The sequence below is a fragment of the Pseudarthrobacter naphthalenicus genome, from assembly GCF_029076445.1.
Classification (GTDB): domain Bacteria; phylum Actinomycetota; class Actinomycetes; order Actinomycetales; family Micrococcaceae; genus Arthrobacter; species Arthrobacter naphthalenicus.
In genome coordinates, this window is the sequence record NZ_JARESG010000026.1 from 1 (window position 1) to 41,126 (window position 41,126).

General features: G+C 61.9%; 43 protein-coding genes and 1 pseudogene. 32 read left to right on the forward strand and 12 right to left on the reverse strand.

Annotation, left to right across the window (positions count from 1 at the left end):
- Positions 1-330 precede the first annotated feature (330 nt).
- Both PY310_RS18695 and PY310_RS18700 read right to left on the reverse strand, forming a co-directional pair.
- Positions 331-912: a recombinase family protein gene (locus PY310_RS18695; RefSeq protein WP_275216003.1), complete on the reverse strand. Its 582-nt coding sequence runs from the start codon at positions 910-912 to the stop codon at positions 331-333.
- Positions 913-1,282: 370 nt separating this feature from the next.
- On the reverse strand, positions 1,283-1,990 hold the full coding sequence (locus tag PY310_RS18700; RefSeq protein ID WP_342755760.1) for a TetR/AcrR family transcriptional regulator: 708 nt from the start codon (positions 1,988-1,990) through the stop codon (positions 1,283-1,285).
- 17 nt (positions 1,991-2,007) lie between these two features.
- Between PY310_RS18700 and PY310_RS18705 the strand changes: the two genes are divergently transcribed.
- From PY310_RS18705 to PY310_RS18720, 5 genes and pseudogenes are all read left to right on the forward strand, one after another.
- Complete coding sequence (locus tag PY310_RS18705) at positions 2,008-3,219, forward strand: beta-ketoacyl-[acyl-carrier-protein] synthase family protein (protein ID WP_169998766.1); 1,212 nt, start codon at positions 2,008-2,010, stop codon at positions 3,217-3,219.
- A gap of 204 nt (positions 3,220-3,423) precedes the next feature.
- A complete protein-coding gene (locus PY310_RS18710; protein WP_275216009.1) occupies positions 3,424-4,005 on the forward strand; it encodes a recombinase family protein in 582 nt (193 codons plus the stop codon).
- Positions 4,006-4,087: 82 nt separating this feature from the next.
- Positions 4,088-4,855: a helix-turn-helix domain-containing protein gene (locus PY310_RS18715; protein WP_275216063.1), complete on the forward strand. Its 768-nt coding sequence runs from the start codon at positions 4,088-4,090 to the stop codon at positions 4,853-4,855.
- Positions 4,856-5,453: 598 nt separating this feature from the next.
- Positions 5,454-5,558: pseudogene (locus PY310_RS21700) on the forward strand (transposase); the annotation flags it as partial.
- Positions 5,556-6,263 carry an IS1595 family transposase gene (locus tag PY310_RS18720; protein WP_275216010.1) on the forward strand — a complete coding sequence of 236 codons (708 nt, stop codon included), beginning with the start codon at positions 5,556-5,558 and terminating at the stop codon, positions 6,261-6,263. The pseudogene PY310_RS21700 and the gene PY310_RS18720, both read left to right, overlap by 3 nt.
- On the opposite strand, the gene PY310_RS18725 is transcribed toward PY310_RS18720, so the two are convergent.
- Positions 6,246-7,178 carry a LysR family transcriptional regulator gene (locus tag PY310_RS18725; protein WP_275216012.1) on the reverse strand — a complete coding sequence of 311 codons (933 nt, stop codon included), beginning with the start codon at positions 7,176-7,178 and terminating at the stop codon, positions 6,246-6,248. The genes PY310_RS18720 and PY310_RS18725 overlap by 18 nt on opposite strands.
- Before the next feature lie 202 nt (positions 7,179-7,380).
- Here PY310_RS18725 and PY310_RS18730 point away from each other — a divergent pair, with 202 nt between their 5' ends.
- The 11 genes from PY310_RS18730 to PY310_RS18780 all read left to right on the forward strand — a co-directional run bounded on the left by PY310_RS18730 (position 7,381) and on the right by PY310_RS18780 (position 17,953).
- On the forward strand, positions 7,381-7,983 hold the full coding sequence (locus PY310_RS18730) for a flavin reductase family protein (RefSeq protein ID WP_275216014.1): 603 nt from the start codon (positions 7,381-7,383) through the stop codon (positions 7,981-7,983).
- Entirely contained in the window at positions 7,974-8,396 is a 423-nt protein-coding gene (locus PY310_RS18735) for an ester cyclase (protein ID WP_275216016.1), read from the forward strand. The genes PY310_RS18730 and PY310_RS18735 overlap by 10 nt, the downstream gene beginning before the upstream one ends.
- On the forward strand, positions 8,393-10,003 hold the full coding sequence (locus PY310_RS18740) for a 4-hydroxyphenylacetate 3-hydroxylase family protein (RefSeq protein ID WP_275216018.1): 1,611 nt from the start codon (positions 8,393-8,395) through the stop codon (positions 10,001-10,003). The genes PY310_RS18735 and PY310_RS18740 overlap by 4 nt, the downstream gene beginning before the upstream one ends.
- Positions 10,004-10,108: 105 nt before the next feature.
- Positions 10,109-10,966 carry a fumarylacetoacetate hydrolase family protein gene (locus PY310_RS18745; RefSeq protein WP_275216021.1) on the forward strand — a complete coding sequence of 286 codons (858 nt, stop codon included), beginning with the start codon at positions 10,109-10,111 and terminating at the stop codon, positions 10,964-10,966.
- A 100-nt stretch (positions 10,967-11,066) separates the two neighbouring features.
- Positions 11,067-11,993, forward strand: coding sequence for a VOC family protein (locus tag PY310_RS18750; RefSeq protein ID WP_275216022.1), 927 nt, complete (start codon positions 11,067-11,069; stop codon positions 11,991-11,993).
- Between the two features lie 272 nt (positions 11,994-12,265).
- Positions 12,266-13,342: a maleylacetate reductase gene (locus PY310_RS18755; RefSeq protein WP_275216024.1), complete on the forward strand. Its 1,077-nt coding sequence runs from the start codon at positions 12,266-12,268 to the stop codon at positions 13,340-13,342.
- Between the two features lie 65 nt (positions 13,343-13,407).
- Positions 13,408-14,325, forward strand: a complete 918-nt coding sequence (locus tag PY310_RS18760) for a dioxygenase family protein (RefSeq protein ID WP_275216026.1) — start codon at positions 13,408-13,410, stop codon at positions 14,323-14,325.
- Between the two features lie 23 nt (positions 14,326-14,348).
- Positions 14,349-14,855, forward strand: a complete 507-nt coding sequence (locus tag PY310_RS18765) for a GNAT family N-acetyltransferase (protein ID WP_275216028.1) — start codon at positions 14,349-14,351, stop codon at positions 14,853-14,855.
- A 253-nt stretch (positions 14,856-15,108) separates the two neighbouring features.
- Entirely contained in the window at positions 15,109-15,699 is a 591-nt protein-coding gene (locus PY310_RS18770; RefSeq protein WP_275216030.1) for a recombinase family protein, read from the forward strand.
- 82 nt (positions 15,700-15,781) lie between these two features.
- The gene (locus PY310_RS18775) at positions 15,782-16,288 is read left to right on the forward strand and encodes a GNAT family N-acetyltransferase (RefSeq protein WP_275216032.1); all 507 of its coding nucleotides are present in this window, start codon (positions 15,782-15,784) and stop codon (positions 16,286-16,288) included.
- Positions 16,289-16,630: 342 nt separating this feature from the next.
- Positions 16,631-17,953, forward strand: a complete 1,323-nt coding sequence (locus tag PY310_RS18780) for an ISL3 family transposase (RefSeq protein ID WP_472925636.1) — start codon at positions 16,631-16,633, stop codon at positions 17,951-17,953.
- On the opposite strand, the gene PY310_RS18785 is transcribed toward PY310_RS18780, so the two are convergent.
- On the reverse strand, positions 17,940-18,509 hold the full coding sequence (locus tag PY310_RS18785) for a hypothetical protein (protein WP_275216035.1): 570 nt from the start codon (positions 18,507-18,509) through the stop codon (positions 17,940-17,942). The two genes, PY310_RS18780 and PY310_RS18785, sit on opposite strands and share 14 nt — an antisense overlap.
- Positions 18,510-19,151: 642 nt before the next feature.
- On the opposite strand from PY310_RS18785, the gene PY310_RS18790 reads away from it, so the two are divergent.
- From PY310_RS18790 to PY310_RS18835, 10 genes are all read left to right on the forward strand, one after another.
- Positions 19,152-20,126, forward strand: coding sequence for a DUF559 domain-containing protein (locus tag PY310_RS18790; protein WP_275216036.1), 975 nt, complete (start codon positions 19,152-19,154; stop codon positions 20,124-20,126).
- 64 nt (positions 20,127-20,190) lie between these two features.
- On the forward strand, positions 20,191-20,907 hold the full coding sequence (locus PY310_RS18795; RefSeq protein WP_275216037.1) for an SOS response-associated peptidase: 717 nt from the start codon (positions 20,191-20,193) through the stop codon (positions 20,905-20,907).
- 153 nt (positions 20,908-21,060) lie between these two features.
- Entirely contained in the window at positions 21,061-21,948 is an 888-nt protein-coding gene (locus PY310_RS18800; protein WP_275216038.1) for a hypothetical protein, read from the forward strand.
- 145 nt (positions 21,949-22,093) lie between these two features.
- Positions 22,094-23,080 carry a hypothetical protein gene (locus PY310_RS18805; RefSeq protein ID WP_275216039.1) on the forward strand — a complete coding sequence of 329 codons (987 nt, stop codon included), beginning with the start codon at positions 22,094-22,096 and terminating at the stop codon, positions 23,078-23,080.
- A gap of 91 nt (positions 23,081-23,171) precedes the next feature.
- The gene (locus PY310_RS18810; protein ID WP_275216040.1) at positions 23,172-23,492 is read left to right on the forward strand and encodes a hypothetical protein; all 321 of its coding nucleotides are present in this window, start codon (positions 23,172-23,174) and stop codon (positions 23,490-23,492) included.
- 158 nt (positions 23,493-23,650) lie between these two features.
- Entirely contained in the window at positions 23,651-25,762 is a 2,112-nt protein-coding gene (locus PY310_RS18815; RefSeq protein WP_275216042.1) for a site-specific DNA-methyltransferase, read from the forward strand.
- The gene (locus PY310_RS18820) at positions 25,762-28,323 is read left to right on the forward strand and encodes a DEAD/DEAH box helicase (protein WP_275216043.1); all 2,562 of its coding nucleotides are present in this window, start codon (positions 25,762-25,764) and stop codon (positions 28,321-28,323) included. Before PY310_RS18815 ends, PY310_RS18820 begins: the two co-directional genes overlap by 1 nt.
- 218 nt (positions 28,324-28,541) lie before the next feature.
- On the forward strand, positions 28,542-29,087 hold the full coding sequence (locus PY310_RS18825; protein ID WP_275216045.1) for a hypothetical protein: 546 nt from the start codon (positions 28,542-28,544) through the stop codon (positions 29,085-29,087).
- Positions 29,074-29,706 carry a hypothetical protein gene (locus tag PY310_RS18830; protein ID WP_275216046.1) on the forward strand — a complete coding sequence of 211 codons (633 nt, stop codon included), beginning with the start codon at positions 29,074-29,076 and terminating at the stop codon, positions 29,704-29,706. Before PY310_RS18825 ends, PY310_RS18830 begins: the two co-directional genes overlap by 14 nt.
- Positions 29,703-29,984 (forward strand): hypothetical protein, encoded by a 282-nt coding sequence (locus PY310_RS18835; RefSeq protein WP_275216047.1) that lies wholly within the window; start codon positions 29,703-29,705, stop codon positions 29,982-29,984. Before PY310_RS18830 ends, PY310_RS18835 begins: the two co-directional genes overlap by 4 nt.
- Before the next feature lie 179 nt (positions 29,985-30,163).
- Here the strand turns inward: PY310_RS18835 and PY310_RS18840 are convergent, their stop codons facing one another.
- The 7 genes from PY310_RS18840 to PY310_RS18870 form a co-directional block, all read right to left on the reverse strand.
- Complete coding sequence (locus tag PY310_RS18840) at positions 30,164-31,294, reverse strand: helix-turn-helix domain-containing protein (protein WP_275216049.1); 1,131 nt, start codon at positions 31,292-31,294, stop codon at positions 30,164-30,166.
- On the reverse strand, positions 31,287-32,069 hold the full coding sequence (locus tag PY310_RS18845; protein ID WP_275216050.1) for a hypothetical protein: 783 nt from the start codon (positions 32,067-32,069) through the stop codon (positions 31,287-31,289). Before PY310_RS18845 ends, PY310_RS18840 begins: the two co-directional genes overlap by 8 nt.
- A gap of 104 nt (positions 32,070-32,173) precedes the next feature.
- Complete coding sequence (locus PY310_RS18850) at positions 32,174-32,491, reverse strand: hypothetical protein (RefSeq protein WP_275216052.1); 318 nt, start codon at positions 32,489-32,491, stop codon at positions 32,174-32,176.
- Positions 32,472-32,807, reverse strand: coding sequence for a hypothetical protein (locus PY310_RS18855; protein WP_275216053.1), 336 nt, complete (start codon positions 32,805-32,807; stop codon positions 32,472-32,474). Before PY310_RS18855 ends, PY310_RS18850 begins: the two co-directional genes overlap by 20 nt.
- 222 nt (positions 32,808-33,029) lie before the next feature.
- The gene (locus PY310_RS18860) at positions 33,030-33,311 is read right to left on the reverse strand and encodes a hypothetical protein (protein ID WP_275216054.1); all 282 of its coding nucleotides are present in this window, start codon (positions 33,309-33,311) and stop codon (positions 33,030-33,032) included.
- Positions 33,289-34,035, reverse strand: coding sequence for an ATP-dependent DNA ligase (locus tag PY310_RS18865; protein ID WP_275216055.1), 747 nt, complete (start codon positions 34,033-34,035; stop codon positions 33,289-33,291). The genes PY310_RS18860 and PY310_RS18865 overlap by 23 nt, the downstream gene beginning before the upstream one ends.
- 79 nt (positions 34,036-34,114) lie before the next feature.
- The gene (locus tag PY310_RS18870) at positions 34,115-34,387 is read right to left on the reverse strand and encodes a hypothetical protein (RefSeq protein WP_275216056.1); all 273 of its coding nucleotides are present in this window, start codon (positions 34,385-34,387) and stop codon (positions 34,115-34,117) included.
- Positions 34,388-34,918: 531 nt separating this feature from the next.
- On the opposite strand from PY310_RS18870, the gene PY310_RS18875 reads away from it, so the two are divergent.
- The 5 genes from PY310_RS18875 to PY310_RS18895 all read left to right on the forward strand — a co-directional run bounded on the left by PY310_RS18875 (position 34,919) and on the right by PY310_RS18895 (position 38,442).
- Entirely contained in the window at positions 34,919-35,350 is a 432-nt protein-coding gene (locus tag PY310_RS18875; RefSeq protein ID WP_275216057.1) for a hypothetical protein, read from the forward strand.
- Between the two features lie 79 nt (positions 35,351-35,429).
- Positions 35,430-35,780, forward strand: a complete 351-nt coding sequence (locus PY310_RS18880; protein WP_207606013.1) for a hypothetical protein — start codon at positions 35,430-35,432, stop codon at positions 35,778-35,780.
- 598 nt (positions 35,781-36,378) lie between these two features.
- Positions 36,379-37,392: a DUF4192 domain-containing protein gene (locus tag PY310_RS18885; RefSeq protein WP_275216058.1), complete on the forward strand. Its 1,014-nt coding sequence runs from the start codon at positions 36,379-36,381 to the stop codon at positions 37,390-37,392.
- A 199-nt stretch (positions 37,393-37,591) separates the two neighbouring features.
- Positions 37,592-37,744 (forward strand): hypothetical protein, encoded by a 153-nt coding sequence (locus PY310_RS18890; protein WP_275216059.1) that lies wholly within the window; start codon positions 37,592-37,594, stop codon positions 37,742-37,744.
- Positions 37,745-38,106: 362 nt separating this feature from the next.
- Positions 38,107-38,442, forward strand: coding sequence for a hypothetical protein (locus tag PY310_RS18895; RefSeq protein WP_275216060.1), 336 nt, complete (start codon positions 38,107-38,109; stop codon positions 38,440-38,442).
- Positions 38,443-38,457: 15 nt separating this feature from the next.
- Here PY310_RS18895 and PY310_RS18900 read toward each other — a convergent pair whose 3' ends face one another.
- Positions 38,458-39,675 (reverse strand): IS110 family RNA-guided transposase, encoded by a 1,218-nt coding sequence (locus PY310_RS18900; protein WP_275216061.1) that lies wholly within the window; start codon positions 39,673-39,675, stop codon positions 38,458-38,460.
- 514 nt (positions 39,676-40,189) lie between these two features.
- Here PY310_RS18900 and PY310_RS18905 point away from each other — a divergent pair.
- Positions 40,190-41,077: a DNA-processing protein DprA gene (locus tag PY310_RS18905; protein WP_275216062.1), complete on the forward strand. Its 888-nt coding sequence runs from the start codon at positions 40,190-40,192 to the stop codon at positions 41,075-41,077.
- The last annotated feature ends 49 nt before the right edge of the window (positions 41,078-41,126 follow it).

Below are 41,126 nucleotides of genomic sequence, written 5' to 3' on the forward strand. Positions count from 1 at the left end.
TCTCGAGTCGGTCACGATTTTCCGTGTTTTCCTCTGAGGAGGAGTCCCGTCCGAGATCCGTCGTGGACACTTTCCACAACGGATGCACCGCGCCACTTGGGCACCGACAGAGACGGACTAGAGATATTGGTCGTTTCTGACCTGCCTCCGGCATGCCTCCGATGTCGTTTTCAGAAGTCGTCTGCACAGGCGCCCGCGGAATTCCGGGGTTGTGCAGACGAGTATGGACATTGAAATTGCAGAAGTGCCCTGCACGGAACTGCATTCCGCTCAAGAGTCCTCTGCACCAACCGTCATTTGTTCAGAAGTCGCCTGCACCAACCAGCAGGACTACTGCTTTGAAGACTCAGTAGCACCTGCTGCCGGGACCCACCGGTAGAGGGTGGGCACGGAGACCCCGAGGGTGTCGGCAACCTCCCGGGGCGGTGTTCCCTGGTTCAGGAGCTTGCGGGCTGAACGGATCTTGGTCTCCGTCATGATGCGCTTGCGGCCGCCGACCCGCCCCTGTTCGCGTGCGGCCTGCAGGCCGGCCTGGGTGCGTTCGACCATGAGCTCCCGTTCCATCTGGGCCAGGGAAGCCATCACGTTGAAGAAGAAGCGCCCGGAGACCGAGGTGGTGTCGATCGCGTCGGTGAGGCTGACGAATCCTACGCCTCGTTCGTTCAGGCCGCCGGCGAAGTCCAGGAGGTCTTTCACGCTCCGGCCCAGGCGGTCCAGCTTCCACACCACCAGGGTGTCGCCGTCGCGCAGGGTGTCCAGCGCCTGGTCGAGGCCGGGGCGCCGGGACTTGGTGCCGCTGATCGTGTCCTTGTAGATCTTGTCGCATCCGGCCTTCTGCAGGGCGTCGAGCTGCAGGTCCAGGTTCTGGTCGCGGGTGGAGACCCGGGCGTAGCCGATGCGGTGCGTGGTCATGGGTGTTCTCTTCTCAAAACTCGATTCGGGGCGGTGGTCCGACTGTACCGTTTCGAGAACTATTTGTGAGAATCAGGGAGCGCTGACCATTCATTCTTTGCTGAGCCGATTTCCTGCCGCAGGACTCCGCATCGCCTTGTGTGACTTTCAGCGTTATTTGGCGGCGTTCTGTGATCGATAAATGACGCGTAGAACCATCACGGAGCCGGGCCCAGGCAAGCACCTCTATCTCGTATCCCTAGGGATACGAGACTCCTGGGTTATGAGACACATCGCTTTGGCAGGAGACGAGTCAGCTGCCCCGTATGGGGATGGCATCCAGATCCACTAGTTGATCGGGTCGTCCATCGGCATGGCGGCGTCGGTCGCCTCATTCGCTGACGGGCTGATTGACCCGGTGAGCGGGCCCGTCGGTGCCGATTTCGTGGAGGCCGGTCTCAAGCCGTCCCGCATCCTCGGTGAGGCTCAGGATGCTGGCCAGGTCGACCTCGGAGGCTCCGCCTGGGAATCCTGCACGAGACAGGAGCACGGCGCCGAAGGTCGCGCTCCAGAACGTACGCACCTCCCGCGCGAGCTCGGGTGAGGTCGACCAGCCGTGCCGGGTCGTCCGATCGCGGATGAATCGCTCCGATCGCGCGAACAGCAGATCCAGATTGCGCTGCACGGGATCGATCACTTCGCGGGAGTCACCTGCGATCCCGAGCGCGGAGACGGCCAGAGGCAGGGAGGGCATGAGTAGCGCAGTGCGGGCGAGCACCGACCGGAACGCCGTGACAGACTTCGCCCGCGAGGCTGCGATTTGCAGGCGCGCAGTGTCGCGCAGGAGAAGAGCGAAGGCCGCGTCGATAAAAAGGGCGTCTTTCGACCCGAAATGATGGGTGATCTGGTTTGGATAGACCCCGGCGGCGGCCGCGATCGCGGCAACGCTTACCTCATTGCGAGGAGCTCTCATGAACAGATCCGATGCCGCGTCTCGGATCCGCGCGCGAGTTGCAACTCCTCGCGGGGTCCCCGTGGGCGGCATAACTGGTGTGGCCATGGATCTATTGTATGTGATACAAGTTAACTTGTTTCGCATACAAGAAGGGTCAGGAAATGGTCGCAATAACAGGCATGGGAGTGGTGACGCCGATGGGGATCGGAGTGCACGCGCTCTGGAACGGGCTGCTGGCAGGACGATCGAACGTCATCGATCTCGGCACCCGAGGAGAGAGCTGGGCGAACCTCACCGTTCCGGTGGCCTTCGTGGCTCCCGAGCTCGGGCCCGACGTGATCGACCCGATCCGGGCGCGCCGACTCGACCGGTGTCAATCGCTGGCCGTCATAGCGGCGGCCGAGGCCTGGACTCAAGCCGGCGCGCCGGAGGTCGAACGCGACCGCCTGGCCGTAGTCATCGGCTCCGGCACCGGAGGTATCCAGACCCTGCTCGATCAAGATGACGTGCTCGAAAAGTCCGGCGCCCGGCGGGTCTCGCCGCGCACAGTACCCATGCTCATGGCCAATGCCGCGGCGGCGCAGATCAGCATCGAGTACGGCGCGGGCGCCGGTGTGTTCACACCCGTCTCTGCGTGCGCTGCGGGGGCCGAGGCCGTCGCGATGGGCATGCGCTTGATCGATGGCGACGAGGCAGACGTCGTGATTGTGGGCGGTGCCGAGGCGGCGATCATGCCGTTCACCCTGGCGGCATTCGCCCAAACGCAGGCACTCGCGAAGCCGACCCGCGCGCTCGACGAGCTCTCGCGCCCGTTCGACCTGAACAGGTCTGGATTCGTCCTCGGTGAGGGCTCGGGCGTCCTGGTCCTAGAATCGGAGCGTCACGCAGCGGCCCGACACGCTCCGATCATCGCTCACATCGCGGGCTTCGGCATCTCCTCGGATGCCCACCACCTCACTGCACCGGACCCCACCGGCGCCGGACAAATCCGCGCCATGGCGATGGCCGTCCGCCGGAGTGGACTCCAGCCTGGAGACGTCGACCACATCAACTGCCACGCAACAGGAACAGCGGTCGGCGATCGAAGCGAAGCTGCGGCCATCCGAGCCGTCTTCGGCGAGCAGGTCCCGGTCACCGCTCCGAAGGCCTCGATCGGACACCTCTTCGGTGGGGCCGGAGCGGTGGAGACCATCATCACCGCATTGACCATCCAGACCGGAATCATCCCGCCGACGAAAAACCTCGACGACGCCGATCCCGAACTGATGCTCGACGTCGTGACCACCGAACGTTCCATGCCCGTCGCAGCGGCAGTGAGCAACTCATTCGGATTCGGCGGGCAGAACGTCGCCCTCCTGCTCTCGGCATCCTGATCGAGCGGACGGGTGGAACTGCCTACAACAGGTCTCGCAACCCTTGGGATATGACACGTCTCACCTGGCTCTTTCCCGCAAGATCCTGATTCCTGTAAATCTCGCGACTTTCTCCGCGCCCGGCGATTCTCATAACTATGTCTCGAAACCTTCTGGTTGGATTGAGGTACTAATCATTAGTTATGAGACACATTGGAGGCAGACGTGTCGAAACTTATTGGCTATGCACGGGTTTCGACGCGGCAGCAGTCCACGGACCGGCAGCGGGCGGATCTACTGGCCGCCGGCGTTCGACGGGATGACCTCTACGTCGATCAGGGTGTCTCCGGAGCGCGTGCGTCGCGACCCCAGTTCGACCGAGCGCTGGACGCGCTCTTGGAGGGTGACACCCTCGTGATCACGACTTTGGACCGGCTCGGGCGATCCACTCAGAACATGCTTTTCTTCGCCGACGAACTCCGCAGCAGGGGCGCCGGCCTGCGCGTCCTGAACCTGGGCGGAGGCGACGTCGACACAGCAACACCGATGGGCTCTATGTTGTTCACAATCATGGCCGCCCTCGCGCAGATGGAACACGAGATCAAGCGCGAACGCGTCACTGATTCCATAATCAAGCGAAGAGAAGCTGGCAAGGATCTTGGCGGCCGGCCCCGCCGGGTTACTGATAGTCAGATCAGAAGCGCTGTTCGCCTGGTCAAAGGTGGCGAGCCCGCGGCGCAGGTTGCCCGGGATCTCGGTATGTCCCGAGCGACGTTCTACAGGCGGTCACGAGCGCTTGCCGACTAGCAGGGGCGACATTTAGCGCCGCAAAAAGACCGCCATTTACCGCCAACAGTCACAGCACACAGCACACCGCGGGGCCGAAAGCATCAGCAGCACCGACCGGCCCGACTACCTGCTGTGCCTGCAGATAGCGGGGGTGGGTGAGTTCTCCCAAGACAACCGCACCGCAATCCTGCAACCCGGTGACCTCACCCTTTTCGACACGACCCGGCCCACAACGGTGATCAGCAGCACCGACTACCGGAACCTGTGCATGAAGTTTCCCCAGCACCTGATCAGCCTTCCCCCGGACCAGGTAAGCCAGCTCACGGCAACCCGCACCGGGGCGCGGGAGGGCTTCGCCCCCGCAGCGGGGGCGTTGCTCATGACGTTGAACCAACTCATGGACACTATTTCCGGCAGAAGCAGAATTCTCGCCGCCCAAGGTGCCCTGGATCTCATCACCACCATGTTCCAAAGCCAACTGGACATCTCCAGTCCTCCACACCCAGCCCAGCCCCTGCTGGAACAGGTGCAAAGCCACATCGACAATCAGCTTTCGGATCCCGAGCTAGGGCCCGGAACGATCGCTGCCGCGCACTACATTTCCCTCCGACAGCTGCACAGCGTTTTCCACGCCGAAGGTCTGACCGTCGCGTCCTGGATACGCAACCGCCGCCTCCAACGCTGCCGACGCGACCTCAGCGACCCCGCCCTCCAAGCCGTGTCAGCCGCCTCCATCGGCATGCGCTGGGGCTTCAAAACCGCATCACACTTCGGAAGCACGTTCAGGGAAACTTTCGGCCAGACCCCCGCCGAATTCCGCCACGAGGCTACCAGCGTGTCCCCGGAAACGGATGGATGCACCGACTGAACGCAGGCGCAGAAGTCCCCGATATGAGCTGTGTAGCCACGGCGCGTACGACAGATCTCCAGTTCCCCGACACGCGTCAGGAGCACGCTTATGCGCGCCACCAAAGAGCTCGAGCCCGTGAAGGATCTTCCGAACGCCTCCGTCGCCCGACCTTGACTAATCGCACCTATCCGCCGCCCGGTCCCACATCGTCGGCCGGCGTCGGCGGGGCTGGCTGGCGACCTGAAGAACCTCATCTTTGCCGCCAACGGGCCGTAGCCCAAGATTGTGTTGCTGGACGCCGTGAACAACGACATCCAGATCACAGAGAACGCCGAACATTGTCTGGTCTAGAGCGAGCTGCGCGCCGCGGTCGCGGTGATCGACGAGCTGGTCCCGGCCGATGATGCCGAGCTGAACGGGCAGCGTTTGGAGGAGCTGGCCGGACGGCTGGCCACGGTGCGACCGTTTCTGCCGCTGATGATGCTCCTATAGCTGTCACTGGGGTATTCATCTGACCGGACCAAAATGAGGGCGTGGACGAGCCCAAGCCCCGGGCTGGCGTTGATTACCGGCGGTCTGCTGGCGAGTTCCGGCGTGGTTTGCGACCGACGCTGATTGCCTGGACTATCTGGATTGGTTGCGGTGGCCGGAGGGCTTCGTTTGCCCGCGCTGCTCGCATGCCGGCGGGTGGTCCTTGGGCGACGGGCGGTACAAATGCGTGGCCTGCAGTACCCGGACCTCCGTCACTGCAGGGACTCTCTTCGATCGCCGCAGGACACCGCTGACTGTGTGGTTCGCGGCGTGCTGGCTGTCTGCTATGCAGAATAACGGCGTCTCAGCCCAGGGGCTGCAACGGTCGCTGGGCATCGGCTCGTACCCGACCGCCTGGGCCATGCTGCACCGGATTCGCTCGGTGCTGGTGCGCCCGGGCCGGGACCGGCTCGGCGGCGTGGTCGAGGCGGACGAGACTTTCATCGGCGGCCGCGAGCCCGGGTTGCAGGGTGGGCGTGCGCGGGGCAAGAAGGTCCTCGTCGGCGTGGCGGTGGAGGTCACCGGGCCGCGGGGTTTCGGCCGCGCCCGCATGGCGGTCCTGGCTGATGCCTCGGGACCGTCCCTGCACCACTTCGTGGCGGACAACGTCGAACCGGGTGCCCTGGTGGTCACCGACGGCTGGACAAGCTACCAGGGCATCGAAACGCTTGGCTATGCCCACGAGGCTCGCAGCCAGCGCGCTGCCCGTGCCCGCGGCGAAGATCCCGGGGCTTTGCTGCCGGCGGTCCACCGCGTTGCATCATTGGCGGAGCGCTGGCTGCTGGGCACCCATCAGGGCGCGGTTGGTGACGAGCACCTGCAGGCCTACCTCAACGAGTTCGAGTTCCGCTTTGAGAACGCGAATCGCCGCCAGCGATCAAGGCGTAGGAGTTAGACCGGAATCGATAGTTCTCGCGGTGGCTTGGAGGCGTTCGCGGAGCCAGCGGTGTCCGGGGTCGGTGGTGTGGCGGGGGTGCCAGTACATGGCTTCATGGATCTCGGGTAGTACCAACGGTGGTTCGAGGATGCGAATGCCGGTTGCGGGCATCTGGTGAGCGGCACGTTCGAGTATGAAGGAGACCAATTCAGTGCCCTGGAGGAGGAAGGGAACGAGAAGAAAGCTTTCCACGGTGACTTCGATGCGCCGACGGACGCCCATTTGCGCGAGATGCCGGTCGGCGAGGTTGAGCTGCTGGTCTTGTCCAATGCTGTAGACCAAGTGCGGTAGTTGCAGGTATTGCTCAAAGGTGAGCCCAGCCGTGGGGACCTGCCGGTTGTGGGCATCCACGGCGCACAACCACCGGTCGCGGAGAAGGGGAAGGTGCGGAAACTCGGTGGCGCCGAGGAGCTCGAGCGGTTCGATGACGAGGTCTGCCTGATCGTTGTGGAGCATTTGCCGGGCATCGCTGGACCGAGGCAGGATGCGGACTGTGACCCGGGGCGCCTCCACCACTAGTGCCCGCAGGAACGGTACCAACAGGAGCAGCGTCGCATAGTCGGACCCACTGATGGAGAAGGTTCGCGAGTCCGTCGCCGGGTCGAACCACGGGCGTTGCTGGAGAGTCTGTTCGATCTGGCTGAGGATCTCGCGAACGGGGGTAATCAGGTTTTCAGCTGTCGGGGTCAGCACGAGATCGCGGCCGACCCGCACCAGCAGGGGGTCGCGAAGCACTTTGCGTAGCCGGGCGAGGGCACCACTCATCGCCGGCTGGCTCAAACCCATCCGCTGCCCGGCACGACTGACGCTGCGTTCGGCCAGCAAGGCGTCGAGTGCGACGAGGAGGTTCAAGTCGACGTTCCGCAGGTTCATCAGCACCCGTATCGGTAGCAAAGATAGGTCGCATCCATATTATCGATTGGACGGATATGTGAGACGGGCCATAGCCTCAGTGGAACGGTGATGTTCCTCACATTCGCCGGACCGCCAGGGATGTCCCCGCGCAGGAGAGAGGTTTAGGCCCTTCGCGCGTTGGGAAAGGGCGGAAGACATCGGACGTGAGTTAGGACAGATCATGATCAAAACAACACCCCCGTCCACGATGGGGCTGAGCAGCGCCGGTTCGGTAGCAGGGAACGTGTACACCGGCTCGGACACTGACGCATTCCGGTCCGCGATGCGAAGGGTGGTCAGCGGGGTTACCGTGGTGACCACCCTCCACGATGGTCGGCCCTGGGGCATGACGGTAAACGCATTCAGCTCGGTATGTGCGGAGCCGCCCACGATATTGGTATGTGTCAACAACCGGACGGTCACGGCGTCGGACATCGCGAAGGATGGGCGTTTCGCCGCAAATTTGTTGACTCAGGACCAACTTCACCTGTCCGGGCTCTGCGCTCGGCCCGGCGCGGTCAAATACCTTGATGGATACACCGTTGCCACGCCGGAATTTTCAGAGCAGGTGACGATGCCGGTACTGCGTGACTCCCTCGTAACGTTCGACTGCAAGGTTAGTGAAGTGCGTCCGGTGGGCAGTCATTTCGTGGTCATCGCCGCCGTCGAGGCCATCGTGGTTCCGTCTGCCCGCACGCCACTGCTCTACGGAGAGGGCCGCTACATGCATGGGGTCACACTCGAGGAATCGCCTGCGATGCTCACGGCGCTGGCGTGGGCGTGACGGACCTGCCGGTCCTCCTCTATGCGGCCTACAATGGGCACCAGCCCGCGTCAGTCGCCAGACTCTATGACACAGACGCCACCCACGAAGAGATCGCCCAGGGCCGCATCGTGCAAGGGCCTGAACGTATCGCAGACGGGTTACGGCGGTTCTTTATCTGGTTCCCGGACGCCCACTGGACGCCACGGTCCCAGATCACTGATCCAGACGGCAAGATCGCGATCACCTATCTTCTGACGGCCACCCTACAAGCCCCGATGGGACCCATCCCCGCTCGCGGCCAACGACTCTCGCTGCACGGTGCGCATGTGCTGCATCTGAACGGAAGCGCCATCAGCCGCAGCGAGGACTACTGGGACGCCGCCACGTTCCAGCGCCAGCTCAACACCATCAACAAAGGAGAACCAGTATGAGAACCGGTAAAGAATATCTGGAATCGTTGCGGGACGGCCGTACTGTCTACGTCGGCGGCGAGATCATCGAGGACATCACCACCCATCCGAAGACCCGAGGTTATGCCCAGGCAATTGCCGATTACTACGACCTGCACCTCGATCCCGAGCACCAGGACATCACAACGTTCATCGACGACAACGGTGAACGCCAGTCGATGCACTGGTTCCTGCCGCGGTCCAAGGAAGACGCCGTCCGTCGTCGGAAGTACTGCGAGTTCCTGTTCAAGCATTTCAAGGGCGGCATATTCACCCGCCCGCCGGAAGGCATGAACGTTGTGATGTTCACTCAGGTCGATGACCAGGCGCCTTGGGCGGAGAATTCCCGTTTCAAGAACGGGCACCGGGATCTGTCCGGCAACATTCAGCGCCAGTGGGAGGAGGTCACTTCAAAGGACCTCTCGATCTCGCCGATGTTCATCGACGTGCAGTACGACCGCGGCCGAGACGACGCGTTGGCAGAGACGCCGATGCTCAAGATCCTGGAGGAGAACGACGAGGGTATCGTTGTGCGCGGCTGGAAGGCCATTGGTACCTCGGTGCCGTTCGTCAACAACCTGCTGATCGGAAACCTGTGGCGCCCGGGCCAGACCCCGGAGCAGACGATCTACGCGATGGTCCCGTTGTCCACCCCTGGCGTCAGCGTCGTCGCCCGTGAATCACGGGCTCAGCCTGACGCCGACCCCTACGACCGCCCGTTGGCCACCATCGGTGACGAGCTCGATGCAATGGTGTACTTCGACGACGTGCTGATCCCGTGGCCGCAGGTGCAGCACATTGGGAACCCTGATCATGCCAAGTGGTATCCGCAGCGCCAGTTCGACTGGGTGCACCTCGAGACCCAGACCCGGCACTGCATCCACGCCGAACTCATGGTCGGCCTCGCCCTGCTGATCACCCAGGCGCTGGGTACGAGCGGCCAACCCATCGTGCAGGCCCAGTTAGCCGACCTCATCCGGTTCCGCGAGACGCTACGGGCCTTCATGATTGCGGCGGAGGAGACCGGGTTTACCACTCCTGGAGGGCTTTTCAAGCCGAACAACGTCTATGTCGATTTCGGCCGTGCGCACTACTTGGAGAACCAGCATGACATGGTCAACAAGCTGATCGACTTCTGCGGCCGCGGCGTGGTCCTGCAGCCCACCAAGCGTGAGCTTGACGACCCCTATATCGGCCCGAAGCTGGAGGAGGCGCTACGAGGCGCGGAAATCAGCGCCCGGGACCGGATCAAGATCTTCCGGCAGATCAGCGAGCGGTTCCTTACCGAATGGGGCGCCCGGCACGAGATGTTCGAGAAGTTCAACGGTACCCCGCTGTACTTGATCAATATTTTGACCTTGCAGCGCACCGAATACCAGGTCGATGGCCCGCTGACCCAGCTCGCCCGGGACGTGTTGGGCTTCGGCGACACCGCCGAACTCGGCAAGCGTGCGCAGGAAGCGGAGAAAGCCTCACACTACGCCAGTGTCCGCTTCCAGCCCGCGTACGCGCAGGCCCAGGACGTGCACGACGGCTATATCGGTGATGGCACCGCAAGGTCCATGGCAGAAGAGGGCGCACCCGCCTGACCGAACGGTGGCCCCAGGGACGGCCGCCCTGGGGCCACATCGGCCTCCACCACCGTGTCTCCTTTCCCGGAACCTGCCGGCGCACGCTACATACAAGGAGTTATTTTGCGTATCGCAAACCACAACAGCCGGGCAGTTTTACTGACCTCCGATGAGGCTGGCGTCGACATCCACACCGCCAGCGACGGCCGGTTCGGCCCGGACCTGCCCTCGCTCTACACCGAATGGGAAGCGTTTACCGCCTGGGCGCAGCGCTTGTCCGGCCTCGCGGCCGACGTGGCCATCGACCGTTCCCTGCTCGGGTCCCCGTCCCCCGCCCCCCGCCAGATCTTCGCGATCGGGCTGAACTACAGCGCACACGCCAAGGAATCAGGGTTCGACGCACCGGACCAGCTGCCCCCTGTTTTCACCAAGTTCGTCAGCTCCCTCGCCGGCCCGGACACCGAGGTTGTCCTGCCGGCGGGCGGGAACACGGACTGGGAAGTGGAGCTCGTAGCCATCATCGGCAAAGAAGCCTCAAACGTATCCGCCTCCAATGCCTGGGACTACGTGGCCGGTCTCTCGATCGGGCAGGACATCTCCGAGCGGGTTTCCCAGCTGCGTGGTCCGGCACCGCAGTTCGGCCTGGGGAAGTCCTTTCCCGGCTTCGGACCGGTCGGGCCCTGGCTGGTAACCGTGGATGAGTTCGAGAACCCGGACGATCTGGAAATCAGCTGCAGCCTGGATGGCGAAGAGGTGCAGAAAGGCCGCACCAGCGAACTGATCTTCTCGGTCCCGGCCCTGGTCGAAGGCCTCTCCGCAACGGTGACCCTGCTCCCGGGCGACATCATCTTCACCGGCACCCCCGCCGGCGTTGGCCTGGGCCGGTCCCCGCAGCGCTTCATCCAGCCCGGCGAAACCCTCGTTTCCCACATCGAAGGCATCGGCGAGATCACGCAGACCTTCATCGCCGCCGGCAACTGACCCCGCCCCCGGCTGCCCGGCCGGACCCCCGGGCAGCCGACCGGCCCGCCCCCTGACCCGGGCTTGACCACCAAACCTATGGATACAAAGGAGTAACCCCATGTCATTGCATCGTCTGACCCGCGTGGTGATGGGTGTTCCGAACGTGGCCGAAACGGCCGCGTACTACGAGGAATTCGGCCTGGACCCGCTCGGTAACAACTCGTTCGGGACCCGCGACGGCGGCGAACAGCTCAAAATCGTCCACGCCCCCACCCGCCGCCTGGTCGAACTCGGCGTCGGCGCCGACAACGACGACGACGTCGCCAAAGTCACCTCCCAGATGACCCGCCTGGGCGTGCCGATGAACCACAACGGCACCGAACTGCTCGCCACCGAACCCGTCTCCGGCTTCACCGCCCGCATCCACGTCGCCCCCCGGATCGCCCAGGACCCCACCCCGGCAACCCCCTACAACGGCCCCGGCCGGACCGACCGCTTCGGACGCGCCCCCGGCGTCGTGAGGGACTACGCGATCAAACCCCGCAAACTCGGCCACACCGTGATCGGCACCGTGAACCTGGAAGCAACCATGCGGTTCTTCACCGAAGGGATCGGCTTCAAGGTCAGCGACTACATCTCGGACAAGGGCGCGTTCATGCGCTGCTCCGTGGACCACCACAACGTCCTGGCCCTCACCGCGCCCGTGAACTTCCTCCACCACACCTCCTGGCAGGTCGATGACATCGACGACGTCGGACGCGGCGCGAAAGCCATGCTCGAAAACAACCCCGAACGCCACATCTGGGGCCTCGGACGCCACCACGCCGGCTCGAACTTCTTCTGGTACCTCAAAGACCCCGCCGGGAACTTCTCCGAGTACTACTCCGACATGGACTGCATCCCCGAAGACGAAATCTGGACCCCCGAAACCTTCGAAGGCGCCCAGGGCCTCTTCAGCTGGGGCCCACCCCCGCCCCCCTCCTTCCTCGAACCCGACGACCTCGCCGCCCTCATGACCGGCACCCACGCGCCCGCCTCGGCATAACCCGTCCGGAACCAACCAGGAGACGCCATGACCACAAACGCAGGCCGTCAAAATTGGGAGCACGACGCCGGATCGGAGCAAACCGAACAGGAGCCCGGCTCTGGGGAGCTGACTTGTTTCCCTTGGGCCGGGCTTATGTACCGGACAGAAGAGGACTAGTGTGGCGTGTTGTTGATTCCTTTGGGAAATATCCTCCGACCAAGCGTGCGCCGGCACTTGGGCTGCCGCCTACACGGCGCTGGAGCCGCAATCGTAAACCCGGAGAACAAACGATGAGCCTTGCTTTCGAACATGTGACCCTTGGCCAGAGAGTCCTGTTCGGCACCGGCAATGCCGCTGCGAACCTCGCCGCGGAAGTGGCCCGGTTGGGCGCGCAGCGCGTGATGGTGATCGCCTCGGACCGTGAGACACCGATGGCCCGCATAGTCGCCGCCGGGGTCGAGGTGGCGCTGTGGCACCACGACGTGGTCATGCACGTCCCCATCGAAACGGCAGACAAGGCACGTGCCGCCGCGGCCGGCCACAGCATCGACCTGCTGGTCTGCGTCGGCGGAGGCTCAACGACGGGCCTCGCCAAGGCGATCGCGATGACCTCCCACCTGCCCATCATCGCTGTACCCACTACCTACGCCGGCTCCGAAGCCACGAATGTGTGGGGCCTGACCGAAGCGTCCCGGAAGACCACGGGGGTGGATGACGCCGTCCTGCCGGTCACGGTCATCTACGACGCCGCGCTGATCCTGTCCCTGCCGGTGGACATGTCCGTGGCCTCCGGACTGAACGGCATGGCCCACTGCATCGACTCCATGTGGGCACCCCGGGCCGACCCGATCAACGCCGCTCTCGGCGCCGAAGGCATCCGCGCCCTTAACCGGGGACTGCCGCTTATCGCGGAGGACCCCGCAGGTGCCGAAGGACGCGAGCAGGCTCTCTACGGCGCGTACCTGTCAGCGGTCGCGTTCGCCTCCGCCGGGTCAGGGCTGCACCACAAGGTCTGCCACGTCCTGGGCGGCACCTTCAACCTGCCGCACGCGCAGACCCATGCCACCATCCTCCCGTACGTCCTGGCCTTCAACGCACCCTTCGCTCCCGAGGCCGAGGCGCGCATCGCCGCCGCGTTCGGCACCACCGGCGCACTCACCGGACTGCAGGACCTGCGCAAACGCCTCGACGCCCCCAAGGCCCTGTGGGACTACGGCTTCACCGCCGACGGAATCGCCGAGGCCGTCGCCATCATCCTGCCGGCCGTCCCGGCATCCAACCCGCGCCCCGTCACCACCGAAAACCTCACCCGCCTCCTCCAAGCGGCCTTGACCGGCGAAGACCCCGCAGTTCTGCTGGACCTCTAACCGGACCGCACCAAGCACCTTTCCCACACCCGACCAGCTCCCCATACGAACAGCAGGAGTACAGCATGTCCGAAACCACCCATGCCGGGACCACCATCAGCCCCGAACAGGCCGCCGTCGAACAGGAACTCGTGAACACCGTCGTCGCGTCCTTCGACAAAACCCAGGACCCGCGCCTGAAACAGCTCATGCAAGCCCTGACCCGGCACCTGCATAACTTCCTCCGCGAAGTCCGCCTCACCGAGGAAGAATGGAACACTGCGATTGAGTTCCTCACCGCCTCCGGCCACATCACCGACGACAAACGCCAGGAATTCATCCTCCTCTCCGACGTCCTGGGCGCCTCCATGCAGACCATCGCCATCAACAACCAGGCCTACAAAGGCGCCACCGAAGCCACCGTCTTCGGACCGTTCTTCACCGCCGATGCCCCCGAAATCGCCCTCGGCGGGGACATCGCCGGCGGCGCGGCAGGCCAGCCCTGCTGGGTCGAAGGCACCATCACCGACACCGAAGGACGCCCCGTCCCCGGCGCCCGGCTCGAGGTCTGGGAAGCCGACGAAGACGGCTTCTACGACGTCCAGTACACCGACAACCGCGTCGCCGGACGCGCACACCTGTTCGCCGACGAGCACGGCAAATACTCTTTTTGGGGACTTATCCCCACCCCGTACCCCATTCCCCACGACGGACCCGTCGGCAAAATGCTCGAAGCCGCTGGCCGCTCCCCCGTCCGCGCCTCTCACCTGCACTTTATGGTCACCGCCCCCGGCCTGCGGACCCTCGTGACCCACATCTTCGTCGAGGGCGACCCACAGATCGAAATCGGCGACTCCGTCTTCGGCGTTAAAGACTCCCTCATCAAACGCTTCGAACCCCAGCCGGCCGGCACCCCTGCCCCCGACGGCCGCGACCTCGGCAATCAGACCTGGGCCCGCACCCGTTTCGACGTCGTCCTCGCCCCCGCCCCCGCCCAAATTTGAGCACATAGCTTCAGACTCTGCCGGTGACCCTTCATATCCGCTTCGCAGCCCCATCCGACAATGTGACGATCGAGCAGATAGAGAACGCCGCTGACCAGGTGATCATTGACCGACTGGCACCCCAGAGATGGGAGCCAGCTCCTTCCGCTGGGTCGAGAGCGGCGGAGCCTGGTTACATCCTGGTCGCGGAAGAGACTGAGGGAAGCGCGGTCATCGCGTTCGTACACGTCCTCGAACTCGGCCAGATTGCCCACTTGGAGCGGTTGTCGGTGCTGCCCGAGCATGGCCGACGCGGACACGGCCGGGCACTTGTCGAGGTTGCGAAGAACGAAGCACGCCGCCGCGGATACCAGTCCTTAAATTTGCGGACCTATGCCGACGTCCCCTGGAACGGGCCCTTCTATGCGCGCGCCGGATTCGTCGAAACGAGTCCGGCTACCGACTTCCACAAACACCTCGCGGAAGTCGAAGAGCGACTCGGACTCGACCTGTATGGTCGTCGCATCCAGATGACCGCCGCGCTCCTATAGCTTCTTTCGGAAGTTGATCCTCCTCTAAGTGAGCTGCAGCCAAATAAATCTGCGATTCACATGGGAAGGGCTGCAAGTTCGGTGTGATTACGCTATGGAGTTGCATAGATACGAGTGCAGACGACTTCTGACATTCCGTGCAGACGACTTCTGAAACTGACATCCGAAAAAGTCGAAAAAGCTCTCATATCGTTGGTCAAAACTGGTTTTCGAAATGAAAGCTGGTCAAAACCTGAGATGGAGGCTTTTTGACGTGTCTGGCAACGTAATCGGGTACGCGAGGGTAAGTACCCGCGGGCAGTCGCTGGATTCCCAGGTGGATGCGCTTGTCGCTGCCGGGGCCGTGCGTGTCTTTCAGGAGTACGCCTCCGGGGCCACCCAAGCAAGGACGCGATGGAAGGAATGCTTGGGCTACCTGCAGCCCGGAAATGTTCTGACCGTTGCTGACCTGACCAGGTTGGGCCGTAGTACCGCTGACCTTGCCGATATTGTGACCGTATTGGGCCAGCGGGGGATAGGGTTCCGTTCTCTCGCCGAACCGTGGCTCGACACCACCAGCGCCCATGGAAAGCTCATCTTCGATATGTTCGCCTCCCTGGCCGAGTACGAACGGTCCCGGTTGTCTGAACGGACAAAGGCCGGCCTTGCGGCGGCGAAAGCCCGAGGCCGGCTCGGCGGCCGCCCTCGAACCATGACCCCAGCGAAGACGTCGGCCGCCAGGCAGCTGCGCAGCCAGGGAAAGACGCTAAAGGAGACTGCTCAGATACTCAGCGTCAGTGTTTCCTCACTGACCCGTGCTCTCAGCCGCAATGACCTGCCGGAAGTCGCAGATGCAGCTGCATAGCGCTAAGGATCACGAGTACGAGGGGTTAGAACCACCCCTTGGCCTCAGTCGTGACCCCGAGTTCCTCAGCTGGGTTACCCGAGTGCAGGCTATTTCATCGTCCGCGGTTTCGATCCGGGAAGCTACCGCAGTTCCGCTCGATGGCCGCCGAATGAAGGATTTGCAATTCGTATGTTCTCCCATATCCGTCCAATCCGTTCGAGAGAATGTCTCGACGATTCGTGAGCGACGGGTGCTTATAGCCGAGATCGGTGACGTTCACGTCGGTTTCTGCGTTTCATCGCCGGGAGTTGAGGAATCGGATCCGCTGTTTTTACAGGTAGTCGCCGTTGCTCCGCCTGCGCAGGGACGCGGAGTGGGGCTGGCACTGCTCACCGCAGCGGCTCAGCGGGAGCCTCGGCGTGATATCGCGCTTGCCACGCAGTACGACAACGTCGCGGCACGGTCGCTGAACGAAAAGCTCGCTAAATCAATAGGTGCAAGAATTCGAAAAGTCAGCCTCAGCAATTATCGGGATAGTGATTTCGGTATCCAACGAGGTCTGGGCTATCGGGCTTGGGTCATTCAGCGTCCACCGTTCGAATCGTGAAAGCGGGCGCATTGTTCATCAGGAGCTGCCAGGCTCTTCCTGGCCGGCGGTAGTCTTCGCCGGCAGTTGCCTCGTGGATGTTTGGTTTGGAGCTTGCTGATGTCAGGAGGGATCTGAAGGTTTCCACTTCCATAGTGCTGCGTCGAGGTCACCTGGCCGCCATCCCCGTGAGAGTGCCGCTGCCCGGATTACTGGCCCTTCGCAGATGAGCATGGTGGGGCGGTCTGAGGCTGACGCCGTGGTTGCGGCCGCTTGTGCTGCGGCGTGGTGCAGGAGGAATGAGGCCAGGGCCTCTTTGAATTGGTAGCGACCAAGCAAACCAATAACCAAAGAGACCCCGACATGAATAACTCTATGTCTTGTTCCGATGGCCGGTGGTGCATGCGCGCGGACGCGCTGCTCGGTGTCGAAGGCATTCACGTCAGCTCTGTCACGGCGACCGGAAGGGGCCTGGTCCTGGGCGTGGAGACCGGCGAGGACCTCACCGGTTGTCCGGACTGCGGCGTCGTTGCCGTGGGCCATGGACGCCGGCGGGTTCGGCTTCATGACATCCCGTGTTTCGGCAAGCCAGTGCGGCTGTTGTGGGCCAAGCGTGTCTGGCGCTGCCCCGACCGCGACTGCCCGAGAACGACATTCACCGAGGATCACGCACTGGCCGGTCCGAGGGCGAAACTCACTGCCCGCGCTGCGGCATGGGCAACGGACGCGCTGCAACAATTCGACACCTCGGTCTCAGCCCTGGCCCACCAGCTTGGCGTCGCCTGGCACACGGTCTGGGACGCGGTAAAGAGTGAGACCACCGGGCGGATCTCAGCAACCGGCAGGCTGGCAGGGGTGGACGCGCTCGGCGTGGATGAGCATGTCTGGTCCCACACAGGCCCGCCCGGCACCGGGATGGTCACCGGAATCGTGGACCACACCCGCGACGAGAACGGTGTGGTGCATGCACGGCTGCTGGACCTCGTCCCGGGACGGTCCGGTAAGGCCTACGCGGACTGGCTCAAAACCCGCGGTCCTGAGTTCACCGCGGGGATCAAGACCGCCACGCTGGATCCGTTCCGCGGCTACGCCAACGCTATCCGTGATGAGCTCCCCGAAGCCATCACCGTCCTGGATGCTTTCCACGTCGTGAAACTGGGTTCGGCCATGGTTGACGAGGTCCGGCGCCGGGTCCAGCAGGACACCCTCGGACACCGCGGACGCAAGGGCGACCCGCTCTACGGGATCCGCCGGACCCTGCAGATCGGCGCCGAACACCTCACCGATAAACAAGCCGCCAGGCTCGACGCGAAACTCACACTTGGGGACCCCGACCAGGAAGTCACCCTCGCCTGGCAGTGCTATCAAAAGCTCCGCAACATCTACCACGCCCCTCCGGCCCGCGGACGGGACCTCGTGAACGAAGTGATCTCTTCGTTTCCGACCTGCCCCATCCCGGAAGTCGCCCGCCTCGGCCGGACACTCAAACAATGGAAGGCCGCGATCCTGGCCTACTTCGATACCCGCGGCGCCTCCAACGGCCCCACCGAAGCAATCAACGGCGTCATCGAAACCACCCGTCGGATCGCCCGCGGCTTTCGGAGCTTCACTAACTACAGACTCAGATGCCTACTCGCCGCCGGCGGCCACCGGCCCTACCGGAAGGGCACCCTCAACCATGCGTAAATGCGAAGGGCCGGATTACTGCAGAGATATGGCGGTAGGAGACGTCCTCGATGCCCGCTGCCCTGATTACCCGGCGTATGCGCACGTCGATGGCTACTCCCGTTGGGATTCCACTGAGAATGTCAAAGTAGTCCAGTGTTTTGGGACCCACATGGCGGACATCGTCCAGGACCCGTCGAAGTTTATCTCGCTGAGCATTGTCGGTGAGTTTGTCACGGAGTTCGTGGACAGTGTCGATTTGCTGGCTCTCGAACACCCTGGTCATTTCTTCGATCTGAGAGAGGCGGCTGGGAGAGCTCCATCTGATGACTTCCGGCAGTTTTCCGGTGTTGAGTCGTCTTCGGAATCCTGTGGTCGTTTCCGAATCGGGCCAAGCAGCAACAAGAGCCTCAACCCGAGGCTTAACCGTATTTTCGTAGTTTTGTCTTCGTTGTAATGCAGCATCCACGATAGTGGCGCCGATATGGCCCCAGCCGCGACTTACCTGGATGGAGCCGTCAATGTGGTGTGAGTCCATGAATGCCAAGAGTTTCCTAGCATCGCCGTCAACTGTCATGAGTGCATCCTTGCACGACGAGCGGGAAATTTTGGATAAATCCGACGATATAAGGCATGACCCAGCAATGCACTCGACCCGTATGTCTGACCCCCTATCTAATGTCTTTCAAATAAGTACGATGCAAAGAACTTCAGATGGGGTGTTGTGAAAGCAGTTGGGGACTGGCCGGGGCTTACGCCGGAAGAGCGCACGCAATTGGGCCTATCGCGGCGGGTTCCAAAACCCGCGACCACGGTTGCAGCGAAGCATGAAGAGGTCCTGGACATGTGGGACGACGAAAATCTGTTCGGCCCAAACGACATTCCAGCCACATCACCTGTGAAGGTCCGCTGGATCTGCGCTCAGGGACACAAATTCGTGGAATCAGCAGTGGTTCAATGTGGGGCGGCATCAGGTTGGCGCCAACAGGCCGGAGGCTCCCGGGCATGTCTCACATGTGCAAGTGAGCAAGTACACGGTTGGTTGCGCCTCGAGTGCGGACACGAAGTCATCGCGAAACCAGGCGCCGAAAATATGGCCATGTGCCGGCCATGCCGAACCGCTTCCTTCGCTGCCCGGAAGGCAGTGACCGGTCCTAAATATCCAATCGGTACAGTCATCCAGTCGCGGAACCTTACGACTTCTCAGACGGAGCAGCGGGTGAGAGACAAGCTCATCGCTGCAGGGTTCACTGTCCACAAAGGAAGGAGCGCCATCCAGTGCGGCCATGAGCCACAGCGCAACAATTTTCCCATCCTTACCCCAGACATCCTGATCTCCAAGAGCAAGGTATGTGTGGAAGTCGACCCGGCGCACACCCATGTTGGTAAAGAAAAGGATGACCGAACACGCAACCAGCTGCTCGCCGCCGCCGGATGGCAGGTGGTGCGTCTAAGGATCGGCGGGCTTGGACCCATCGGAGAGCACGATGTTGTGGCCGAATCTGAAAGCGTTACGAATGAGGCAATGGATGCCCTGGCGTCAGCCGTGTCCGATGCAGTGGCAGGCCGTCCTGGAATTATCCGAAGGATCGGGAAAAAAGCTCCCACAGCGGTTCGACAGAAGTCTCGATTGGGTGCCATTGCTGAACACAAGTACTACGAAAACGGCTTCTATGTCTCGTGGCAGCTGAATTCTGGAAGAGTGGAGCGCATGGTAGCCATGGACCACGGGCGATACCTGGCCATCGCAGAAGGCTGGGACGCACCAAGGTTCATCTGCCCCCTCGGGCTGGATGAGCTCGCAAGAAAACAATGGCGCGCTGCCTTGCAGGACATCTTGGAACAAATGTCCGATACGGACTTCGTGCCGAAGTCTAGGTTTCCCTGGGGAGAGGAGCTGTTCATTGGAGAACAAGCATCAACTGTCCGAGTTCACCCCAAGTTTCATCTGGGCGCTTCAGCATGGGATTTGACTGCCAACATAGTCGGTGCGGACACTTTTACCGAGACTGCAATATGCGCAGGCGGAGAGGTTCAGTCTGAGTTGCACCAAGGAGCCGTTCAACGTGGCTGGCAGATTGCTGCCGTGAGGCACCGGATGGGACCAAACGGCGCGTGGCAGGAAATCCAACTACTGCGTCATTCGCAGTCAGAGGCACCGACCGGACTCGACCCGACAGCGAACCCTGCCTAGCCATCCCGGCTTACGGGCACTGACCAACAGCTTTTTCTCGGACCACATCAGGCAGAATGGCCTTATGTGCGGCAGATATGTGATGTCCAAGGCCACTGGGGATCTTCTGAGCCACTTTGAGGCGAAGGAGGTCGAGGGGAGTCCGCCGCCGCCGAGCTGGAACGTGGCACCAACCCAAAGTGTGCCCATCGTTGCTGAACGTTTGGATGAGGGCATGATTGACCGGCATCTACTCATTGCTCGTTGGGGTCTGGTCCCGTCCTGGGCAAAGGACGTCAAGATCGGCTCCAAGCTGATTAACGCGCGCAGTGAGTCAATCCTGGAAAAACCGTCCTTCCGCAAGGCCGCGGTGAAGCGCCGGGCAATCGTCCCGGCCGAGGGCTATTACGAGTGGCAGAAAACCGAGGACGGGAAGAAGATCCCCAACTATCTGTACTCCGAGAAAGAGCCTTTGCTGGGCTTCGCAGGCCTGTACGAGTGGTGGGCTGACCCATCTCTGCCCGAGGATGACCCTGGCCATTGGCTGCTGAGCTGTACAGTGCTCACCACGACCACGCAGGACGCGCTGGGGCACGTCCATGACCGTTCCCCGGTCATCATTCCGCGAGACCGCTTCGCTGAATGGCTGGACCCGGACCTGACCGACAAGAACGACATCCAGCACCTGCTCGACTCTCTACCGGAACCCACCCTGACACCTCGGATTGTCAGTCCCAGGGTCAACAGCGTGCGCAACAACGGGTCGGAACTTATTGAGCCGGCCGAGCTGGCATCCACATAGGCCCATGCCGCGATACTTATCTAGCGATTCCCAGCCGCCGGGGGGGGCGCCCCAATGGGAGGTCCAGCTTCCAAGGATGCGGGACACTCAGAATGTCGAGGTGTGGAAGGTTTATGGCCGGGGGCTGTCGGTCCTCGCAGTTACATTCGACACATGTACAACACCACAGGGATGTTCAGTAAGGACGTCAAAGATTCGAAGACCTCTCTCGGCCGATACCTCCGTACCAACTTTCCCAATACGAAGCCGCTGCAGGTCGAATATAAGGGGTCAGCAGGCGAGCTCGTCGTCGACTCCCTAGGGGCCAATCCAGGAAACGTCGGAACTGCTGTCGATTTGATCGTCCGTCTAATTCTTGAGCCCGACGAGACCCCCGAGTCAGCACTCATCCTATTTCCCTTTAATGCGACCTACCACGAGGTTGTCAACGCACTGGCCGGCCTCGCTGGTCGCTCGGGTGACAGCGAGCTAGCCGCTCGCGCGGCCTGGGGTCTCGCTCTATGTGTGAGTGCGTACAGGGCAGGTGCAGCCTGGGCTCCTTTCGTACCCGACCTCGTGCACAGCAATGACTTCACGGTGGACAAGATGCTTGAGCAAGCCGATGATGCCGCCGTCGCTGAGCTAATTGCGTTGAAGGAGCTCGCCGAAGAACGCCTTATTCCGAAGCTCACAGGTCCACTAAGCCTTGGCCCCACCTTCGATCTCTCGAAGCTCGGCCCTACCCAACGCATCGCTGCGGAAGCTGACCTCATCGCGGGTGGACTGCTAATCGACATTAAGACCACCCTTGCTCCCAGGAACAAGGCGGGGCTTCGCCCAGACGTACTGAAAGCGGACAATGTGTATCAGCTTCTTGGCTACGCGCTGCTGGACTACTCAAACCAGTACAACATCGACCGGGTGGGAATCTTCTCAGCTCGCTACGGCACGCTGACCGAATGGCCTCTGGAGCGAATCACGTCGCTCATGTCTGGCAGAAAGTTTGATTTCCCCGCGGCGCGCCAGGAAGTCTGGGAAATGATGCAGCAGGACATCGCCTAGCTCACTGCAATGTCTCCTGCGCTACCTGCCCCATAGCCATCCCACGCAAGAGATACCTGGCGTGGATTGCGCTGGGGAGCGGGCGCGGGCGGCGCAACAATTTCAAGGGAAATAGGACACCCGCGACTCCACATATGCTCAGGGCATGACGATGAACGCGACGGAACTTGTGTGGCACTACACCGACGGCGCTGCCTTGATGAACATCCTTGCGAAGAATGAGCTATGGGCCGGGTCGGCGGCCTTCATGAACGACGCTAATGAATTACTCAGCGGCAGCATCCAGCTCCGAAAGCACTTTGAGGATCAGCGGTCGGTACTTTCGGAGGCTGTTGTCGAGGACCTGGAGGAGTATATTCCGGAAGTTCGGGCAAGATCACGGGACTCCTTCATTCTGTCCGCCTCATCGGATGGCGACAGCCTGACTATGTGGCGCTACTACGGCCGTGATCAAGTTAGCTTCGCCGTCGGACTAGACCGAAGCCGGCCCCTAGTTCCTCTCGCACGACTTGAAACAGATAGCCACCCAAACCCGTCTCCGGACTACTACGCCGACATGTATGACGTGGATAAGGATGGCCAAATCGTGGAACACCCAGATGGCAGCCCTGCTGTCATCTTTGATCCCGATTCCCTGATTATCGAGGGTGGTCAGTGGAAGCCGGTGGTCTACGAGCAGGCGGAACAATCGAAGCTCATCACCGAGGTATTCGAAACGCTCCGTCAAGGTGTTGAGAAGCGCAATTCGTCTCCTGAGGATGGTCGGCTCCGGTTCTGGCTTTACCCCTACTTCATGAATGAGACCTTAGACCTCATCAAAAATGAGGGCTTTCGTGATGAACGGGAAGAACGAATTATCGTTTGGCTAAATCCCGACTGGAAGTTTGTCTTCCACCGCACCGGGCCGTTCGGGCTAGTGCCCTTCGTCAAACTCACCTCTCTCGGTGGGAAAAATGTTGATCCATCTGAGGATCGCTTCGCCACCAGATCGGGGAAGTTGCCGATACGAGAAATTCGCATCGGCCCAACTCCGTACGGCGCTGAGGCCACCGCTAGCCTGAAGCAGCTACTCAGCTTCCACGGCTTACATGACGTTAAGGTCACTTACAGCGAGATTCCCTTCCGTCAATGACTCGGCCTAATACCGCACCCCGCTTTCCAACCTGCGGCTGCCACGACAGCTCCGGTCAGCTTCCTTTCATAGGGCAGTAGGATCTATGCCTGTGTACGACGAGCCTTCCTCCCTCTTTGAAATAGCTGGGTCTGCCCCATCTCCAAACGTCCTTGCTCCTCTTCCGATCAAACCGGAGCAAATACAGGAGATCCGAAATGCTTTTCAGAAGGCCGGAGTCGCTAGCCAGGACGATCGCAAGGCCTTGATCGAATCAGTCGTCGTCCGTGAAGTGTCCAGCATTCGCGAACTTAGGGCGGTGGAGGCCCCACGGATTCTTCAGCGCATCGAGGGCCTGCGTAGCACCAAGCCAGCAAGCGCCGGATCGGCGTGGGATAACCGCGAAGAAGACACCTGGATCGACAAGTTGTAGCTGGATCCCCTTCGCCTGTGAGATCCCATCCGCCCTGTAAGGTAACGGCCGCCAGCGATGAACGGCCCAGCGGGTCCGCGCGGGTAGGGTTGGGGTTGAGTTCGTGCCGCGCGTCTGCGTAGGACACGAACTCAACTCATGTGAAAGTAAGGATGGGAATGTCGAGGCTTACGGACCTTCTGCGTGCTGCCAAGCAGCTTGACCCGCAGCTTGGTAAGGATTTGGAAGACGAGATCCAGCCATTGCAGAAGCGTCTACCCTTCGGTCTCAATTTCGAGCGGCACGCACCTGAGGCAGTAGAGCTCGCGGGCCACGGGATTCGCAAGGGAAGCAAGGTCCGGGTCCTGTCACCAAGAGGATCTACCGCTCGTGGTGACCAGCGAGTTTGGCGCGTCGACAAGGTCATTGGTGATGCCGCCGAAATCTCGCTTCTGGACAGTTCCGAGGGCGAGGCCTGCACGGTGCAGGTCGATGACCTTATCTTGGTCGCCGAGTTTCGAGATTGGATTTATCCTGGGTTGCGCCCGGACGGGGCTGTGGAGCGCGGAGGGGACAAGCCATTCCACACGGTGATCAACGGCGAGAACTTTCACGTGCTGGAACAGTTGACCTTTACCCATGCCCGCTCCGTTGACGCGATTTACATCGACCCGCCCTACAACACCGGCGCGCGTGACTGGAAGTACAACAACGACTACGTCGAGGGCGACGACCTGTACCGGCACTCTAAGTGGCTGGCATTCATGGAGCGGCGACTTAAGCTAGCGGGACGTCTCCTGAAGCCTGAAAACTCGGTCCTGATCGTGACCATCGATGAGAAGGAATACCTGCGGCTCGGATTGTTGCTGGAGCAGGTATTTCCTGAGGCTCGTATCCAGATGATCAGCATCGTGATCAATCAGAACGGATCTGCCCGGGCAGGTGAATTGACTCGAGTCAATGAATTTGCCTACATGTGCTTCTTCGGAGAGGCAGCTCCTGTCGCAAGTATCCGTCAATTTCGAGCTACAGGTACAGCTGGTGAAGAGCTTGGGCCGGTTCGTTGGGAACGCCTTCAGCGGGGGGCAAATGGTGCACTTAGATCTGATCGCCCAAACCTGTTCTACCCCGTGTTCATCGACCCGACGCGTGGATGCATCGTCGAAGTCGGTGATCCATTGGGCCCTGACGAAGACCGAAGTGTTGTAGCAGATCGAGAAGGACTGGCTACAGTATGGCCTTTGTCGAGCACTGGGGTTGAGAAGCGCTGGCAAGTATCACACGAGACTTTGCGTCGTCTCGTAACTGATGGCCTCGCAAAGGTAGGCTCCTACAGCAAGAAAAACGATCGCTGGAGTCTCTCCTATTTGAACCGAGGGCAGATTGAAAGATGGCAGCGGGGCGAGTTCGTGGAGATCGGACGGGACTCCAACGGCGTAGTTGAGTTGGAGGCGCGAACAGCCCATCTGCGTGCGGCGCCAACGTCCTGGGACAAGCAAGCGCACAGCGCTGGTGAGTATGGTTCGCGGCTTCTCGGCCGAATGTTGCCTGGGCGCAAATTCCCCTTCCCCAAATCTTTGTATGCAGTTGAGGATTGCCTAGCGATCGCCATCGGCAACAAGCGAAACGCAGTTGTTCTTGATTTTTTTGCAGGGTCAGGGACAACGGCGCATGCGGTAATGCGGCTAAATCGGCAGGATGATGGTCGGCGTCAGTGCATCTCGGTGACAAACAATGAGGTTTCGGCTGAAGAGCAGACGCGCTTACGCAAGCAACAGCTGCGTCCCGGCGACGCACAATGGGAACAACACGGCATCTGCGATTACATCACCAAGCCACGAATCAGGTCCGCAATCACAGGCCGGACGCCTGAAGGTGATCCAGTTAAGGGCGACTACAAGTTCGTCGATGAGTTTCCGATGGCTGATGGCTTCGAGGAGAACGCCGCATTCTTCACCCTGACCTATGAATCCCCGTGGCGGGTCAGCACTGACCGCGCGTACGCGGCTATCGCGCCGATGCTGTGGCTGCGAGCGGGTGCGCGGGGACGGATTATCGACGATCTCTCGAAGGGATGGGCTGTGGCCGAGGCCTACGGGGTTATCAAGGACCTCGACCTTTCGACTGACTTCATCGCCGCGCTCCAGCTGGAAGAAGATGTCCGTGTCGCATTTATCGTGACCGACGATGAGGGGCGCTATCAGCAGATCGCGAACGAGGTCCCGGGTATCGAGACCGTTCGTCTCTACGAGGACTACCTGAGGAACTGCGAAAGCAACGGTGACTTCTAATGCGCTTCACGCTCAAGGATTATCAAGCAGACGCTGTCGGAGACACTCTGGCAGAGCTCGCCGACGCACGTGAGTTTTACCATGGCGCACGTAAGCGGGTGACGTCGGTGGCACTCACGGCCACGACTGGAGCAGGTAAGACGGTAATGGCCGCGGGAGTTATCGAGGCACTCTTCTGGGGTAACGAAGACTTTAAGACGGTCCCTGATCCTGGGGCAATCGTCCTGTGGTTCAGTGACGACCCTTCGCTGAACCAGCAGACGCGGCACCGCCTAGAGCAGGCGTCCGACCGGCTCCGCAACCGCCTCGTCACGGTCGAGCACCCGTTCCGGTACCGGAAGCTCAGGCCTGGCCACGTGTACTTTCTCAATACATCCAAACTGTCTCGGAACAGCCTGCTAGTACGAGGTCACGACGGAGATGGCGTTTTGCCGGGTATGGAGTCGAACCCGGATACCGTTCCATTTACGTTCTGGGACACCCTGCGCAACACCGTCGAGGACGAAGGCACCACGCTGTACATGGTGCTCGACGAGGCCCACCGAGGCATGGGGCGGCGTGCTTCCTCCGACACGCCCACCATCGTGAAGCGTCTGATTAACGGTCACGGCACTGTCCCTCCAATTCCAATCGTTTGGGGCATCTCCGCAACCGTAAAACGGTTCGAGGACGCGATGAGCGCTGCGGAAGTGCAAGACAACCGAGTTCACCTCCGAACCATTACCGTGGATCCGGTGCGCATCCAGGAGTCGGGGCTCCTCAAAGACGACATCGTCCTAGACTTCCCCGCGGAGACTGGAGACTTCAACACTGTCCTCCTGCGCCGGGGCGTCCGCAAGGTAAAGAAGTTGTCCTCGGCTTGGGCAGAGTACGCGGCGGACCAGAACGAGCCAGAGCCCATTGAGCCGCTGTTGGTGCTCCAGGTGCCGAACAAGCCGTCGCCTGCGGAGGTGGCTTCAGCCATCGATGTCATCCGGAATGAATGGCCTGAGATCGGCCCCGACGCTTTCGCACATGTTTTCGGCGACCACACCGCGCAGACGTTCGGTACGCATAATGTTCCCTACATCTCGCCAGAGCGGGTGCAGGATGCCACCTACATTCGCGTGTTGCTCGCAAAGGACGCCATCAGTACGGGGTGGGACTGCCCTCGCGCAGAGGTGATGGTGTCGTTCCGTCCGGCCGAGGACGAGACGCACATCACCCAGTTATTGGGTCGCATGATCCGCACACCGCTCGCGCGCCGAGTTGAGGGTGATGATGTTTTGAACAGCGTCGAGTGCATCCTGCCGCGGTTCAACAAGGCCACCGCCAGCCGGGTGCTCGAACAGATCATGGGCAATGACCTCTCCGAAACAGGTGGTGGCACCGGGCAGCGCGTGTTGATCGACCCGCAGCTCATGACACCAAACGACAGGGTTCCGGACGCGGTTTGGGCGCTGTTTACCGAGCTTCCGGCTGAGACCCTGCCTCGTAAGCACGCGAACCCAATGAAACGCCTGACTTCTCTTGCACACGCGCTTGCGGCGGATGGCTTGGTGCCAGAGGCGGGCCGAATCGCACATGAGCGCTTACATGGCGTCCTCAACGGCCTGGCCGCGCAGTACAGGAAAGAGCTTGAGGAAGCTGAGTCGGACGTGCTGACGGTCGTCGGCGGCTCTGTCCGCGGGCACGCGCGCTACGGTCTCCGGGCCGATGAGGCTTGGACGGAGGTCGCTGACGACCGAGCAATCCAGGAAGCGTTCCGCCATGCCACGCGTACGGTGACGCCTGACATCGCCCGCACCTACATAGATCACGTCGCGTCAGATGCTGATGACGAGGATGTACTGCGAGATGCACACGTGCGCGTGGCAGGTCTCGCGACGCTGCCACAGACACGGCCGGCGCTCGATGCGGCGGCCGATTCGCTCTCGTCAGAATGGCTGGGCAAGCACCGCGTGGCGGTCAAGACGCTGTCGGAGTCCCGTCAAAGCTTGTACGCCGAGATCACCGCCATGAGCACCGACCCGCAACTGATCTCAATGGCACTGCCCAAGAACCGACAAGAGGAAACTCGCCGCGCGTTTGGCGACGCCACCGAGATGCTCGATCAGCGCCCCCTGCACCTGCTCTCAGATGAAGATGGCATGTTCCCGGTCGGAAAGCTCAACCCTGATGAGGTCCAAGTACTCGATACCGAGATCCAGCGCGGCGACCTGGTCGCGTGGTATCGCAACCCTACAGGAGGTCGCGACTCCATGAGCATCGCCTACCAGGACTCACACGGCGCCTGGCGAACCCTCCGCCCCGACTTCCTGTTCTTCGTCAACGGACTCAGCGGCGTGCGGGCCAACATCGTCGATCCGCATGGTTCGTGGCTCCCTGATGCGTTGCCGAAACTGCGGGGCTTGGCACGATTCGCGGAGGTATACGGCGAGAGCTTCCATCGCATCGAGTCGATTTCTCGGATTGATGGTCAACTGCGAGTCCTCGACCTTACATTGCCCGAGGTGCGGAAGGTCGTGCTGGATGCAATCGACGCGGACTCCGCCTACCGCGAGTTTTCCGTGGCGTACTAACGCTTGGGTCTTACTGTCAGATTTCAAGGGGCGGCGGACCCATGCATACTCGTTAGGTGGCTAAACATTGCTCTCGCGGAAAAGCGAATCCAGGACAGCCGACGAAATATAGGCTCTGGGCGGACTCTGCCGGCTACTGCCAAAATCCGTCGTGCCAGCAAGCATTGTTCGTAAATAGGCAGAGCGGTGGGATAGCCCACTTCGGTGAAATTGCCCACGTGATCGCCGCTAGTGACGACGGTCCGCGTGGTGACGAGACTGTGGAACCCTCGGCCTTGGGCGCATGGGACAACCTGATTCTTCTCTGTGCGAACTGCCACACTCTCGCCGACAAGACGCCGGACGAGCATCCTGTTGATCTACTTCTTGGTTGGAAGGAGGGCAGACAGTTGGCGGTTGAGAAGGCGCTTGGGATTGCCGCCTATGACACGCGGGAAGATGCACGTGCGGCGATCGAGCCCTATGCAACCCAAAACCGGTACCTCCATCAGAGCATCGGGCCCGACAACGACTATCGGTTCGATCCCGAGGCGGAGGAGGCTGCAATGTGGCAACACGAAGTCGTTACAACCATCATCCCCAACCATCACAGGATTCTGCGGATCATCGATGCGAACATTACTTTGCTCACGGACGACGAGAAGGAGGTCGTCGCCGAGTACCGATGCCACGTCGACGGCTTAACTTATCGTCACCATGGAGAGGGCGGACTAAGAACCGTAAGGTATCCGGAAAGAATGGGGCGAATTTTTGACGATCGTTGACAGCTTTATCCTGTCGAAGTACACCTCTATGGATGTCGTCTTGGACGCCGAAGCTGAGCGCAGCCATGTACGCATCGCGCGGAAAAGGCACCGCTCTGTGAGGTTTGGGGTAGTCAAGACACAGGACGTTACAGTAGCGAAGATCGGCCATCTCTTTGATGGTGAGGTCGACTTTATCGTGAATATTCCAGCCACAGGCATTTTTCAGGGGGAAGCGATCGAGCTCTGCCAGGACGAAGGAGTCGGCTGGGGCGGTCTAGCGGACAGCATGCGGGCTGTGCGATACGAGGAGCCTTATACGTACACTCACCCAGCCCATAGTTTTGTGCTGCCAGCACTGAGGCGGCACTCTCATGTGCGCTCAGTCTCTTTCGTCGATAGCCGCAGGCTCCTGGTTACCAGGCCTGGCGGGCTTCCACCGTTGGTCCTCTACATAGAGGACACATACCAAACGGAAGTGACCTCTGTTCGTTTCGCTATCGACCGATGCTGGCCGTTCGACATCTTCGTCGCGATTGATCCTAACGCTGGACCGACGCGGCAAGCAGTCAGTGCGGCTCACAACGCCGGGGTTGAAATCCTGCGCTGGGGGGAAACGCTCGGCCGCCTGAGGCGATGAACGAACACGAGCTCGCCGACCTGCAGTCCGTGGCCAGCCGACATCCTGCTGTCGCACTGTACGTATTCGGCTCTACGATCCACGGGCAGGAAACGCCGATTGACCTGGACATGCTTGCCGTATACGCAACGCTCCAGGACTTCGTAGCACTCCGCGCCGATCTCGACCGTCAGCCGTTCGCACCGCTTATTGACTTGGTCGCGATGACACCGGACGAACTCCGCGGCTCAGGCTTTCTCGTCAGGTCAGGCGCCGTCCCTCTCGCTGCGCTACGCTGACCTGGGCGAAATGCGCCTTGGCGGCACATGATTGCTCAAGCGCCCTAGAGGTCGAGTCGTTCTTAGTTCTACCAGCAAAAGATTTTGGAACCCTCCATCCGTGCCAAGGTAATTGCTGGTGAACGGCCAAGCAGCCAGGTGGCGCTTGCCCTGCCTCGCCGGCGTCGAATGTTCGTGCGCTACACGAGCCTAAGTTTGGGTCGCGAGTTGGTTTCCCCGAGTATGGCGCGCACCATTGACGGGTTCCATGACAGTCGGGCAGCGAGCTTTTCCAGCGTGAGTCCGTTGTCTAGGGCGAGCTTGAAAGCGCTTGAGAGGAGGACGGGGATTTCTCCGGGGAAGCGTTTGATGGGCTCGTTTTTGAGCATCCCACTAGCTCGGAGCTGTTCCAGCTTCTGGTAGACGCGTCGAGCCGAGCTATCGGATACGAGGCCTAATTCTCGACTTCGGTAGACGAGTGCTTTTTGGGATACTCCCCACCGTTGGCTCACTTCGTCTAAAGCGTTGAGCCGGATTCGTGCTGAAAGCTCTTCCCTAATTTGGTTGGACGGAGCCAGTAGTTCTGCGGCGAAGCGGTCAGCTTCTTTCTCTTTTTCTATGTCCCCAGCCGCCACGTCGTGGTGAAGAATTAGATGCCCAAGTTCGTGCGCGGCGGTGAAACGCAGTCGATAAACATCATCGGCACGGTCTGGTGTGAGCATCACCATCGGACGCGGAAGGTGCGATGTCGAGAAAGCGTCGACTCGGGCCACTTCGTGCCCGGCCAGTGATATCAGTGAGACTATGATTCCATGTTGCTCCATGGTCCTGACTAAGTGGCGGAAGGGGCCTTCAATAATTCCCCAGCGCCGCCGAAGCTCGCGGGCGGCTGCCTCTGGGGTAGGAGGATCCAGTTCGTCGGCAAGAGCAGGTACATCGACGTAGGGCAGCTCAACGTAGCTCTCCAGTGCGTAGGTCAGCTCCCACAGCATCTCGACATAGGTCACAGCCTTGGCCCTTTGCGAGACACGGGTGCTACGCAGGCTTCGGAAATGCGCCGTCGATGCGTCCAAGTGTGCCAGAGGCCGCCCGGCAGTGAAGAAGTCCAACGGGACACCGAGGCTGTCCGCTAGTTTAGGGAGCTGATCTGGGCGAGGCGTGGTGATTCCGGCCTCGTATTGGCCTAGCGCAGCTCCAGAGATTCCGAGCGAAGCAGCTACGTCCTGTTTAGTTCGTCCGGCCAGTAACCTCGCCTGTGTGAGGCGACGAGGATCGAAGGCCATGGCCGCCACTTCTTCTGGGAAGAGGCTTGGCTGGTTGAACTTAGTCATTTTCTTCCTCAGCTGTTCCGGGCAGCTCGACAGGCGGTTCGAAGGAAGGGATGCCTTCCAACGGTGTGCGCGGTCGTAGGTCTAGCTCTCCCAAATCGCCTGCATCAAAGGAATCGGATCCGTCAAAGTCCTGTACGAGTCGCAGCCGCTGGGCGGTCGCGTCCTCAAGGTCAATTTTCTCCCAGTATGTCAGCTCGACGACGTCGTTTTCCCCGAGCTTGGCGTAGCCAAAATAGGCCGAGAGTAGCGCGTGCTGGTTGCTTGAGTAGGCCAGTAGAGCTACATGCGCGTCGTCACCAACGAGTTCATCGATCGTATCCCGCAAGCCTGCTGACTCTGCTTGATCTACCGTCTCGGATCCACTGGGCGGCTCCTCGGAGAAGAGTGTCGGCTGGACAGCCCGACGCTCAAAAAGGGCACGCTTCGTTCCCATTACCGGGTCAGCTAAAGCAGTGTCTTCCAACTGAGAGACTTGGTCTTTGGAAATGCGCCAGGGCAAAACTGGGACGCCATTGAATGCAATCACAGGGTACTTGCCATTGCGGGGGCGGAACACTTCCGATCCTGCAAGTGAGCCTAGTGTCTTGACTACGGCGTTCGGGAGCATGATCCACATCAATCCGTAGGGATAAGCGGCAGGCAGTTCACTCGCGCTTTGCAGAGCTACGCAGCGGTTATGGGTATCAATCAGGACTCCCGGAAGTTCCTCTCGCACCTTTGGCCCAGAGGCACCTAGCACACGAGTAGACCACATTTCAGCTTCAGAATTGAACACATATTCCTCTCCACCACTTCAGGACCGTTACGGAGATACTACTCTACACTTTAGAAAACGTCAGAAAACCGTCAAGGAGGCGATTCTCCTTTAGGGGGTGCCCGTCAGTTATCGGTGATGCCAGTCAGCAACCACTGGTCCGACAGTGGGTCCAGGCGCAGCTCAAAGGTCCGGAGCGACGACGTTGAGGATCCAAGGCGGACCTGGAGCCGCCAGTGCTCGATATCAACGACGTTCCTATCCCGACCGGCACGGTTCGCTGGGTCTCCCCACCAGGAGTCCCTGGTGAACCAGTGCAGCGGTTCGGCTGCTACCGCCCATATCCGCCCGTCGTAGCGGACTGCCAGGGGAGTGCCGGCCGTGGTGAAGCGAACGTCCACTGGGGCGTTGAGGGTTGGTGTTTCACTTACTGTTGCTGTCACGGTTGGTCCGCTCTCCCAAATTCCTGTTCATCATCTCTTCCCGGCGGGTGACCGCCGAGCTCCACACCCAGGTCCGGTACGTGACCGGCCCGTCCTTCCATGTCACTTCGGCTGCCTTCGCTGTCCAAGCGAACACTTCGCCGTCCACCAGCTCGGCACAGTTTGGGAAGCGGATCCACGCCTTCACAGGGATCCCCGGGTACCCGTTTTTGGCCGGGAAGTGCTCGAACTCGAGCTCTTCCACGGTCAGCCCGGTTGGGCCGGCCCGCCGCGCGTACTGCGCCTGGAGCGCTGCAGCGAGGTCTTCGGAGGACATACCACAACCTTAGAACATATATTCGAATAGACACGCCAAAAGGTGGCGGCTAGGAGCGGCCGCCATCCTTTTCACCATGGGGGAGGGGTCTGACAAAGGGCATTCTTTGACCAATCGCACCCCCGGATACCGGAGCGGGTTATGCCCATTGTGGGCAGGTGGAGACCGGAGGATGAATCTCAAAGCTGTCCACACTGGGTATAACCCGCCGGAGCGCGGTCGTCAGTGGTGCCTGTTGTTCAGTTCAGGGGGAACCCTGACCTCTGCGGGGTCCAGCTCTGGCCTGATGCGCTTCCAAGTGACGGGGTGCCGAAAGGACGTGCCGGACCAGGCGACGTCGGCTGATACCTCGACCACGACTGGTTCGATCAGTGTCAGCCGCACGGGGCCTTTGTCCTTGCTGAATCTGTTCAGGGAGGACTCGCTGATCTCTTCGGGCCAGGGATGCCCGGGCCCGGCCGGGTGGAGGTGGCGGCCCAGTTCACGCCCTGCCTTCGTGGACACGACGGTCGAGCGGCCGACAATCTTCAGTTTGCCGCCGATGGGCAGGCCGACGATGATGAGTCACGGACCCGATCACGGCCGCGCACACCACGTCCCAAATATCCTTGTGCTTGAGCTTCAACCAGATCCTGGCGGCCTCGTAGGGCTGGGAGCCTTTGAACATGAGACCTTCGATTCCTGTCGCGGGAAGATCCCGCAGCCACGTCTTCGCCAGGTCCATGTCCCTGGTGATGGGGGAGAGGTGCAATGGTGCGGCCCAGTCCCGGGCGAGCTCCTCGAGCAGCTGCCGGCGCCCGGGGAACGGCACACCGCGGGTGTCCTGTCCTGCAACGGCTAGAACATCGAAGGCGACGAATGAAGCGGGCAGTTCTTTGGCCAGGGCGGGAAGCGCGGCCTTGGAGGTGACCATGCGCTGCTGCAGCGCGTCGAAGTCCAGCCGGTCCCGGTTCCAAATGATGGTTTCACCATCCAGGACCACCCCGGGAGGCACTTGCTCTGCGAGGGCGGCAGCTGCGTCCGGCAGGATTCGGGTAAGTTCTTTGCCCTGTCTGGACCACAGTGTCACCTTGCCGGCGTCGTTGAAGGCGGTAGTGCGGAAACCGTCGAATTTGGGTTCGGCGTTCAGGCCGCCGGGCAGTGCGTTGGGGCCGGGGAAGGCCTTGATGAGTTTCGCCAGGGCAACCGCGACCGGTGGGTGCAGTGCCGGTGGAAGGGACTCGGCCATGGGCCAAGCCTAAAGGAGAATCCAGTACGAACGTCCGTGCTGGTTTTTACTTGGCCGTAGGACCTTCCGTAGCAGCGTCCTACGCGTCGACGCTGCGGAGTAATGCCGCCATGCTCCGCACAGCTGCCGGATCTTCCTGCCAGGGCTTCCCGCCTCGTGAGCAGGCATGAAAACCGGTGGCAGCTGACTCTTTCGCCGCCTCGGCGAGTTCGGCCCACGCGGCTTTCAGATCTGCCACCTGCTCAGGAGTCAACGGCTCCTGTTCCTTCGGCTCAGTGGCCGCTGCGAAGGCGGGGCGACCAGCAGCCGTCGCCGGCTTGCGCCGACGGGCGAACCGGCTCCACAGACCCATCGGCTTTCCCTTCGTATCGACACTCCAATGACCGTCCAGGGCAAAGCAGAGGGCCGCAACCGGTGGGAATGGGCCCTCTGCCCTGGATGTAAACATCCTGCTGCTTACGCCTTCGAGCATGCCATACCGGTAGTGATGGTGCATGCTCGCAGGGCTCGCACCCGTTTGGGCGTCCGCGGGCGCGGCCGGCTGTTGGGTCCAGTGCCGGCTCCGCAGGGCTCCGCCGTCCCTGGCCCTGTGTTGTCTGCGACGCCTTTTGGCTGCTGTCCTGACGGATTGTACGTGTCCGCTCCGGCCGGTCTAGCCCCTCCTTCGTCGGGGCCTGCGGTGCAGGAAATGTCCCTGCGGCGCTCCTTCGTCGCTGATTTCCTCCGGGAATTTCCCGCACCTTGCCCTGCGGGTAGACAGGCCTCCGTCGGCCACAGCTCCGCAAGCTTCGCCAGCAGCCAAAACAACGGGGGAGAGGGGACGCTGGCCGGTCACCTGAGCCGCCCCACCCACCAACCCTTTCGGCAAAAAAGGAGCAACACCATGAACGCAGTCACTAAGAGGGCCGTGACCACCGTCGACACCGGCGAAACGGTCCACGATGTGCCCGTGCTCGTCGATTACCACATGAACGACGGCTACGACTGGATGGACGTCATCAGCGAACACGGCTGGGCCGTAATCCCCAGCTGGGGCTGTGACGGCTGGGACCTGGGCCAGTGGCCGTACGTCATGGTCGCCGCGATCCGTACCGCCGACGAGATCGGGAACCTGTTCGGCATGGCCACCTACTGCGAAGGCGACGTACGAACGACCTTCTATCGGACCAAGGCGAGGTTCTGGACCGCGATAAGTGAGCAGGCGTTCTTCCACTGGAAGAACGGGCAGGCCCAAGGACCGGCAGACCTGCCCGAGGCCGCCGCCGAACTGCCCAGCCGCTACCGGATGCCCTACGCCGTGCGGGACGCCGCCTAACCAGCACTGACAACCGCTGTACTGCCCGGCCGCAAGCCGGGCAGTACAGCGGTTCATACGACTCCGAAGGAGCCAGCACATGAGCAACGACACCACCGCCCCCATGGGCATCACCGCCCTGATCTACCGCGACGCCCTGGGCACGGACTTCTCGAACCGGGGCATCTCCGCCCGCGTCATGGAAGTGACCGTCATCGGCGAGGGCATCGACCCGGTTTTCGAGGCCACCGAGGAACGGCCCGCCGTCCGGCTCGTCAAAAACGAGCACTTCCACCGCGAAACCGTGGTCCACGCCGAGCCGGTCGCCCCGGAAGGTGAACCTGCACCGTGGTACATGTTCGGCGGAACGTTTATCTTCAGCAGTGACGCGAGGTTCCGCCGCGCAGCTGGACACTATGGAGCCGTCCCGCTCCACGACCGCCGCGAATAGGGCCGAGGGTGGCCGGTCTTTCGGGGCCGGTCACCGCGGGCGGTCCGCCGTCGGGGCCGGCTTGTCTAGGTGGTTGGCGGCGGCGGACCGCCCATTCCGCAGCAGCCAGGTGCCGGGCGGCGGCCGCCGGCGGCAAGCCCGGGGCTGGCAGCGTCGTTGTTGTCCTTGGCCCAGGGGGTGGAAGGGCAGGCTCGCAAGGGCTCGCCCTGGTTTCCGCTGCGCTGCAACCAGTTGAAGGGCGTCCGCTGGCGCGGCCGGCTGTTGGGTCCAGTGCCGGCTCCGCAGGGCTCCGCCGTCCCTGGCCCTTTTGTGTCTACGACGTTTTGGCTGCTGTCCTGACGGATTGTACGTGCCCGTTCCGGCCCCTCTAGCCCCTCCTTCGTCGGGGCCTGCGGCCCGGAAAGTCTTCTGCGGCGCTCCTTCGTCGCTTATTTCCTCCGAAGATTTTCCGGGTCTTGCCCTCACGGGTAGACGGGCCTGCACGGGCACAGCTCCGCAAGCTTCGCCAGCAGCCAAAACAACGGGGGGAGAGGGGACGCTGGCCGGTCACCTGAGCCGCCCCACCCACCAACCCTTTCGGCAAAAAAGGAGCAACACCATGAACGACTTCATCAAATTCACCGGCCCGGCCGACGTCTTGGCTTTCATTCCGCACACGCTGGGGCAGACCCCCACGGAGTCCTTTGTCGCATTGACCATGCAGGGCAACAAGATCGGCGCGACCCTGCGCGTGGATGCTCCGTTCGGGCAGGATCCCGTTGGTTACGCCCAAACCATCGTCAGCTACCTGACCGCTGACGAGGCCGCTACCGGCAGCCTGCTGGTCATCTACACCGATGAGGGCACGATCGACGGCAGCCGCCCCTACGCGGGGCACGTGCAGGCACTGCGCACCGAACTGGAAACCGCCGGGATGCCCCTGCAGGACGCGTGGCTGGTGAGCTCGAAGCTGTGGCGGAACTACCACTGCACAGATACCAGCTGCTGCCCGGACCAGCCGCTGGATGCGATCACCACCAGCAACGGCAACGCCGCCCTGATCTACCGGGGGAGCGCCGTGACCGGGTTCATCGCACCGGCCCCGTTCGCCGGAGACGAGACGGCCCGCGAGGCTATCGCCGCGCACAAGCCCGACGGATGGCCCGAGGATCTGGAAGCAAGCCGCGCCGCGTGGGCCAAGGTGCTGAAGGACCCCAAGAGCCTGACGACCGAGACCGCGCACCAGCTGGCTGGCGCGTTGCAGCACCCCACCGTCCGGGACTACATGATGGGCGACATCGTCCCGCACGCGCCCGAGCACTTCACCTCCGTCATGCTTGGTGTGTTTCGCGCCCGCCCGGACTGGGCCCGCGTGGACACGGCGCAGGAAGTCGCGTTCGAGCTGATGAAAGTCACCCCGGAAGGGCAGCGCGCCCCCATGTTGTGCCTGATCGGCTGGCTGGAATGGCTCAAAGGACAGTCCAGCTTCGCTGCCCGGTACTTCAAGCTCGCGCTGGAGGACGTGGCCGGGTATCGGCTGGCGGAACTGCTGGGCGAACTGGTCAACCGCGGCCTGCTGGCAGAGTGCAGCCGCGATCCGAAAAAGGCCTATGACCGCCGCTTGAAGCGCTAGCTTCGACAGGGCCGGACTCCACTACAAGAGGGGTCCGGCCCTCCTCACGGATCTTCACCAGGTGCGCGGCGGCCTCCCCCGCTTCGCTCCGCCGGCCGCGTATACGCTGCGCGGGCGCAGCGACTTCCAGCCCGCGCGCAGGAACTGCCGATACTGTGAAAGGACACCGCCGTCCCGTACCAGCCAAGGAGTCCCGAGCGTGGCAGATCCATTCCGCATGACCGAAGACGATACCGTTGCCCCGGACGCGAGCCCCCTTGAAGACATCCTGGAACTGAGCCTGCTCACCGCAGGCCCAGCCACCGGACCAGTAGACCGGCCAAGGAAAGACCACCGACACTACGAGCTGTAACCGAAAGCAGCACTGACGCTGCACCACAGATTTCCTTATTGCCGAGGGAACTAAGGAAGGCCGGCACGGACAGTGCCGGCCTTCCTTCATGCGCGCAGGCACATGTAGCTGTGGACCGGGGGAGTGGGTGTTCGCCAGGGCTCACACCGATAAGGGCGTCCGCTGGCGCGGCCGGCTGTTGGGTCCAGTGCCGGCTCCGCAGGGCTCCGCCGTCCCTGGCCCTTTTGTGTCTACGACGATGCTCCTATAGGCGTCAAATTAGTTCGAGGGTTCATTGAATCCGCCCGAGCCTTGCCTAGTGAAGAGCGTTAGGCTGATGCTTTCACAGCCTATTCAGGCTGCTGGATAGCGAGGGGGAGCGCATGGACCAGCATCAGCATGGAGTTGTTGGATTTCACGAAGTGGATGAAGACCGGAACCCGGTGGCCTTGCCGACCGAGGGAGCAGCTGAGGACGTCGTCCATTCCGGCCTCAAGCTGAACCCATTCATCGGGGTGCTGTGGCTGGTGGTCGGAGTCTTGGTTGTCGGGGGAGTGGCATTCCTTTTGAACGCTCCTTTGTCTGTGTCAATGGGTGACCGGGTCAGTATGGCCTACGTCCTGTTTTCGTTTGCCCCGCAGGGTGTATTCGTCGGGTTCTCGGCCTTCCTCGGCCTGATGTTCTGGCATGCCTGGCAGTGGCAGCGCCGGCGCGGCTAGCACAGGAAATGTAGCCTAGGCTGCTTTTTGCTCGGTGAGCCATTGTCGGTAGGTCGCCGCGAGCTCGTCGTTGCGGATGTGCCCGCGTTCCAGACGGGAGAGGATGGACACCCATTGGCCAAGTTCGCCGGCGACGGTCGCGATCGTCATTCCGAGTTCTGTGCGGACTCGGCGGAGGTCGGAGTTATCTGGTGCCGGCCGGGGGTTGGTGATCTGTCGGTAGATTTCCCGGGCTGCGTAGCGTTTGAGGCAGCGCATGATTTCGCGTTTGCCCTTGCCCTCGGCCGTGCGTTTTGCGACGTATTCCTTGGTCCGTTGACACGAGCCCATGCGCACCAGGACCACTTGGTGCAAAGCGTTATTGGCGCTGCGGTCGCCGCCCCTGCTTAGCCGGTGTCGGGTTGTCTTGCCGGACGAGGCTGGTACCGGCGCGACGCCAACGAGCGAAGCGAACTGGGCCTCGTTTCCCAGACGGTCCGGGTTGTCCCCGAAGGTGATCAACAGCTGGCTGGCTACCTCGGTTCCAACACCTGGGAGATCACAGAGCAGCGGAGCGTAGCTGCCGAGGATTTCCTTGAGTGCCGCGTCGGCAGCCTCAATTTCGGCTCCCAATGCTTGGCAGCGTGCTGCCAACGCCTTGAGCGTCAAAAGGGTCACGTACTCGGGGTCCGCCAGGTGCCCTGAAGGTCTCGTGCGCTGTAGGGCAGTAATCAGCGCGGAGGTCGCCAGCGCCCGGTATTTCGCCCGGACTTTATCGGGGGCCGAAACGAGGAGCGCTTTGATCTGGTTGATGGCCGCGGTCCGGGCCTTGATGGCCGAGGCGCGCCCCGAACGTATGATCCGCAGGCATTCGACCGGGCCGTCCTTGGCCTTCGGGATCGCCTTCGTCCGTCCCTCGAGCACCGACTTGGCGGCCTGGTAGGCATCAAGGGGATCGGACTTCCCCTTGAGCCGGCGGACGGCCCGGTTCGGGCGGTTTACCTCCATCACGGTAAGCCCTTCACCCCGAAGGGTTCGGGCGAGTTCGGCGCCGTAGGATCCGGTTCCTTCGACGCCGACGGCGGTAACCGTGCCGTAGCTGGTGATGAAGTCGATGATTTTCCGGTATCCGGACCCCACGGCCAGGAATTCCTTGTCCGCGAGGGGTTTGCCGTGTTCGTTGATGACGGCCACGTGGTGTGTGTCGGAGTGGGTGTCTATGCCCGCGATGACTTTTGTTGGTTTGCTTGCCAAGATGGAAATTGCCCCTCAGTCGCGTCGAATGCTGATTGATCGGGCGCGGGCCAGGTGGGCAGACAAAACGGTAATGGGACTGGTCGTATCAGGCTCCTATGAGGTCATGTCCGCCTGGCTCGACACCCCTTTTAACGGACCTTGAGCCGGCGGACAGATCGTCGGGAAGACAGTGCCGCCTGGTACGTCAGTTTTTGGCTGGGTCACGCCGGCTCAAGGACTGTTCCAGTATTACCGTTTTGGCTGCTGTCCTGACGGATTGTACGTGCCCGTTCCGGCCCCTCTAGCCCCTCCTTCGTCGGGGCCTGCGGCCCGGAAAGTCTTCTCCGGCGCTCCTTCGTCGCTTATTTCCTCCGAAGATTTTCCGGGTCTTGCCCTCACGGGTAGACGGGCCTGCACGGGCACAGCTCCGCAAGCTTCGCCAGCAGCCAAAACAACGGGGGGAGAGGGGACGCTGGCCGGTCACCTGAGCCGCCCCACCCACCAACCCTTTCGGCAAAAAAGGAGCAACACCATGAACGATCGCATTGCACGCGCAGCCCTGACCCGCCTGTTCGAACCAAACGACTCCGTTGGGCGGACCCTCGTGGGCAGGCTCGGTGCGTACGCCGCGCTACGGCTCGCCACCGGCGCCCAACCCGCCCACACCATTCCGGACGTGACGGCCGAGGAACTGGCCGACGCGCTGAAGCGCTGGGCACCCCGCGTGCCGGATCTGGACCCGGAAAAGGACCTGGCCACCATCGAACGCCTGGGCGGCGGTTTCCTCATCCCCGGCGATGAGCACTGGCCCACAGGCCTGGACGACCTCCCGGACGCGCCCCTGGGCCTCTGGTACCGGGGCAACATCGGAAACGGAATCCCCGACCCGTCCAACTGTGCGGCACTGGCCGGATCACGGGACTGCACGAGCTACGGCGCGGCCGTCACCGGTGACATCGCCTACAGCCTGGCCCAGCGCGGAATCTGCGTCATCGCCGGACTCGCCTACGGCATCGATGCCCACGCCCACCGCGCCGCACTGGCCGGAAGCACAGGAGAGGGACCGGCCACCATCGCCGTCCTGGCCGGGGGACTGGACCGGGACTACCCGTCCGGAAACGCGGACCTCGCGGCCGCGATCCGCAGCAACGGGCTGACGCTGTCCGAGCTGCCCCTAGGAGCCGCCCCTACCCGGGCAAGGTTTTTGTACAGAAACCGCATCATTGCAGCCCTTGCCGGGGTGACGTGCGTCGTGGAGGCCCGCTGGCGCTCCGGTGCCCTGAATACCGCCCACCACGCCGAAACCATCGCCCGTCACGTCGCCGCCGTCCCCGGCAGCGTCCACAGCGTTATCTGGGTGCTGTCAACACTGATGCGCTGGACGCCGCGGATTTGTTGTGTCAACGACGTCCACGACTGAGGGCGATTTGTCAGGCGTGATGCCGGTCAGCGTTCGTCGGGAGGATCTC

Excerpts from the sequence above, each read along its gene's own strand:
- PY310_RS18885 (WP_275216058.1), top strand. The coding sequence starts at position 36,379 with ATGAACGACTTCATCAAATTCACCGGCCCGGCCGACGTCTTGGCTTTC.
- PY310_RS18805 (WP_275216039.1), top strand. The coding sequence starts at position 22,094 with ATGACGATGAACGCGACGGAACTTGTGTGGCACTACACCGACGGCGCT.
- PY310_RS18800 (WP_275216038.1), top strand. The coding sequence starts at position 21,061 with ATGTACAACACCACAGGGATGTTCAGTAAGGACGTCAAAGATTCGAAG.
- PY310_RS18905 (WP_275216062.1), top strand. The coding sequence starts at position 40,190 with ATGAACGATCGCATTGCACGCGCAGCCCTGACCCGCCTGTTCGAACCA.
- PY310_RS18795 (WP_275216037.1), top strand. The coding sequence starts at position 20,191 with ATGTGCGGCAGATATGTGATGTCCAAGGCCACTGGGGATCTTCTGAGC.
- PY310_RS18750 (WP_275216022.1), top strand. The coding sequence starts at position 11,067 with ATGTCATTGCATCGTCTGACCCGCGTGGTGATGGGTGTTCCGAACGTG.
- PY310_RS18865 (WP_275216055.1), bottom strand. The coding sequence starts at position 34,035 with ATGGCCGAGTCCCTTCCACCGGCACTGCACCCACCGGTCGCGGTTGCC.
- PY310_RS18880 (WP_207606013.1), top strand. The coding sequence starts at position 35,430 with ATGAGCAACGACACCACCGCCCCCATGGGCATCACCGCCCTGATCTAC.
- PY310_RS18820 (WP_275216043.1), top strand. The coding sequence starts at position 25,762 with ATGCGCTTCACGCTCAAGGATTATCAAGCAGACGCTGTCGGAGACACT.
- PY310_RS18755 (WP_275216024.1), top strand. The coding sequence starts at position 12,266 with ATGAGCCTTGCTTTCGAACATGTGACCCTTGGCCAGAGAGTCCTGTTC.
- PY310_RS18855 (WP_275216053.1), bottom strand. The coding sequence starts at position 32,807 with ATGTCCTCCGAAGACCTCGCTGCAGCGCTCCAGGCGCAGTACGCGCGG.
- PY310_RS18740 (WP_275216018.1), top strand. The coding sequence starts at position 8,393 with ATGAGAACCGGTAAAGAATATCTGGAATCGTTGCGGGACGGCCGTACT.
- PY310_RS18700 (WP_342755760.1), bottom strand. The coding sequence starts at position 1,990 with ATGCGAAACAAGTTAACTTGTATCACATACAATAGATCCATGGCCACA.
- PY310_RS18705 (WP_169998766.1), top strand. The coding sequence starts at position 2,008 with ATGGTCGCAATAACAGGCATGGGAGTGGTGACGCCGATGGGGATCGGA.
- PY310_RS18695 (WP_275216003.1), bottom strand. The coding sequence starts at position 912 with ATGACCACGCACCGCATCGGCTACGCCCGGGTCTCCACCCGCGACCAG.
- PY310_RS18895 (WP_275216060.1), top strand. The coding sequence starts at position 38,107 with ATGGACCAGCATCAGCATGGAGTTGTTGGATTTCACGAAGTGGATGAA.
- PY310_RS18780 (WP_472925636.1), top strand. The coding sequence starts at position 16,631 with ATGAATAACTCTATGTCTTGTTCCGATGGCCGGTGGTGCATGCGCGCG.
- PY310_RS18730 (WP_275216014.1), top strand. The coding sequence starts at position 7,381 with ATGATCAAAACAACACCCCCGTCCACGATGGGGCTGAGCAGCGCCGGT.
- PY310_RS18725 (WP_275216012.1), bottom strand. The coding sequence starts at position 7,178 with ATGAACCTGCGGAACGTCGACTTGAACCTCCTCGTCGCACTCGACGCC.
- PY310_RS18835 (WP_275216047.1), top strand. The coding sequence starts at position 29,703 with ATGAACGAACACGAGCTCGCCGACCTGCAGTCCGTGGCCAGCCGACAT.
- PY310_RS18785 (WP_275216035.1), bottom strand. The coding sequence starts at position 18,509 with ATGACAGTTGACGGCGATGCTAGGAAACTCTTGGCATTCATGGACTCA.
- PY310_RS18870 (WP_275216056.1), bottom strand. The coding sequence starts at position 34,387 with ATGGGTCTGTGGAGCCGGTTCGCCCGTCGGCGCAAGCCGGCGACGGCT.
- PY310_RS18840 (WP_275216049.1), bottom strand. The coding sequence starts at position 31,294 with ATGACTAAGTTCAACCAGCCAAGCCTCTTCCCAGAAGAAGTGGCGGCC.
- PY310_RS18875 (WP_275216057.1), top strand. The coding sequence starts at position 34,919 with ATGAACGCAGTCACTAAGAGGGCCGTGACCACCGTCGACACCGGCGAA.
- PY310_RS18815 (WP_275216042.1), top strand. The coding sequence starts at position 23,651 with ATGTCGAGGCTTACGGACCTTCTGCGTGCTGCCAAGCAGCTTGACCCG.
- PY310_RS18760 (WP_275216026.1), top strand. The coding sequence starts at position 13,408 with ATGTCCGAAACCACCCATGCCGGGACCACCATCAGCCCCGAACAGGCC.